Genomic DNA, 57,671 nt, shown 5'->3' on the forward strand with positions numbered 1-57,671 from the left:
TCGAGGCCATGATCGACCACCTGCCGTCCAAGGTGCTGCAGGTCGCGGCTCCCGCCGTGCAGACCCGGGATCCCAAACCCACCGCCATGGTGATCGGCGGCACCGGCTTTATCGGGCGGGCGCTGACCCGGCGGCTGGCGGCCGAGGGGCGCGACGTGCGCGTCCTGTCGCGCGGCCGCTCCGGCCCCTTCCCCGACCTGCCCGACCGGGTCGAGACGGTCGCCGCCTCGCTGCACGATCTCGACCAGCTGACGCAGGCGATGGAGGGGATCGAGGTGGTCTTCAACCTCGCCAAGGCGCTGGAGACCAGCTGGGCCGACGCGCTGCGCAATGATGTGGGCGTGGCCACCCGGATCGGCATGGCCTGCGAGAAAGCCGGCGTGCAGCGGCTGGTCTATACCGGCACCATCGCCAGCTACGACATGTCCGACCCGCGCCACACGATCACCGAGGAGACCGGCTTTCCCGTCGACATGAGCGACCGCAACCTCTACGCGCGCTCCAAGGCGGAATGCGAGCGCCAGTTGCTCAAGCTGCACCGCGAGCGCGGCCTGCCCGTGGTCATCGCCCGGCCCGGCATCGTGGTCGGCCCGGGAGGGCCCTTGCAGCACTGGGGGATCGGGCGCTGGCACGGGGCCGGCGCGGTGCGCATCTGGGGCCACGGGCGCAACACCCTGCCCTTCGTGCTGAACGAGGACGTGGCCGACGGGCTGGTGCGCATGATCGACGCGCCGGTCGAGGGGCAGAGCTTCAACCTGATCGGCGAGCCCATGTTCTCGGCCCGCGACTATTTCGACGCCATCGCCGAGCAACTGGGCGCGCGGATCCGCGTGGCGCCGGGCAACCTGTATGCCTTCTACGCCTCGGACGCCGTGAAATACGCGCTCAAGAAATATGCGCTGCGCCGCCACGGCGTGATCCGCCCCTCGCTGGCCGACTGGAAGAGCCGGGCGCATTTCTCACCCTTCGACAACAGCCGCCCCAAGCAGGTGCTGGGCTGGCGCCCCGAACCCGACCGCGCGGCCTTTGTTGAAAAAGCCATCCTGCGTGCCAATCTCATGGGCTTCTAGGCAGGGCGTGGGAGGGCCCGGTGCGGGGGCGTGAACAATCCCCTCAAATGCGACTTATTCTGGCCAAATTCCCCTGCTTAAACACGGTTGACACATGGGCAACCTGTCCAGAACCAGGGATGCCACCGGATCGAGGTCGAGCAGTCAGATGAGCATATGCGCCGACAGGGCCCCTTGCGCGACGGCCGGGCCAGAGCACAGCCCCGCGGTCGGTCGGCCCCGGGGGCGGAAGGCTTGAACATGACGGATCAACGCAAGTTCCGCCGCAAGGGCAAACGCGTCCGCGATGCGGCGCCGACCGAGACCGACATGACCCCCGTCCCCCCGCTGGAGCCCCGCGCCCGGCGGTCGGAGGACACTCTGCCCGAAACGGGCGGCACCAGCGCGCGCGAGACGGAAGAGGCGCGCGAGGCCGAAGAGGCACGCGCAGCCGAAACGCAACGGGCTACCGAAGAGCAGGCCAAACGCGACGCCGAGGCGCAACGCGCGGCGGATGCCAAGCGCGCGGCGGATGCCAAGCGCGCGGCGGAAGAGCAGGCCCGCCGTGAAGCCGAGGAACAGGCACGGCGCGAAGCTGCAGAACACGCGCGGCGCGAAGAGCAAGCACAGCGCGAAGCGCAGGCTCAACGTGCGGCCGAGGAGCAGGCCCATCGCGAGGCGGAAGAGCAGCGCGAGGCCCGGGCCCGAAGCGCGGCTGCGGTCGAGGCCCTGCGCCGGGCCGAGGCCGAGCGGCAGGCCGCGGCGGCTCGCAAGGCAGAGCTGGAGGAACGTGCGGCGGAAGAGGCGCGACTGGCCGAGGAGGCCCGCCTGAAGGAGCTCGACGCCCGCCGACGGGCACTGGCCGAGGCGCGCAGCATCGCGGCCCGGCGCGGCGCCGACCCCGATGGCCCTGCCGCCCCGCCCAGGCCGGACCCCGAACGCCAGCCCGCCCCCCAATCCAGCCGTCCCGGGCGCCCGCCGCCGCTGGCCCTGACCAACCCCGCCGAGCGGGCCGAGCGTGTCGAGGCCGCCACGAGGGCGGCCTGGGCCCGGCTGGACAGTTTCGCGCTGGATGCCGGGCACCTGAACCGCAACAGAATCATCACCGCCCGGCGCGACGACCCGGCCCATGCCGCCTTTGACGTACTGCGCACCCGCCTGCTGCAGGCCTTGCACGAGCATGGCTGGAAACGCGTCGCGATCACCTCGCCCGGCAAGGATTGCGGCAAGACCTTCACCGCCGCCAACCTCGCGATCAGCCTGTCACGGCAGGAGAACTGTCGCACCCTGCTGCTGGATTGCGACATGCGCCGGCCCAGCCTGCACAGCGTCATGGGGGTCGAGGCGCCCGGCGCGATCGGCGATCTGCTGCGCGGCACCGTTGCCCCGGAAGAGCACCTGTTGCGCCCTGGTCCGAACGACATCCATGCCGGGCGCAACATCGCCTTCGGCTTCAACGACATGACCGAGCCCTATGCCTCGGAACTGCTGCAGGATCCGCGCACCCGCGGCATGCTGGACCTGATCGAGACCCAGATGCAGCCGGATGTCATGCTGTTCGACCTGCCGCCGGCGCTGTTCTACGATGACGTGATCGCCTTTCGCCCGCTTTTTGACGGGGTGTTGCTGGTGGTCGGCGGCGGGTTGACCACCCAGAAGGAGATCAAGGAGGTGGAGCGGCGCCTCGGCGACAGCACCCCCCTGCTGGGCATGGTGCTGAACAAGGCCGAACACACAGAGATCTCCCGCTACCGCTACTGAGCCGCCGGGTCAGCCACGGGCCAGCCGCGGGGTCACCCGGTCCAGCAGGTCGGCGATCCATGGCAGCCGCTCGGCCCCGTAGCGCAGCGCGGCCAAGAGCGCCGCACCCAGCGCCCCGATCCAGGCCAGCACCTTCAGCCCGCGCCGCCGCTGGTCGCGCCCGCTGCGCACGGTCGGGATGGCGACCACCGGCTGGACGCCCAAAGCGCGCTCCATCTGGGCGGCGCTGCGGATCGCCGGGTTCATCAGCTCCAGCACGAAGCCCGCCGCGATCCCGGCGACAAGGCTGGCCACGCCGCCCATGATCGCCGTCTTCTTGCGGCTGCGCGAGACCGGGAATTCCGGTACCAGCGCGGTTTCCAGCACCTCGAACCGGCCGGTCTGCTGGCGGTCCTCCAGCATCTGGCCCATCTCGGCCTCGGCCTTGCGGCGGGTGATGACGCTGTACTGGTCCTGAAGCTGCGTCATCTCGCGCTCAAGCCGGTTCAGCTCGCGCTCGACATCCGGCGCACCGGCGATCAGCTCGCGGATCCGGGCCGAGCGTTCGGCCAAAAGCAGCTTCTGCTCGGTCAGCAGGGCGATCTGGCGCTCGGTCACCTCTTCCCGCTGGCGGCTGGAGCTGGTCTCGATCGTGACGATCTGCCGGTCGAGCTCGAGATCGGCGTCGCGCAGGCTGGCAAGCTGGGCGCGCAGGTCGGTCAGCCCCGAGGGCAGCTGGTCGGCATTCTCGCGCTTGAACTCGGCAATCTCGTCATCCATGCGCTCGATCTCGGCGCCGACGCGGGCCTCTTCCTCGGCGAAGAACTCCAGCGTGTCGCGGGCACGGCCGACGCTGCGGTCGCGCGACTGTTCGATCACGGAATACATCAGCTCGTTGGCCACGTCGGCGGCCTTCTCGGCATCGCCCAGCCGTACCGTGATCAGAAGCCCGGAGGGCACGTTGCCACCCGGCGCAAAGGCCTGGCTCTGGTTGACGATTTCCTCGATCCGCGCCGCTTCGCGCATGCTGAAGATGCGCTCGTTCATGGTCATCGAGGGGTCTTCGGTGAACAGCGCGTGCTGCTCCATGATCCGCACCAGGTTGTCGCGTGACATCAGCCGTTGCTCGATCAGCCGAACCCGGCGGGCGGCATCGGTGCGCTGCGCCGTGGCCCCGGCCAGTTGGTCAGGCACGCGGGCATCCTCGATCTGCACGACGGCGGTGGCCTCGTAGAGCTTCGACTGGTTCAGCGCATAGTAGAGCGAGGCCACGCAGCCCAGCAAGGTGACGATCAGGATCACCCAGGCACGACGTTTCAGGGCCGACAGGATCTCGGCAAAGGACTGGAACTGGTTCATCTCGACTGCTCCCGCAATGTGGCCCCCAATGCGGAAGAGACGGGCCCGCCGTGCAGACAGGCGGCGGCCGTCATCTCCTGCCAGAGAGGTAACCAATCTGCCCCGGATTTGCCACGAATTTTCGCCAATTGTGGCGGAAACAGAGCGTGTCCGACGCGGCGTCGATGGTCACATTTTCGCCGCTTTCTCAACGCATTGTGGCCGGCATCCCTTGTGCGCGGCCGCCCGCCCGGGGATGCGGCAGCATGACCAGCGACACGATCGCCCCGGCCACCCGCCATTGCGCGACATCGAAGGTCTGCGCGTGCCATATGTCGGGAATCGCGGCGGTCTCGGGCGTGCGGACCAGCGCGGCCCTGCCCCGCTGCAGATCCACGCTCAGCCCGTCGAAGCCGAACAGCACCCGCGTCTGCGGGTAGAGCGCCTTGTAGACCGCCTCCTTGGCGCTGAAGCGCAGTCGCAGGTCCCGCCGCGAACTGGCCGAGACCTCTTCCGGTCGGGTGATCTCGTCATGCAGCGCGGGGTCGAGGGGCTGGTCCCGCTCCAGGTCCACGCCCAGCGACAGACAGGTCGCCGAACGGGCAAGCACGGCAAGGCAGGTGCCCTCGGCATGGGTCAGGCTGCCGACCAGGCCCGCGGGCCATATCGGCGCGCGGTCGGTCCCCGAAGGCACGGCCGCGGGTGGCAACCCAAGGCGCTGCATGGCCTGCCGCGCGGCAGCACGACCACCGGCAAATTCGGTGCGCCGCCCGGGCACGGCGCGTGCCACGGCACTGGCTTCTTCAGGCCACAGGGACGCCGGATCGGTCGGTCCCGAGACGCCGAAGGCGATCCCGTCGGGCAGCGCGATCCGGTCCAACGCCGTGGCCAGCGCCTCTGTCCGCATCGGCTCAGGCGCGGCGCCGGGCCCGCATCTCGCGCCGGCGCGCCATAGCCTCGGCCCGGGTCTGCCCCTGCCCCGCCGCCGCCGGAGCGGGGGCCGGTGCCGGTGCGGGGCTGGGACGCGGCGCCGGGGCCGCGATCGGGCCCGAGACCATGGTCGCCACCCGGTCCACGAGATCGCCCAGCACGGGGAAGCGGAAGATGTCGGTGATCGACAGCGCGGTGACGCCCAGCCGCTCGCGGACGGCGCGATGCGCCTGCACCGCCAGCAGGGAATGCCCGCCAAGGTCGAAGAAATTGTCCCGGCTGCCGATCTGCTGCACGCCCAGCACCTCGGTCCAGATGCCGGCCAGCACGCGCTCCAGCGCCGCCGCGTCGGGGGCCGCCTCGGGCGCTTTCGGGGCGGCGGCCGCGGGTTTCACCGGGGCCGGCGCGGCCTCGGGCACGGGCAGCGCCTTGCGGTCCACCTTCTTGTTCGGCGTCAGCGGAAAACTGTCCAGCCGGACCAGCCGCGCGGGCACCATGATGGCAGGCAGGTCGCGGGCCAGCGCGGCCTTCAGTGCCGCCGCGTCCTGCGCATCGCCGGTGTAGTAGCCCACCAAGCGCAGGTCTCCGGGCCGGTCCTCGCGCGCCAGCGCCACGGCCTGGCTCACGCCCGGCTGCGCCTCGAGCGCCGCCTCGATCTCGCCCAGCTCGATCCGGTGGCCGCGCAGCTTGACCTGGTGATCGACGCGGCCGACGAAATCGATCCGCCCATCGGCGCGCCGCCGCACCAGATCGCCGGTGCGATACATCCGCCCGGGATGGAAGGGGTTGGCGCGGAATTTCTCGGCGGTCAGCTCGGGCCGGTTCCAGTAGCCGCGGGTCACGCCCTCGCCCCCGATCCACAGCTCGCCCTCCTGCCCGACACCGACCGGCGCCTGCGCCGCGTCCAGCACGTAAAGCTGCTGGTTGGCCAGCGGCGTGCCGATATTGACCACCGCCTCGCCACCCTCGGCCGGGGCGAGGGAGGACCAGATCGTCGTCTCGGTCGGGCCGTACATGTTGGTCACGCTGGCCTCGGTGATCTGCGCGAACTCGGACACCAGCGCCCCGGGCAGCGGCTCGCCGCCCAGGAAGAGATGGCGCACACCGCGCAGCGCATGGCGCGCCTCGTCGTTCATCGCGATCATCCGCGCCATGGAAGGCGTGCATTGCAGATGCGTCACGCCGTGCCGCAGGATCTGCGCCGCGATCGAGAAATCATCCGCCTCAAGCTCGGGCTCGGATGCGGCGGCCTGCACCACCTCGGCCAGCGGCCGCAACCCGTCAAGCACGGTCTGGCGGTCGATCCCGTAATCGATCAGGCAGGCGATCTCGTCCACGCCGATGGCGCGCAGCTCCTCGGTGCGGGCCATGGCATCCTCGACCGTGCCGAACAGCCCGCTGTCGTTGAAATAGCGCTCGAAGGCGAAGTCGAGGATCGCGTCCATCTCCTCGGGCTCCAGCGCGTCCAGCTGCAGGTCGAAGGCGTTGTTGACCCCTTCGGGCCGTTTGAAGGCCGGAAAGACCCAGGCATATTGCTTGATCAGCCCGGCGGCCGCGTTCAGGTAGGCCTTCATCGGTCCTCGCGCGATCTCGCGCGCATGGTCCCGCGTGTCGCTGAGGAAAGTGTGCAGCATCAGCGTGACGGTGAAGTCCTTGGGGTCATGCCCCGCCTCGCGCAGCGCGGCATGGTAGATCCCGATCTTCTCCTGCACCTCGGCGATGGACTGGCCCAGCAGGTGCGTCAGCACGTTGCAGCCCAGCCGCCCGGCCTCTTCCCAGGTCTTGGGATTGCCGGCGGTCGTGACCCAGACCGGCAGCTCGGCCGAGACCGGGCGCGGCTGGGTGACGACGGCATGCATCTCGCCATCCTTGCGCGGAAAGGCCACCTCTTCGCCACGCCACAGCCGGCGCACCGTGTCGATGTCGCGCAGCATGGCGGGCTTGTTCTCGGGCGGGGTGTTCTCGGGGCGCAGGATGAAATCATCCGGCTGCCAGCCGCTGGCGATGGCCATGCCGGCGCGCCCGCCGGTCAGGTTATCGATCACCGACCATTCCTCGGCAATGCGCGCGGGATGGTGCAGCGGCGCCACGACGGACCCGGCGCGCACGCCGATGTTGCGCGTCACCGCGGCCACTGCCGCCCCGGTGACCGAGGGGTTGGGATAGGGGCCGCCGAAGGCGTGGAAATGCCGCTCGGGCGTCCAGACGGCGATAAAGCCGTTCTCGTCGGCAAAGCGCGCCCCGTCCAGCAACAGCGTGTACTTGTCGCGCCCCACCCCGTCATCATTGCCCCAGTAATACAGCGAAAACTGCATCCCCGAGCCGCCGCGCCGCATTGGCCCCTTAGAGATCAGCCCGCGATCCTCGTCCGAGCTCATCACCACGGTGAAGCCGCGGGCCGTGGTCCAGAACAGCTCGAGCACCGAGATGTCGAAGCTGAGCGAGGTCACGGCAAGCCATGTTCCGGCCGGCCCGAACCCGTCCCGCGTCGCGCCCGTGGCGTGCGGGACATGCGCATCCATGCCGGTGTAGAAGTTCAGCACGTTGCGATGCTCGATCATCACGCCCTTGGGCTTGCCGGTCGAGCCGGAGGTGTAGATCAGGTAGGCCAGATCCTCGGGCCCGCTGGTCGGCGCGGGCGGCGTGGCGGGCTGGGCGGCCAGCCGCGGTTCGGCATCCAGCACCAGCAGGTCGGCGCGGTGCGGCGGCAGCATCGGCTCCACACCGGCCTGCGTCACGATCACGGCGGCGCCGCTGTCCTCGACGAAATGCTGCAGCCGGTCGGCCGGGTAGGCCGGGTCCATCGGCAGGTAGGCGCCGCCGGCCTTGAGGATCGCCAGCGCCCCCACCATCAGGTCGACCGAGCGGCGGCAGCACAGGCCCACCACCTGGCCCGGGCGCACGCCCATCTCGCGCAGCAGATGCGCGGCGCGGTTGGCCTGCGCGTCCAGATCGGCATAGGTGACGCGCCTGTCCTCGAAGACCAGCGCCACGGCCTCGGGCGTCTGCGCGACCTGCGCCTCGAAGGCGCGCTGCATGGTCAGGCTGCGGTCGTGATCCGTCCCGGTCGCGTTCCAGCGGTTCAGCACCATGTCCCGCTCGTCCTCGGGCAGGTCGCCTCCCGGCGCGGCGGCGGCCAGTTCCAGCCGGGCGGCCCAGAGCTCGGCCATCGCGGGTGCCAGTCGACCGCTGTCATAGCTCAGCCGCGGCGCATCGCCCAGCTCGACCGTCAGCACGGTGCCCGGTACATGGCCCGCCCCCTGCGACAGGCCGATATGGGGCAGCTCGGGCTGCGACAGTTCGGGCGCGCGCAGGGGCAGGTCACTGGCAAACCCGTCGGGTGTGGCGGTCCCGTCGGCCAGCGCCGCCAGCGCAGAGCCGTCGATCCGCAGCGGCGCCCAGGGCGCGACCATCCCGGTCGCGGCCGCCTCGGCCAGCGCGGCATCGGCCCAAGCGATATCCGCCTCGGCCTGCCCGGTCAGCGCCTGGACCCAGCGTGCGATGGCGCCCAACGCCGGGTCGGGCAGTGACAGCGCGCGGGTCCGGATCTTGCCCGAGGTCGCGTCGAGCCCGGTCAGCTCGGCCGGTCGCAGCTCGGCCAGCCGTTGCCGCATCAGGCGATCCCGCCGCGAGACATGGGCCAGCGCGGCGTCGATGCGGGCAAGCGCCTCGGCCTCCGGTACCGGAACGACATCGCCCACCGCGACCAGCGTATCGGGCGCGACCGGCGCGCCGCAAAGCTCCGTCAGGCCCGACAGCACCAGCGCGCCTTCGCCGCAGGCGATGGTGACCTGGGCGTCGCTGACCTCCAGCACCGTACCGGGGGCTGCGTGGCTTTCGACCACGCGCGCCCCGCCGATGCGCAGCAGCCTGTCGCCCAGCCGGATCCGGGCCACACAGAGCGGGTTCCAGTAGTCGCCGTAATCCAGCGCTCGCACCAGCCGGTGAAGCTCGGCCGCCGGGCGGGACAGGTCCAGCAGACCGCCCCCGGCGGGCCGGTCGGCCAGCGCGTGATAGCTGCGCTGCGTGACATCCTGGGGGAGGCGCTTCAGCACGCCGCTCTCCAGCTGGTCGAGCAGCCGGTCAAAGCTGGTCAGCGCGGCCTCGTAGGCCTTGGTGTTCACGGTCAGCGCCGTGTCGGTATCGTCGATCGCGAAGCCCTCGGTGACCAGCAGGTCGCCGGTATCGACGCCCCGCTCGACCATGTGCCAGCTGACACCGTGATGCGCCTCTCCCTCGATCAGGGCCCAGACCGGGGCGTTCAGCCCGGCATGGCGCGGCAGGGGGCCGTCATGGAAATTGACCGCGCCCTTGCGCGGCAGCGACAGCACGTCCTCGGGCAGGATCGCGAGGTTGGCGATGGACAGCAGCCAGTCGAACTCCAGCCCCTCCAGCCGTGCGGCAAGGTCGCGGCCCTTCGCCTCGACCCGCAGGCCGCGCGCCCGGGCCCAGCCGGCCACGTCCGCGCTGCGGGTCACGACGGCTGCGATGCGGTTGCCGCGTGCCAGCGCCGCCTCGGCACATTGCACCAGGAGCGACTCGCTCCCCATCACCACACAGGAAAACTGGGACATGGTCTCTACTCCGCTCGTGCCTCAAAGGCGGTCCCGGGCAGGCGCGCCCGAACCGCCTTGCGCTTTCCCGGCAAGGGCCGGGTCATCGCGATGAAATCGTGTGTCAGAAGATCGCTCAGGAAATGCGGCGGGTCTGCGCGCTCCTTGCGCTGGACCAGGCGCCGTGCACGCCAGATCAGCCCGCCCGTTAGATGCGCCAGCGTCGCCGCCACCGCCCCCGCCCGGCCGTGGTTCTTGCTGAAGTAATGCCACCGGCTGTCCAGCCAGAAGCCGGGGATCCGCGCCCAGCGCTTCATCCCCGTCGAGACCGAGCCGATATGCGCCACGTGGCTGTCGCGCACGTAATGCGTCTGGTGGCCCGCCCGCGCGGCCCGCAGGCAGAGGTCGGTTTCCTCGAAATAGAGAAAGAACGTCTCGTCGAAGAGGCCAATCTCGTCCAGCACCGACTGCCGCATCATCATCGAGGCACCGGCCAGCCAGTCGACCCGCCGGGTCGTCTCGGGCACGCCCAGCGGCACCACGTGGCGCCGCAGCAGCCGCGTCAGCGGACCCAAGCGCGCCGCGCCCTCCAGCTCGGACCAGGCCGAGGGGAAGCGGAAGGCGGTGACATGGGGCACGCCATCCTCGCCATGGATATGGCTGCCGGCAAAGCCCGCCTCGGGATGGGTTTCGAGGTGATCCAGCAGCTTGCGGATCGCGTCGGGCGCGGGGAAGGCATCGGAGTTCAGGATGTAGACGTAATCCGGCGCGCTGCCATCCGACATCCGGGCCCGGATCCCGACATTGTTGCCGGCCCCGAAGCCGCCATTGCGATCGGACCGGATCAGCCGGATCGGCTGGCCCTGCGCCCAGTCCTCGGTGGCCAGCGCCTCGGCCATGCGGGCATGCGAGCCGTCCTGGCTGTCATTGTCGACGATGACCAGCTCGGCCTCCAGACCCTGCATCGCAGCCAGCGCCGCGCGGACCGAGCGCAGGGTCATCTCGGCGGTGCGATAGTTGAGAGAGACGACAAGAATCCGGGGCATATTCATCACTCCGCCGCCTGGTGACCGGGGAAGGCCACGATTTCACCATGCCCGTCGGCCACCGCCTCGGCACCCTGGATCGCCTCGCGCATCTGCGCGGCCAGCACGCGGACATTGGGCTCCAGCACCATGCTGTCATGATCGCCCGGCACCTCGTGCACCTCGACATGCGGCACGAAGCGCCGCCAGTCATTGTCGGGCAGCACATAGGCGCGTTCGGAATTGACCAGCCGGCCCTGCGACACGGTCCACTTGCCGTGCAGCGGCGGACGGTAGAGCACGAGCCGCCCGTCCCATGGCCGCACCCGGTAGCGCGCCACCGCGCGATAGAAGGCGGCCTCGATCTCGGCATTGTGGAAGGCATGCTCGGCCCCCGTCTCGGCGACCTGCCGGCGCTTGGCAAATTCCCATGCGATGCGGTTCTTCGCCCAGATGAACGGGTAGAAAACGCCCTTCTCGCGCGCCTGCTGCCACTGGATGAGCAGCCGGTCGCGCCGCTCCAGCGGGCGGCGCTGCGGCAGCGGGGTGTCCAGCATCACCACCAGGCTCACCTCTTCGCCCATGGCCTCCAGCTGGCGGGCCATCTCGTAGGCGGTGATCCCCCCGCCCGAGAATCCGCCCAGCATGTAGGGGCCCCTGGGCTGCACCTGCCGGATCTCGGCCAGGTAATCGGCGGCGGCCTCCTCGATTGTCTCGTGCGGGGCCTCGTCGCCATAGAGCCCGCGGGCCTGCAGCCCGTAGAACGGCCGGTCGGTGCCCAGCAGATGCGCGAGATGGCGCAGGTTCAGCACGTTACCGAACATACCCGCCACTAGGAAGAAGGGCCGCCGCGCCCCGCCATCGCCGTCATGCATCGGCACGAGATGCGAGAAACGGCGCTCGGGCGTCTTCGGCGCGGCCTCGGCCCCGTCGCCCTCGACCGGACCGATCTGCGCCTCGATCATCGCGGCGCAGGTGCGGATGGTCGGCGCCTCGAAGAGGACCGAGATCGGGAAATCGACGCGGAAGGCTTTCTTGACCATGGCGAACAGGCGCACCGCGATCAGCGAGTGCCCGCCGAGGTCGAAGAAACTGTCCTCGACGCCCACGTTCTGCACGCCCAGCAGCTCTTCCCAGAAGCCGGCCAGCACCCGCTCGATCTCGGTCTCGGGGGGAACGAAATCGCTGTCCAGCTGCGGCCGCTCGAAGCTCTGGCCCCCGGCCTGCTCGGCCGCGGTGGCGGCAGCGGTCTGGCGCACCAGCGCGTCGAGGTCCGTCGAGGAGACGACCACCTGCGGCAGGCCCAGCGCCAGCGCCCGGTGAAAGGCCTCGACCCCCTCGGCGGGCAGGATGCCCTGTTCGAGATTGTGCGCCAGCCGTTCCTCGGCCGGCGACAAGGGCTGAGTGGCATCGGCCGCGTCGACCTCCAGCTCGGCCGCGGTCAGGGGCGGCGCGGTCTTCAGCATGTCGGCCGAGTCCAACCGGCGGATGGTGAAGCCCGACACCTCGACCACCACGCGCCCTTCCGGATCGCAGATCGTGACGTCGAAACTGGCGGTTTCCGCCCCGGCGCGGTTCTGCGCGGCATTGCGCACCCAGGACACCACGCGGTCGGGCAGCGGGCCATGCACGCGCAGCCGCGCGTAGCGCACCGGCACCCAGAGATGGGTCGGCTGATAGCCCTCGATCAGGTCCATGGCCCAGCCCGTGGCGATGTCCAGCAGCGCGGGGTGAACAAGGCAGCCATCCCGCTCGGCCAGCGCCGGCAGCGACAGCTCGGCCAGGCCCTCACCCTGGCCCAGCGCGCGGGTGTCCAGCACCTTCCAGCGCGGCCCGAATTCCAGGTGCACCTCCTGCGCCGAGGCCAGCTTGCCGCCGGCCGGGGCGGTGACGGCGGTGCCGCAGCGAGCGCGGATCGCGTCCAGATCGAGCGGCACGGGCGGGGTCATCGGCATCAGCGAGACCGCGGCCTGCGCGACCAGCGCGTGGCCCTTGCGCCCGTTCAGCGTGGCATCGGCCAGCACGTCCAGCCCATAGCCTTCGTCATTGCGCCGCAGCCGCACCCGCACGTCGCGCGATCCGCCCTCGGCCGCCCGCAGGGGCCGCAGGAAGGCGAGGTCGCGCAGCTCGAAACCCTGCGCCCCTTCATGGGCGGCCAGCGCGTGCGCGGCCAGCGTGACATGGCCCGTGCCCGGCAACAGCGCATCGCCCGCCCGGGTCCGGTGTTCGCCGATTACCCAGTCCCCGGCATCGAGCGACGTGGTAAAGACCCGGTTGCCCTGCGCGTCAAAGCTCATCTCGTCCAGCAGCGGCAGCGCGACGGGCTCCACCGGGGCCCTGGGCAGCGTACCGCTGCGCGCGGCAACCGCCTCGGCCGCCATGCCGACCTCGTTCCAGATGCCCCAGTTCAGCGCGACCACGCGGGTCTGGCCGCTGCGCGCCCGGGCAAAGGCGTTCAGGTACTCGTTGGCGGCCACGTAATCGACCTGCCCCGCCGGGGCCGTCACGGTCGAGGAGGAGGCGAAGAGCACCATCCAGTCCACCGCCCCGTCGGGGAAGACCTGCCCCAGCACGTCGGTGCCGTGGATCTTCGGCGTGAACACGTCCTCGATGCTGGCCGGCGTCTTGGTCAGAAGCGGCGCGTCGTCGATCACCCCGGCGCCATGCACGATGCCGGTGATGCGCCCGAAATAGGATTCCACCGTCTGGCGCAACGCCTTCATCTGGCCCAGGTTGCAGACATCGGCCGCGACCACCATGACCTCGGCCCCGGTGGCCTCTAGCGTCTGCACCGCGCATATGCGGCGCGACACCGGGTCCTGCGGCGCGTGCCGGGCCATGTAGCTGTCCCAGTCGGCGCGGGCGGGCAGCGCCTTGCGCGCCACCAGCACCAGCTTGGCGCCGCGGGACGCGAAATCCTGCGCGAGGCTGAGCCCGATCCCGCCGAACCCGCCGGTGATCAGGTAGACTCCGCCCGACTTGGGCGCCGGCGCGGGCGACAGCGCCACCGGCAGATGCGCGCATTCAAAGCGCCGGTCGCCGCGCAGCGCCGCGACGCGGTTGCCCGGCGTGGCCATCAGTTCCTCGAGGATGCGCATGTCCAGCGCCGCCTCGGCCGCGGCCCGGGCCTCGGCGGCGCGGCGGCGGGCCCAGAGAGGCGCCGCCGGCTGTTCGGGCAGGACCACGTCCAGCGTGCCGACGGTGATCCCCGACAGCTCGCGCGGGATGACGCGGGCCGGGCCGGCCAGCGTGGCCTTTTCGGGATAGGGCAGCGGCTCGTCGCGCAGCCTGGCCGCGCCATTGGTGACCACGCTCAGATGCAGCGGGCGCGGCACGCCCTCGGCCTCCAGCGCCTGCGCAAGGAAGAGCAGCGCGTAGAAGCCCTGCTCTTGCACCCGGTGGAAGAAGCTCGACCCGGGGCGGAAGCTCTCGTCGCCCGTCACCAGCCAGAAATGGCCGATCCGCGTAGGCAGCACGCCGCGCGCGGCCAGATCCTGTACCAGCCGGTCATAGCCTTCGCGCCCGCGCTCGGGTGCAAGGATGTAATTGCCATCCGTCAGGCGCGAGAAGGTGTCGCCGGGGCGCACCTCGACCACCGCATGCCCGGCGGCGCGCAGCCGCGCCGTGGCCCGCGATGCCAGCCCGCTTTCGTCCGAGAACAGCAGCCATGTCTCGCGCGGAGCTTCGGCCAGGTCATGGGTGACGTCGACATCCAGCGCGGCGGAGCGCGGGCGCCAGACCGGCTTCCAGCCCCATTCCTCCAGCGCCTCGGTCTTCATCAGGTAATGCGGCGTCTCGGCCGTCTCGGCCTTTCCCGGCGCAATGAAATAGGGGCTGCGCTGGAAGGCATAGGTGGGCAGCGGCACGCGCAGGCGCCGCGCCTCGCCCCAGACCTGCCCCCAGTCGAAGCTGACGCCCAGCGCCCAGAGCCGGCCCAGCACCTCGAACATGTGCTTGTCATCCGCGATCCGGTCCTCGGGGTGGCGCAGCGAGGACAGCACCTGGTTGGCGCTCAGCTCGGGGTGCTGGCGCGCCAGCGAGGACAGCGCTTTGCCCGGTCCCACCTCGAGGAAGACCCGGTTCGGCGCGGCCAGCGCGCCGACGCAATCGGCAAAGAAGACCGTGCCGCGCAGATGCTCGACCCAGTAATCGGGATCGGTCGCCTGCGCCTCGGTCATCAGCGCGCCGGTGCGGTTCGAGGTCAGCGGGATCTGCGGCGGGTTGAGCGGGATCGACGCCAGATAGGCGCGGAACGGCGCGAGGATCGGCTCCAGCATGCGGCTGTGCGCGGCGATGTCGATGCCGATGCGCTGCACCTCGATGCCATCCGCCTCCAGCCGGGCCTGCAGCGCGTCCAGTGCCGCCTGCGGACCGGTGGCCACCGACAGCTCGGGCGCGTTCACCGCGCCAAGGTCCAGATCCTCGCCCAGGTAGGGGCGCAGCCGCTCGGCCGAGAGCGCGACCGACAACATGCCGCCCTTGGCCACGCTGTCGAACAGCGTACCGCGCAGATGCACCAGCCCGATGCACTCCTCGAACCCCATGACGCCGGCGACGCAGGCCGCGGCGTTCTCGCCCATGGAATGGCCGGTCAGCGCGGCGGGGGTGACGCCCCAGCTCATCCACAGCTGCGCCAGCGCCACCTCGGTGATCAGGATCAGCGGCAATTGCACCGAGGGTTGCAGCAGCGCGCGGTCGGCCGCCGCCGTGTCGCCTTCGGGCAGCCAGGTGGCCTGGATCTGCCGTCGTGCCGCGTCGACATCGCCGCCCGCACCGGCCGTGATCCGGGCGAGATGGTCCAGCCCGCGTTCCATCCATTCGGCAAAGACCGGCTCGGTCTCGTAGAGGTCGCGGGCCATGCCGGCATATTGCGCGCCGCCGCCGGGGAACATGAACACCGTCTCGGGCCGGTCCAGCGCGCTATGGGTGAACACCCGGCGCGGGTTCCCCTCCTCCAGCAGGCGCGCGGCCTCGTCATGGCTTTCCGCGACGACGATCCGGCGCCGCTCGAAGGCGCGGCGACCCTCCTTCAGGGTCCAGGCCACGTCGGCCAGGTCCTGTTCGGGATGCGCGCGCAGGTGATCGGCCAGCCGGCGCGACCCGTCCTCGAGCGCGCCCTTCGAGCGCGCCGACAGCGTCAGGATCTGGAAGGGAAAGTCGCTCTCGCCCGGAGCGCCGCGGTCGGGCGCCTCTTCCAGCACCACGTGGGCATTGGTGCCGCCCACCCCCAGCGAGTTCACGCCCGCACGGCGCGGATGCGCGCTGGCAGGCCAGTCGGTCAGCCGGTCGTTCACGCGAAAGGGCGAGGCCTCGAAATCGATCGCCGGGTTCGGCGCTTCATAGCCCAGCGAGGGCGGCATCTGCCTGTGGTGCAGCGCCAGCGACGCCTTGATGAGCGAGGCCACCCCCGCCGCCGTGTCGAGATGCCCGATATTCGTCTTGACCGAGCCGATGCGGCAATGGCCCTGCGCATCGCTCGTCTCGTGGAACGCCTGCGTCAGCGCGGCCACCTCGATCGGGTCGCCCAGATAGGTGCCGGTGCCGTGGCATTCCACGTAATCCACCGTGTCGGCGCTGATCCCGGCAAAGGCCTGCGCCTCGGCCACCGCGCTGGCCTGCCCGTCGACCGAGGGCGCGAGATAGCCCGCCTTCTGCGCCCCGTCATTGTTCACGGCCGAGCCCTTGAGGACCGCCCAGATGTGATCGCCATCGGCCACCGCGTCGGCCATCCGGCGCAGCACCACGACACCCGCGCCCGAGCCGAAGACCGTGCCCTGCGCGCGGTGATCGAAGGCATGGCAGGCCCCGTCGGGCGACAGGATCTCGTTCTCCTTGTAGAGATAGCCGCGCTTCTGGGGCAGCTCGATGGTCACGCCGCCGGCCAGCGCCATGTCGCATTCGCCGTTCATCAGCGCCTGCGCCGCGTAATGCGTCGCCACCAGCGATGTCGAGCAGGCGGTCTGCAGGTTGATCGACGGCCCGTGCAGGTCCAGCACGTGGCTGAGCCGGGTGGTCATGAAATCCTTGTCATTGCCGGTATGGCGCAGCAGGAACATGCCCGTGTTCTCGACGAGATCCGGGTTCGAGCAGACATTGAAGTAGAAATACGACCCCATCCCGCAGCCGGCAAAGACGCCGACCTGGCCGTCGAACTGCTCGGGGACGTGGCCGGCCGTTTCCAGCGCCTCCCACGCGGTTTCCAGGAATTGCCGGTGCTGGGGGTCCATGATCGCCGCTTCCTTGGGCGAGAACCCGAAGAACTCGGCGTCGAACATCTCGAAATCGTCCAGCGGGGCGGCAAAGGGCACGTAGTCGCGATGCCGCATCAGGCCGGGATCCTCACCGGCCTCGGCCAGTTCCTCGGCGCTCAGCCGCCGTATCGAGGACACGCCGTCGCGCAGGTTCCGCCAGTAGGCCGCGATATCCGCGGCCCCCGGCAGATGTGCCGCCATCCCGACGATCGCGATGTCGGTCTCGGCATATGTCCCAGCGTCGCCTGTCATGATCGATTACCCCACGTCATGCCGCTCCGCCACCCGGGCCCGGGTATGACGGCGAAATGCGGCGATTTTTAGGTACCCACTGTTGAGTTGGTCGCATTTTACACGAATTTTCAGACTCTTGGCATCCATGGCGGACACAATCGCCTGCCCTGGCGGATTTGTTGCCAATCCGAAAACGACGAAACCTATCCATATGTCCCTGCCAGCGCCGCGATGGGCGTCCAGTTCAGCCAGGCGGCCAGCAGCGCAAGGCCGAGGCCCAGCCCGGCAAAGATGATATCATGCAGCGGGTCCCACGCGCCCATGCGGCGCGCCAGCCAGACCACGACAGGGTAGGCCAGCACATGGGCCGCCGCCTGCCCGATCAAGGCCCCGATCAGCCCGGCGGCCTCGAGCCCCAGCAGCAGGCAGCCGATCATCAGCGCTGCCCGCGCAGCGGCCAACACGAAGAAACGCCGCGAGTCGCCCGCCGCCAGCGCCGCCTGGTCATAGGTCATCACCACCAGCAGGGGCATCTGCGCACAGGCCAGAACCACCGCCACGGCCCCCGCCGCGTGGTAGCGCGGATCGTAGAGCAGCCCGACCAGCCAAGCCCCCAGCAGGGCGAAGACGCCGACCAGCGCCATCAGCAGCGCGGTCACCGCAAAGCGCATCTTGCGCAGCTTGAGGAAGTTGCCGCGGCTCTCGGTCGGCGGTGTCTCGCGGTAGATCGGGATCAGGATCTTGCGCGTCACCAACCCGCCCAGCATCATCGGGAAGGAGGCGAGGAAAAAGCCGATATTGTAGACCCCGAACAGATCCAGCGGCAGGTATTTTCCGATCAGGATCTTGTCGGCCTGGCTGAACAGGAAACCGCAGACCGTGGCGAGGAACACCCATTTTCCGAAATTGATCAGCTCGCGCGCCGCCGGCCCTTCCCAGCGGAAGCGATTGCGTGCCCCCGGCAGGAAGGTGGCGTTCAGGATCACCTCGACCACCGCGCCGACCAGCCCGCTGATCACCAGCGCCCAGACCGACCCGGTCCACCAGGCCAGCAGGATGCCAACCAGCACGCCCGACAGCTGCGTGCCCATGTCCAGCAGCGTCACCCGCCCCAGCGCAAGATGCCGGTTGGCACTGTCCATGCGTGTCGGCCGGAACCCGTTGATCAGCAGGGTCAGCGCGGCCACTGGCAGGATCTGCGCCAGGACCGGCTCGCTATAGGCCCAGGCCATGGGCCAGGCACAGGCACAGGCCACCAGCCACAGCCCGATGCCGCGCAGCACCTGGATGGTCCAGGCCGTGTCCAGGAAATCGCGGTCGTCGCCGCGTTTCGATTGCAGGATCGCCGGCGTCACGCCCACATCCGACAGCTGGCCCAGCCCCATCAGGAAGACCATCACCAGCGCCATCAACCCGAAGGCCTCGGGGAAGAGCAGCCGCGTCAGGATCAGGTTCGAGGCCAGCCGGATCACCTGGCTGAAGCCGAACCCGCCCACGGTCAGCAGCGACGAGCGCAGGATGCGTGCCGAGAGCGACCCGCCGCGCAGACGGTTCAGGGCAAAGACGCTCATCGTCCCCGGCTCCAGCCCTGGTCGCGGCGCGGCGACAGTTTCACGGCCAGCGCGACGCCGGCATAGACGGCAAACCCCGCCGGATCGGCCAGCGCAAGGCGCAGTTTGCGGGCCAGCGGAAAGGCGGGCTTGTCGTCATTGGCGGCCAGCGCGGGATAGCGCGCAGCAATCTCGTCGACGCCCGCGTTCTGGCGCCGGCGCACCCTGACCAGGTTGGCCCAGCCCTCGGCGATGGGCCAGCGATAGCCCGCCGCGACGGCGACGCGCTCCTCGGGGCGGAACTGCAGCCGGGCAAAGATGTCATCCGAGATGATCTGCCCCGGGAACGCGTCCCAGCGCGCCCGGCCGGCGGCATTCACCGCGAACAGGCCGCAGCCCGGCACCACCTCGGCCATGAAGGGCACGCGGCGCCAGATCCGCGCATAGGCCCGGCTGACCGCGCCCTGCGCCGCAATCTCGACCCTTCCGCTGGCATAGCGCGGCGCAGGCGTGTCCAACGCCGCGGCCAGCTGCTCCAACAACCCGGGCGAGACAGTCACGTCGGCATCGAGATAGACGCGGATGCTCCCCCGCGCGGCCGCATCCCCGGCATTGAGCGCGGCCAGCTTGCCGCCCTCGGCACGCTCGATCACCTGCAAGGCCCAGCCCCGCGCGGCAAAGGCCGCCGCTTGGCGGCGCGCCTGTCCGGCAGTGTCGTCATGGCAGCCATTGGCCACGACGATGACCTGCACCGCCCCGTCGCGCGTCCAGTCCGAGCGCACAAGCGCCTGCAGACAGTCGCCGATCAGCGCCGCCTCGTTGCTCGCCGGAAGGATGACGGAGATCAGGTCGTCCCGCGCCGTTGCATGCTCTGTCATTGCCGTACCCATGGGGCCACACATTCGAAAATACCGCCCCTTTGCTCCGGCGTCTTCACAGGAAACTATGGCCAGAGCATGGACAGGCCGCGTTTAATCCGCGACACCCGTGCCGTGGCGCGGAGGCTGCCGGACTTCAGGGTATCTCAGGTGACGCAGGGATTGCGTATAGGTTACATCGTCCCGCAATTCCCGGGACAGACCCACATCTTTTTCTGGCGCGAGATCCTCGCGCTGGAAGCGATGAGGCACGAGGTGCATGTCTTCTCGACCCGCAAGCCCCCCCGCGGCCTGATCGCCCATGACTGGTCGAAAGAGGCCATGGCCCGCACCACCTATCTTGGCCGGGTCGACCCGTTGGCGAGCGCGCGCGGTCTGGGCAGGCTGGCCGCGCGGGGGCTGCCGGGATGGGATCTCAAGGCCAGTGCCGGCTTTGCCCGCGACATGGGCATGGCCTTGGGCGCGGCCGAACGCCTGCGCGCCGAGGCCGAGCGGCTCGAGCTTGACCATGTCCATGCGCATTCCTGCGGCCGCGCCGCACTGATCGCCTGCCTTGCGCATCACATGGGCGGGCCGGCCTACTCGCTGACGCTGCACGGGCCGCTGTCGGATTACGGGCCGGGCCAGCGCGTGAAATGGCAGAACGCCGCCTTCGCCACGGTGATCACGCGGAAGCTCCGCGACGAGATCGAGGAGGTGCTGGCCGGCCACCTGCCCGACCGCGTGCTGATCCGCCCCATGGGCGTCGATACCGAGGTGCTGCAGCGCAGCGCGCCCTACGCGCCGCCCGAACATGGCCGGCCGATCCGGATCTTCTCCTGCGCGCGGCTCAACATCGTCAAGGGCCACCAGGACCTGATGTCGGCCACAAGGCAGCTCATCGACCAGGGCGTCGACGTGCGCGTCGAGATCGCCGGAGAGGATGACGAGGGCGGGCACGGCTATCGCCGCACGCTCGAGGACCATCTCAAGAAGCTGCGCCTGCAGGACCACGTCAAGCTGCTGGGCGCGATCGATGGCGGCGCGGTGCGCCAGAAACTGGAAGAGGCCCATCTCTTCGTGCTGGCCTCCTGGCACGAACCGCTCGGTGTGGCCTACATGGAGGCCATGAGCATGGGCGTGCCCACGATCGGCACCGATGCCGGCGGCGTGCGCGAACTGATCGAGGACGGCTCCACCGGCTACCTCGTGGAGCCGGAGAACCCCGGCCAGCTGACCCGCACCATCCGCGCGCTGGCCAATGACCCCGACGCGCTGCGCCGCCTCTCGAAAGCCGGGCGCGCCCATGTCGAGGCCCATTTCCGCGCTGCACTGGGCGCCGAGACCCTCGTCGAGCAGATCCGCACGACCCTCGCCACGGGCTGAGACGGCGTCATGGGGGCGCTGCCCCCGGCTCTGCGAGCCTCCCCCGGAGTATTTCCGGAAAGATGAAAGACAGCCCGCCCGCGTCTCTTTCATCTTTCTCCAAATACTCAAATCCCCACCCACCCGCCTGCGCCCTCGGATAAGTGACGTGCAGCGTCAGAAGTCGCGCGTGAAGTAGACGGTGGCGGGGTCGTCGGAGAAGACGAGCGTCTCGATCGCGGTCAGCAGAACCGGCCCGTCCGGGCCCTGGGCGGTCAGGCGATTCGTGTCGTCGCGGCGCAACTCGTAGCTCTCCAGCGCGCCGGCCAGGACCGCGCGGTCGGTGCCCGGCCCGCCATGCAGCAGGTCGGCGCCGCCGCCCGTGACCAGCGTGTCATTGCCGGTTCCGCCCAGCAGAATGTCCTCGGCCGCGGTGCCCTGCAGGCGCTGGTTGCCGGACCCGCCTGCGCGCAGGATGCCGTCGGCGAAGGCGGCGGGGTCGCGTTCCGCCCACGCGGTCGGGGCAGAGGCGTTGTAGGCCATCAGCATGTCCCAGCGCGGGTTGGCATCGTCGAGATGGCGCAGCGCGCCCCAGCTGCCCCATTGCGTGGCCGGGGCCACGTCGACGAAGGCGTTGAACAGCGTGCCGCCCGCCGCCGTCCAACCCGCCAGCAGCAATTCGTACAGCTTGGCCATCTCGGGCGTGTAGTTCAGCGCGGTGAAGAAGGCGGTCAGCCGTTCGTCATTCACCTGAGCGCCGTGACCGGCCACATGGGTGCCGCCTTCATACATCACCAGCCGCAGCCCCGCCTGCCGCGCGGCGCTGGCATGGTAGGGGAAGATCTCCTCGGTCAGCTGGCGCAGCGAGCCCTCTTCCAGCGCCAGCGTGGCCGGGGCGATGGCGGCCTCGAACCGGGCCTCGCGGACGAACTCGCGCAGGGCGACGCGACGCAGACCCTGCGCCTCGCCGGCCTCGCGGGCGATCTCTTCGGCGCGGTCCAGCCAGGCATTGACCTGTCCGGCCATCTCGGGCCCGCCCATCTCGTAGCCGAAATAGCCGGTGACAGCGTAGGCGTCGAAGCTCTCCTTTGGGGCGCGGCCCAGCGACAGATAGGCCAGCGGGGCGTTCAGGATGCTTTCCTCGATGCCGGGCCAGCCGGTATGGGTCGCCACCACGCGCACCAGCCGGTCCGGGGCGGCCTCGCCGAAGACCTCGGTCCAGATATCCATGACCTGCGCCGCGCGCAGGCCGTAATACTGCGCCCAGCCGGTCTCGCTCTCGCCCCAGAGCGCCTCGGCCTCGCCCCGTGCCCAGGCCGCCTGCGGGAAGACCTGGTTCCAGACCTCGTTGGACAGTTCCACATGCGCTTTCAGCCGCGGGTCCAGCGTGTCGCGGACCGTCTCGGCAAAGCGGCGCATGTAGGTGTCATCGGCCAGGTGGGGCATGTTGAACCACGGATCCGCGCCGATCAGGTTGGCCAGCCGCACCATGACCTCGACCGGTACGCCCCATTGCGTCCAGCTGGCATCGCTCAGGCGCGGGCGGTCCTGCCAGCGGGTCACGGGCGAGCCGTTGGTCATCATCCAGTCCATGAACCGAACCGAGCGCAGATCGCGCACACGCGCGATCCAGTCGGGGTTGAAGAGCACGCCCGCCTCCCACAGGGGCAGGTGATCCTCGCGCAGGATGTGGATGTCGCGCAGCGGATCCTCGGGATCGGTCTCGGTGATGGACAGGCCCACCACGCCCTCGCCCGGCTCGTAGCTGAAGGTGATCCGCCCCTCCTCGTAGCGCACGCGGCGCGCGCGGCCGGTCAGGGTCAGCTTGCCGGTGCCTTCGTAGAAGACGAGGTAGTCGCCGCGCAGCGAGTCCGCCCCGGTGGGCTGGTCGGTCAGCAGCACTGCCTCGAGCGCGGTGACGTCAGACGGCAGGCTGACGGGCCAGCCATTCTCGTCCAGATGCCCGGCGGCGCGCAGTTCCTCGGTGGTGACCCCGCCCCAGCGGTCGGGCAGGTGGCCGACCCAGCCGCGGGCGGTCTTCATCAGGTCGATGAACGGGTGCTGCGTGGACCAGTCCGAGATGCCGTTCAGCCCCATGCCCAGCGCCGGCACGCCCTCGGGGCGCAGCCCTGCCGGCGGCAGAGCGACGGGCTGGCGCTCGGGCAAATCCGCGGTCTCGGCCTGCGGCGCGGGTTCGGGCGCCTCGGCCTGGCGCGTGTCCTCTGCGGTGGCAGCGGCAGCCTCCTGTCGCGGCAGGGCCGCGCGGATCGCGGCGGCGATCTGGGGATAGGCGTCGACCACGCGCGGATGCAGCACGGCCGGGGGCTGGAACGCGTCGGGCGGGGCTACGTCGTAGAGCGCGGTATAGGTCACCATCGCGGCCAACAGGTAGAGCGTCGGCGTGCCATGTGGTGCGCTGTCGGTGTAGAGCGCCTCGACCGGCAGGCCCGCCAGCACGCCACCCTCGGCAAACAGCCCGGCCAGCACCTGCGCCACCGGGACCAGCGTCACCGGCGGCCCGTCGCGATCGGTGTTCAGCCGCGCCACGAGGTCGGTGTACCAGTCGTGATAGGCGCCGGCATTGTAGGCATGGTAGCGGGCCAGCGCCTCGGGCCCCGGGGGAAAGGTTCCGGCCACCTCGTCCATGGCGGACCAGCCCTCGTAGATCATGAGCCGCAGGCCGGGCGTTTCCGCGTCGAGCCAGCCGATCAGCCGGGTCAGCGCGCCCAGCGGGCTTTCGCCGCTGTCATTGTCGCCCTCGTAGGGCTGGCCGGGAGCGCGGTACTGGATGAAGTTGGACGGTGCGATCAGCACCGTGTCGAATTCCGACTGGCCGAAGCCGCTGCGCCCGGGAGACCAGACGCCCTGCACCCCCTCGAAGGACCAGTTGGCGGTCGGTGGCAGCCCGTCGGCAAAGTTGCGCAGGAACCCCCACTGCCCATCCACGGCAAAGCTGCGCCCATCGGCCTGCGCCATCCGGTTCAGCCAATGCGGGACATTGGTGTGCGCATCCTCCTCGCTCAGGTGATGGATCAGCGAGTTGCCGAACATGTAGACGCGGGTCACATCCCGCTCGGCGGCGACAAGCCCCGGCACCAACGCGCAGAAAAGCGCAACCACATACACACGGATCATGACACTGCCCTGTCTGCTGCCTCTTGACCCCGCACTATGCCCGAAGCGGCGCGGCGGTCAAACCTCGTGGCGTGAGGCAGTGGACGGTGCGCGCCGCTAGCCCAGCGCCCGGACGGCGGCGAAAATGGCCAGCGCCAGCCCGCCGGCGATCAGCGAGGCGCTGAGCTTGTGGCGGTGCCAGAGGTCGCTGGCGCGTTCGCCGAACAGATGAACCAACAGGGCCAGCCCGAAATAGCGCGTCCCCCGCGCCAGCAACGCGGCAAGCAGGAACCAGAGCATCGGGTAGCTGGCTGCACCCGCCCCCAGCAGCGCGACCTGGAAGGGGATCGGCAGGACGCCCACCACGACGATGGCCCAGAAGCCGTAATCGTCGAACAGGGTGCGGAACCGATCCATCCCCTCATTCCAGCCCATTGCGTCGATCAGCTGCTGGCCCAGCGTCTCGAAGACCAGCAGGCCCACGCCATAGCCCACGACCGAGGCGATCAGGCAGCCCAGCGTGACAACCGCCGCGATGGTCCACAGGCGCGCGCGATTGGCCGCCATGAAGGGGATCAGGATCACCTCGATCGGGATCGGCACCACCAGCGTCTCGGCAAAGGAGGCGCCGAACAACACCCACATCGCGCGCTTGGAATGGCTCAACCGATCGAGCCACCGCCTTGTCCGGCTGCCGTGGTCCGCGGTCTCATGGGATGTCATCGTCATGGGCGTCGTCTCCGGCTGGCCTCCGTCTGCGTCGGAAGCATGCGGATAACGACCCGCGGGGCGGATCGGTTTCACCCCATCTGCCGGGCGCGGAAGCGGGGGGTTTTCTTTTAGGATTCGGGGCGTATAGTGCGGCCCATGACCCGCGTTTCTCATATCGCACTTGCCGCGCTGCTGCGCGCGCCGCTTGCGCAGGGTCTGCGTCTTCTCCTAAAGCGCCTCTGAGCGTGCCGTTCCGGCGCGACCGCTCAGAGGAGGCCCGTTTCGCGCCGATGCACTTCAGGATGTGAGGCCGCCCGGGTGCGACTGGCCCCGTGACGGCGGAGACGACGAAAGAGACCATCATGACCGAGACTTCCAAGGACCGCGTGTTCATCTTCGACACCACGCTGCGCGATGGCGAGCAATCGCCCGGCGCCACGATGACCCATGCCGAGAAGCTGGAGATCGCCGAGCTGCTGGACGACATGGGGGTGGACATCATCGAGGCCGGCTTCCCCATCGCGTCCGAGGGGGATTTCCGCGCCGTGGCCGAGATTGCCGAGCGTTCGAAATCGGCGGTGATCTGCGGCTTGGCCCGCGCGCAACTGCCCGATATCGACCGCTGCTGGGAGGCGGTGAAACGCGCCGAGCGGCCGCGTATCCACACTTTCATCGGCACTTCGCCGCTGCACCGCGCCATCCCGAACCTGACCCAGGACGAGATGGCCGAGCGCATCGAGCAGACGGTCAGCCATGCGCGCAACCTCTGCGACAACGTGCAATGGTCGCCGATGGACGCCACCCGGACGGAATGGGACTACCTGCGCCGGGTCTGCGAGATCGCGATCAAGGCCGGCGCGACGACGATCAACATCCCCGACACGGTGGGCTATACCGCGCCGCGCGAAAGCGCCGAGCTGATCCGGCGCCTGATCGCCGAGGTGCCCGGCGGTGAAGATGTGATCTGGGCCACCCATTGCCACAACGACCTTGGCATGGCGACGGCCAACAGCCTGGCCGCGGTCGAGGCCGGCGCGCGGCAGATCGAGTGCACGATCAACGGGCTGGGCGAACGCGCCGGCAACACCGCGCTGGAAGAGGTGGTCATGGCGCTGCGCGTGCGCGGCGACATCATGCCCTATGCGACCGATATCGACACCCGCAAGATCATGCAGATCTCACGTCGTGTGGCGACCGTCTCGGGCTTCCCGGTGCAGTTCAACAAGGCCATCGTCGGCAAGAACGCCTTTGCCCATGAAAGCGGCATCCACCAGGACGGGATGCTGAAGAATGCCGAGACCTTCGAGATCATGCGCCCCGAGGATGTGGGCCTTGCCGGCACCTCGCTGCCGCTGGGCAAGCATTCGGGACGCGCCGCGCTGCGCGCCAAGCTCAAGGACCTGGGCACCGAGGTGGGCGATAACCAGCTCAAGGACATCTTCGTGCGTTTCAAGGAGCTGGCCGACCGCAAGAAGGAGGTGTTCGACGACGACATCCTCGCGCTGGTCACGGCGACCACCGATGGCGACACGAACCGTTTGCAACTGGTGAACCTCAAGGTGGTCTGCGGCACTGGCGGCCCGGCCGAGGCGGTGCTGGAGATGGAGATCGACGGCCAGGAATACAGCGCCACCTGCACCGGGGACGGGCCCGTGGACGCGGCCTTCAAGGCGGTGCGCCAGTTGCACCCCAACGCCGCGCGGCTGCAGCTCTACCAGGTGCACGCGGTGACCGAGGGCACGGATGCGCAGGCCACCGTCTCGGTCCGGCTGGAAGAGGATGGCATGATCGCCACCGGCCAGTCGGCCAATACCGACACGGTCGTCGCCTCGGTCCTGGCCTATATCCACGCGCTGAACCGCCTGCTCGTGCGTCGCGGCAAGACCGGCAGCGACGTGAAGGAGATCAGCTACAAGGACGTGTGAGGCGCCGCGGGATGGGGGCCGGCCCCCATCCCCTGCCCCGGCGGTCCCTCGGGCGTGCCGTGCCGGAAGAGGTCGGGATCTTCGTGGAAGCCGCGCAGGACGCGACCCCGCGCCAGCTCGCGGTGGATCGAGGAGTGCGGCCAGTCCTCGGCCATGCCGGTCAGCCCGTGGCGCACCGGGTCCATCCAGCAGTAGCTGCGGTGGCGCCGGAACTCGGGCCCGTCGCGGATCCGATGCATCCAGACCGGGCGCTGCCACGGCCCGCGCGCCGGTGACCGCCGCCGCGACGTGATCCCCGCCTCGCGCAGGAAGCGCGACTTGATCAGCCGCCAGCGTTGGACATGTTCGCTATCGCCGGGCGGCAGGGTCCAGACCGCGTGCAGGTGATCGGGCAGCACCACGATGGCTTGCGTCTCGAAGGGACGCTCGGTCACCGTGGCCGCATAGGCCCGCCGCAGCGCCTCGATCTGGTCGACGAGGCTCAGCTCCGCGCCGGGCTCCAGAGCGAGGGTGAAGAAATAGGTGCCGTCCGGCACGCGGGTGTCACGAGATCCAGCCATGGACCCATGCTGCCCCGGGCAAGGTTAATGCAAGGTGAATCCCTGCAGGCGGAGTCCGCGCCTGGTCCGAAAGGGTGACGCCTCCGGCGGGAGTATTTTCGGAAAGATGAAAGAGGCGGCGCGCCGCAGGGAAACGGCGCGCCTTGTGGGACGGTGGGTGGGGCGATGTTCGCAGAACGAGCGTCCGACCGAAGGTCGGCCCACCCGCCGGCCCGGGTCAGTCGCCCAGCGCGATGCCTTCGCGACGCGGATCGGCGCCGCCCGAGAGCCCGTCCTCGGTCAGTGCGATGGCGTGCAGACCCGAGGTGAGGCCGCGCAGGTTCACCTCGAAGCCCATCTCCTCGAGCGCGGGGGCCATCTCGGCCATGGAGGTGCCCTCCTCGAGGTCATAGGTGCCGAAGCGGTTCACCGCGTGCGGCATCGCCACGGCCTGCTGCACATCCATGCCCCAGTCCATATGCGCGATGATCGCCTGCGCGGTATAGCCGATGATCCGCGAGCCACCGGGCGAGCCGATCACCAGCACCGGCGCGCCGTCGCGGCGCACGATGGTGGGCGACATGGAGGAGCGCGGCCGCTTGCCCGGCGCCACCGCGTTGGCGATGGGCACGCCGTCGCTATGGGCGCGGAAGGAGAAGTCCGTCAGCTCGTTGTTCAACAGAAAGCCGTTGGTCATCAGGCGCGAGCCGAAGCCGTTCTCGATCGTGGTGGTCATGGAGAGCGCGTTGCCGTACTGGTCGACGATCGAGATATGCGAGGTCGAGGGGAACTCGATGCTGATATCGTCCGCCCAGTTCAGCGCGTGATCCCATTCCGGCTTGCCCGGTGCCACCTCCGGCAGGGCATCGTCGCCCTTGAGCAGCTCGGCTCGGCTGGCGAGATAGGTCGGATCCACCAGACCGTCGACCGGCACCGGCACGAAATCGGTATCGGCCATGTAGCGGCCCCGGTCGGCGAAGGCGAGGCGCGAGGCATCGCCGATGATCCGCCACGTATCGGCATCGCCCGGCTCGCCCGGCGGCAGCGCGTCCATCATGCCCAGGATCTGGCCCACGGTCAGCGCGCCCGAGGACGGCGGGCCCATGCCGCAGACCTCGTGGCCGCGGAACGGCGCGCAGACGGCCGGGCGCTCCTTGGCCTCGTAGAGCGCGAGGTCGGCCAGGGTCATGACGCCGGGATTGCTTTCGACGCCCCGTACCGTGTCGACAATATCCTGCGCGATCTCGCCTTCGTAGATCGCCGAGGGGCCTTCCTCGGCCAGCCGCGACAACACGTTGGCATAGGCCTCGTTGGTCAGGGTGGTGCCCACGCTCAGCGGCTCGCCGCCGGGCAGGAAATAGGCCGCCGTCTCCTCAAAGCGCGACAACCGGTCGGCATCGCCCTCGATCAGCGCGGCCAGCCGCGGCGAAACCTCGAACCCGTCGGTGGCCAGCGCGATGCCGCGGTCGAACAGGCCGGCCCAGTCCGAGCGGCCCCACTTGTCATGCGCCAGTTTCATCAGCGCCGGCGTGCCGGGCACGCCGACCGAGCGGCCACCGACCACGGCATCGAAGAAGCCCAGCGGCTCGCCATTCTCGTCCTGGAACAGGCGCGGCGTGGCCGAGAGCGGTGCGGTCTCGCGCCCGTCGATCGTGGTGATCTCGCCGCTTTCGCCGTCATGCCAGACGAGAAAGGCCCCGCCCCCGATGCCCGAGCTCTGCGGCTCCACCAACCCCAGAACGACCTGCACGGCCACCATGGCATCGGCGGCCGAGCCGCCGGCGCGCAGCACCTCGGCCCCGGCCTGCACGGCATGCGGGTTGGCCGCGGCGACCATCCAGTTGGAAGCGGCGACCGGCGTGCCCGACCGCTTGGCCTCGAGCGCGGCGGCGACCTCGGGCGAGATCGCCTCGAAGCCCATCGCCGCGCCGGTTTCCATCTCCGGGTCGATGGCATCGGTGACCTGCTGGGCCTGCACCGCGGCCCCGACCGCCGTGCTGAGTATCAAGGACAAGAACAATCGCATCACGAACCTCCCTTTCGAACGAATCTGAGGTCAGTGTTGCGCGTTAAAGTCGAGTCCGAAAGGTATCTCTGCAAGATTTTCGGGCAATTCGCGGATACGGGCCGGCCAGCGCCCCGAACCAGCGGACACGCGAACCGGCCCGCCGCAGCGGGACCGGGCGGGTGCGATTGCGTGCGAGGACGCGCTCTACAGCATGGCCGGCAGGACCTGATCAGGCGGGCGGTGACCATCGGCGAAGGTCTTGACGTTGATGATCACCTTCTCGCCCATCTCGAGCCGGCCTTCCTCGGTGGCCGAGCCCATATGCGGCAGCATCACCACGTTGGACATCTGCCGCAACTCGGGATTGCCGTGATGGCCATGCTCGTAGACGTCGAGCCCCGCACCCGCCAGTTCGCCCGCCTTGAGCATCCGGGTCAGCGCGTTCTCGTCGATCACCTCGCCGCGCGAGGTGTTCACGATCACCGCCGTGGGTTTCAGCAGTTTCAGCCGCCGCGCGTTCAGCAGGTGGTAGGTGGAGGGGGTCGAGGGGCAGTTGACGCTGATCACGTCCATGCGCGCGACCATCTGGTCGAGGCTTTCCCAGTAGCTGGCCTCAAGCGCCTGTTCGGTCTCGGGACGCAGCTGCCGGCGGTTGTGGTAATGGATCTGCATGCCGAAGGCGCGGGCGCGTTTCGCCACGGCCTGCCCGATCCGGCCCATGCCGAGAATGCCCAGCCGCCGGCCCCCAAGCCGCCCGCCGAGGAAGGCGGTGGGCGCCCAGCCCTGCCAGCTGCCATCCTGCATGACGCTCAGCCCCTCCTGGATGCGGCGGGTGACCCCCAGCATCAGCGCCATCACCATGTCGGCCGTGTCATCCGTGACCACGCCCGGCGTGTTCGACACGAGGATCCCGCGCGAGCGCGCGGTGGCCACGTCGATATGGTCGAACCCGGCGCCGAAATTGGCGATCAGCTTGAGCTGCGTGCCCGCCTGCCCGATCAGGCCCGCGTCGATCTGGTCGGTCACCGTGGGCACCAGCACATCGGCCGACTGCACCGCGTCGATCAGCTCGCCGCGCGTCATCGGCGTGTCGTCCTCGCGCAGGCGCACGTCGAACAGCTCTTTGAGGCGGGTTTCCACTACCTCGGGCAAGCGTCGCGTCACGACAACACTCACGCGTTTTGATGCCATTGAAACTCTCCCCCAGCTTCCCCCTCGGGACCCTCCGGCGCTAGACTGCGTCAGGACGGGACGGGGCACAAGAACCCCGCCGGAAAAACTCGGGCAGGACGGCGAAATGAGTTTCCTCAAGGCTTTGCAAGGCGGGCTTTTGGGCCTGGCCCTCATGGTGTCGGCGGCATGGGCCGGGCAGGATCGCGGACCGGTGACCAACCTGCCGCTGCCGCGCTACGTGTCGATGAAGGCCTCGGAAGGCAATGTGCGCCGAGGGCCGTCGCTCACCCATCGGATCGACTGGGTCTACACGCGCCGCGACATGCCGCTGGAGATCACGGCCGAGCATGGCCACTGGCGCCGCGTGCGCGACCGCGACGGGGCCGGGGGCTGGGTGCATTATTCGCTGCTCTCGGGCGTGCGCACCGTCATCATCGAGGAGGACATGCTGAGCCTCTACCGCCGCCCCGACACCCGCGCGCCCGAGACGGCGCGGCTGGAGCTGGGGGTGATCGCGCGGCTGGGAGAATGCGACCTGCACTGGTGCGAGCTGACCGCCGCCGGCTATCGCGGCTGGGCGCTGAAGACCGCGCTCTGGGGCGTGCGCGCCGACGAGCTGCGCGACTGACGCCGGATGCGGATCGCAGGGCCGGGTTTGTGTCAGCCCGCGGTGCCGGGCCGTGCCCCGGGGCGCGGAGCAGCGGCGTGACCAGCCGCGCCACCCCCGAGACGGCCGAGGACCTTCGCGCCAACCTTGCCGGCAGCCTCTGGATGATCGGCGCCATGGCGGCCTTTGCCGTCGAGGACGCGCTGATCAAGGGGGCCTCGGACACGCTGCCGGTGGGGCAGATCCTGATGGTCTTCGGTGGCGGCGGCGCGATCGTGTTTGCCGCCTTGGCCCGATTGAGCGGACAGGCGCTCTACAGCCCCGATGTCCTCTCGCGCCCGATGCGGGTTCGCGCCCTGTTCGAGGTGGCGGGCCGGCTGTTCTACGCGCTGGCCATCGTTCTGACCCCGCTCTCGGCGGCCACGGTGATCCTGCAGGCGACACCGCTGGTTGTGGTCGCCGGCGCCGCGCTGGTCTTCGGCGAGCGGGTCGGCTGGCGGCGGTGGGGCGCGATTCTTGTCGGGCTGGCGGGCGTGATCGTGATCCTGCAGCCGGGCACGGAGAGCTTCTCGCCCCTCTCGATCCTGGCGCTGATCGGCATGATCGGCTTTGCCGGGCGGGACCTGGCCAGCCGCGCCGCCCCGGTCTCGCTCGGCACCCATGTGCTTGGCACATATGGCTTCCTCGCCGTGCTTGTCGCGGGTGTGATCGTTGCCCTTTGGGAGAGCGCGGCCTTCCAGCGCCCCGGCCCCGTGGCGGCGGCCTGCCTGGGCCTCGCCGTCCTCGCCGGCGTGGCCGCCTATGGCAGCCTGATGAAGGCCATGCGCACCGGCGCGGTCGCGGCCGTGACCCCGTTCCGCTACACGCGCCTGCTGTTCGGCACCGCACTGGGGATCGCGATCTTCGGCGAGGAGCTGACCCTTGCCATGGCGCTCGGCTCCGGCATGATCGTCCTGTCCGGCCTCTTCATCCTGTGGCGCGGCCGACAGGTCGCCGGCGGGGTGTAGGCCGCACAGGACCGCTTAGGCGGCCTCGTGCAGCAGGATCGCGGCCTCGGACGACGACAGGTTGCGGCGGGCGTAGCTGCCGTAGATATGCGGGTTCTCGAAGATCTGCGGCATGAGCCGGGCCAGCCGCGCGCGGTCCGCATCATCCAGCGCCGAGGGCGCGGTATTGGCGGGATGAAAGCTCTCGGTTTCCAGCCCGTTGGCAAACAGGACCTCGTGCCGCGGCAGCAGCAGGTGGTGATAGGTGACCTCGCGCGACTGCGTGTCCAGCGTGACCGAGCGCCCGTTGACCAGATCGCGCGCCGCGACCAGCACCTCGGGGGTGTTGAACAGGGCGCGGGCCACCACGCCTTTCAGCAGCATCCGGTGCTCGGGAGAGACGATGATCTCCTCGCCCGGCTCGCCGATGCCGAAAGCGCCCGCGCGGATGCGGATCGGCCGCAGCTTGGGCATGGCGAAAAGCCGCGCGCCGGTCATCCGGCGGCTACCGGTCCAGCACACCTCCTGCAGGCCGTTATCCTTGGTCTGGACGAGGTCCCCCTCGCGCAGCGCCTCGATCGGAACCTCGCCGGTCGCAGTCAGGATGCGGGTGCCGGGGGTGAAGCAGATCACGCCCGAGGCCTGTTCCACCGGGTCGCTGCGCCGCCACGGGTCCAGCGCATGATGCACGACCCAGAGGTCGCGTTCGCGCGGCGGCATCTCGTCAAGGAACATCAGCAGTGGCGGCGCGCCTGTGCCCACCTCGATCAGGGTAACCGTGTAGCTCTGCGTGCCGTCGGTGACGACAAAGCTGCAATCGGCCAGCGGGTGGTCGATCTCGACATCCTCGAGGCGGGTCTTCTCCTCGATCGCGGCGCCGACCAAGCGACGCACCATGCGCGCCGCACGCTTGCGGATATTCGTTTCCCCATCCGACTGGTCGAGTTGCAGGATCGACGAAGGACCGTCGACCCGCACCGGCTCACCCCGCCATGACCATGCGGCCCCGACGGTGAGCGAGGACGGAGGTGCGGCCTGAAAGCCGTCTATTTCCGTCTGTGACCAGGAGATGACGAACGTGCCCCTATAGCCCGTTCCCATGCCTGCTTGCCTGCCTGTATGTCTTTTTATTACCCAAAAGTTAACGGACCGGCGCAGACCTGAGAAGCCTTCCTATACTTTCGCATGTTCCCGTTGCTGCAACAACAATTCGACCTGTTGCGCACAGGACACGAGTTTTCGCCATTTTCCGCCGATCCAAGGCGGGCAGGGCCTTCGCGGCAAGATTGGACACTGACCCTGCGACCGGCTAGAGACGGGCAAAGACTATCGAGCGTGACATGGCCGACACCCCTTCCGACATTGCCCGCAGCGTGCTGCGCATCGAAGCCGAGGCGCTGGGCCGGCTGGAACGCGAGCTGCCCGCGGGGTTCGATGCCGCCGTGGCAACGCTGCTGGGTGTCGGCGGGCGGGTGATCGTCTCGGGCATGGGCAAGTCGGGCCACGTGGCCAACAAGATCGCCGCGACCTTCGCCTCGACCGGGACGCCTGCGCAGGGCGTGCATCCGGGCGAGGCCAGCCATGGCGACCTGGGCATGATCACGCGGGCCGACGCGGTGATCCTGATCTCGAATTCGGGAGAGACGCGCGAGCTGTCCGACATGATCGGCCATTGCGCACGCTTCGCCATCCCGCTCATCGCCATGACCAAGCGGCCCGACAGCACGCTGGGCCGCGCCGCGCAGCACGTGCTGACTCTGCCCGACGCGCCCGAGGCCTGCGCTATCGGCATGGCGCCGACCACCTCGACCACCATGGCCATGGCGTTGGGCGACGCGCTGGCAGTAGCGATGATGCAGCATCGCGGCTTCGACAGGAGCCATTTCGCCGCCTTCCACCCCGGCGGCACGCTGGGGGCACAGCTGTTGCAGGTGCGCGCGGTGATGCATCGCGGCGACGAACTGCCGCTGGTCCGGGCCGAGACGCCCATGTCCGAGGTGCTGCTGGTGATGAGCCAGAAGGGCTTTGGCGTGGCGGCCATGGTGCAGGGCGAGACCCTGACCGGCATCATCACCGATGGCGATTTGCGCCGCAACATGGACGGGCTGATGGCGCGCAAGGCGGGCGAGGTCGCCACGCGCACGCCGATGGTCACCCGCCCCGACACCCTGCTGACCGAGGCCCTTGGAGTGATGAACATGAGCAAACGCACCGTTCTTCTGGTGGTCGAGGACCGCCACAGGCTGGTCGGGCTGCTGCATATCCACGACGCGCTGCGCGCCGGTGTGGCATGAGCGCGGTCATCTTCATCCCCGCCCGTTACGCCTCGACCCGCTATCCCGGCAAGCCGCTGGTGGAACTGGCCGGTGCAGATGGGACGCGCAAGACGTTGATCCAGCGCAGCTGGGAGGCGGCGCAACAGGCCGGGGCCGACGCGGTCTACGTGCTGACCGATGACGACCGCATCGCCGAGGCCGCCCGCGGTTTCGGGGCCGATGTCCTGATGACCTCCGACACCGCGCGCAACGGGACCGAACGCTGCGCCGAGGGCGTGGCCCAGCTGGATCGGGTGCCCGATACGGTGGTCAACCTGCAGGGCGACGCGCCGCTCACTCCACCGTGGTTCGTGACCGCGCTGATCGAGGCGATGCGCGACCCCGCGGTGCAGATGGCCACGCCGGTGCTGCGCTGCGATGTCCAGACGCTGACCAATTTCGTCACCGACCGGCAGGCAGGCCGCGTCGGCGGCACCACGGCGGTGATGCGCCGCGACGGCACCGCGCTCTATTTCTCGAAAGAGGTGCTGCCCTTCGTCGGCAGCCTGAGCGCACCGCCCGAGGTCTGGCATCACGTGGGCGTCTATGCCTATCGCCCCGCCGCGCTGGCCGATTACATGGGCTGGGACGAGGGCCCGCTGGAACGCGCCGAGGGGCTGGAACAGCTGCGCTTTCTCGAAAACGGCACGCCGGTCACCTGCGTCCCGGTCGAGGCGCAGGGCCGCGTGTTCTGGGAGTTGAACAACCCGGCCGACGTGGCCCGGATCGAAAACGTTCTGAAACAGGAGGGCATCGCATGACCGAGGTGCAGATCCGCGACATCACCCTTGCCGCCGACCGGCCCTTTGCGCTGATCGCCGGGCCCTGCCAGCTGGAAAGCCTCGACCATGCGCGCATGCTGGCCGAGCAGATCGCCGCGGCGGCCGAGGCCACCGGGACAAAGTGGGTCTTCAAGGCCAGCTACGACAAGGCCAACCGCTCGTCCCTGTCGGGCCAGCGCGGGCTGGGCATGGAGGAGGGACTGCGCATCCTCGCCACGATCCGCAAGGAGTTCGACGTGCCGGTGCTGACCGATGTGCACGCGCCCGAGCATTGCGCGCCGGTGGCCGAGGTGGTGGACATCCTGCAGATCCCGGCCTTCCTGTCGCGCCAGACCGACCTTTTGCTTGCCGCGGGACAGACGGGCGCCGCGATCAACGTCAAGAAGGGCCAGTTCCTCGCGCCCTGGGACATGGAGAACGTGGCCGCCAAGATCGCCAGCACCGGGAACGAACGGATCCTGCTCTGCGAACGCGGGGCGAGCTTCGGCTACAACATGCTGGTCAGCGACATGCGGTCCCTGCCGATCATGGGGCGCACCGGCTACCCGGTGGTGTTCGACGCCACCCATTCGGTGCAGTTGCCCGGCGGACAGGGCAGCTCCAGCGGCGGGCAACGCGAATTCGTGGAACCTCTGGCGCGGGCGGCGGTCGCCGTGGGCTGCTCGGCCGTGTTCATCGAGACGCATGAAGCGCCCGACACCGCGCCCAGCGACGGGCCCAACATGGTGCCCGTGCAGGCGCTGGGCCACCTGCTGCACGGGTTGCGCGCCATCGACGACCTGACCAAGGGCCGCGCCGACGCGCTGGATGCGCTCTTCGCCTGACGTCGACGGCCTGCCGCGTCAGGCCGCGCCCAGCCGGTCCTGCAGCTTGGCCAGGTAGGTCGACACCAGCGCCTCGGCCGTGCGGGCCTCGCCCGCCTCGGCATAGCAGCGGAACTCGGGCGCGTTGCCCGAGGGGCGCAGATGCACCACCTCGCCCGACAGGAAGGTGACGCGCAGCCCGTCGGTCTCGTCCAGCGCGGCTTCGGCACCGCTTTCGGCAAAGAAGGCGGCGCGCGCGGCGGCATCAACGGACATCTCGGCGATGAACGCCTTGGAGACCTCGGTCGGGATGCCGGCAATCCGGTCGGCAGCGGTGAAGCGCGGCGGCAGACCGGCGACCAGCTCGGTCAGGCTCTGCCCCGCCTGCGCGGCCGCGGCCAGCGGCGCGAGGATCGGCAGCAAACAGTCGCGGGTCAGAAGCGGTGACAGCCTGCCCGCCGGGCCTTCGGCAGCAAAGCCCAGCAGGAAGCCGCCATTGGCCTCGTAGCCCACGACGCGGGCGCCCGCATCCTCGGCCAGCACGGCTTCCATCGCCGCGATCACGAAGGGCGAGCCGATGCGCGTGCGGTCGATGCGGGTGAAGTCCGGCATCTCGGCGATCATCGTGTTGGAGGACACCGGCGTGCAGATCACATCCGCGCCCAGCGCCCGGGCGGTCAGCGCGCCCAGCACGTCGCCCGGCACGACCCGCCCCGTGGCATCGGCCACCATGGGCCGGTCGGCATCGCCATCGGTCGAGATCACCGCGTCCAGCCCGTGCTCGGCGCACCAGCCAGCCAGCATCTGGCGCGTCTCCGGGTCCAGCGCCTCGGTATCGACGGGGATGAAGCTTTCGGACCGGGCCAGTGCCACGGCCTGCCCGCCCAACGCCTCGACCACCTCGACCATCACGTCCCGCGCGACCGAGCTGTGCTGGTAGATGCCGATGCGCAGCCCCTTCAGCGCGGACGCGCCATAGGTATCGACATAGCGCGCGCGGTACCCCGACAGCGCGTCGGTCTCGCGCAGGGTGCCGGGCGTAGCAGTGGCCGGGGCCTGGCCCAGCCCGCCGCCGATGCGCTGCTCGTCCTGCTTCGAGATCTCGCCCGTGGGCACGTAGAATTTCAGCCCGTTGCGGTCGGCAGGAATGTGGCTGCCGGTGACCATCACGGCGCCATGTCCCTCGGCAATCGAGGACAGGGCCAGCGCCGGGGTGGGCACCACGCCGCAATCGACCACGTCGACACCGGCCGCGCGCGCCGCTTGCATGACCCAGCCCGCGATCTGCGGCGAGGAGGGGCGCAGGTCCCGGCCCACATGCAGCGCGCCGCCATGCGGGCAGGTGGCGAGGAACGCGGTCACGTAATCCTGCACCAGCGCCTCGGTCAGCTCGGTCACAAGGCCGCGCAGGCCGCTCGTTCCGAATTTCGGTGCCATCATGTCCTCCATGCGAGTCGGGCCGCGCGCCGGTGACATCCGGGCGCTGTCGCGCACGGGTTTGCCGGGTGGGGTGCGGATTGTCCAGCACCGCGCGGGCCCGGACATGCGAAGGGCCCGCCGGTCGGGCGGGCCCTGCATTCGGCTACCATGACGGAGCGGCCGGCGATCAGGTCTGCGCCTGCCGGGCCTTGTCGTCCTCGGCCGTGCCATCCTCGGGCGGGACAATCTCGGCATCGGGCACGTCGCGCCTTGTGTCCTCGGGTGTCTCCGCGCCGGCATCTGCGCCCGGCGCCTCGGCGGGTGCGTCGTTGCCCTTCGACTGGTCCTCGATCGCGCCCACGATCAGCGGCAGCATGTCGGCACCCGCCGGCAGCACCACCTCGGATTGCGGCGGCTTGCGCCAGTCCAGCGTATCGAAGGCCGAGCAGTTCGAACAGATCGGCTGCCACTCGGCATGAATCGTGTTGCAGTTGTCGCAGACCCATTGTGGGCCGCGCGGCGCGGTGAGCGCCTTGGCCAGCCAGCCGCGCACCACCTGCTCGGGCGCGCCCTCGCCCTTCTCGACCGCGGCCATGATGGCCAACACCCGCGCGTCGGGATCGCTTTCCGGCAGGTCGCCCAGCGCGCGCCGCGCCCCGGGGAAATCCTCGGCGGCAAGGTGCAGCTCGGCATTCAGCAGCTTGGTCTCGCGGTGGCCGGGGTTGATCCGGGTCAGCTGCAGGAAGCGCTTGAGCCGCTCGGCCGGGGTCTCGTTCGGCTCGATCTCGGCAAAGGCGGCGGCGAGATCGGGATGGGGATGGGTCTCCCATGCCTTCTTGAGCACCCGCACCGCGTTGCGCTTGCGGCCCTGCTCGATGAAGCCGCGCGCGGCCATGGCGGCGGCCGGGATCAGGTCGGGCGAGGTCCGGTTGGCCTCGATCGCCGCCTCGGCCGCCTTGGCGCTGTCGCTTTCGTTCTTGATGGCGATGGCCTCGGACAGGGCCAGCACCGCGTCGCGGCGGCGATAGATGTCGCGCGGCAGGTTGCCATGCTTGAGCTTGGCCGCCAGCGTCTTGCGCGCGCCCTTGAAGTCGCGCCCCTCGGCCTGCAGGCGCAAGAGCGTGTCCTGCACCTCGCCGTGGCGCGGCTTGATGACAAAGGCGCGCTCGGCCAGTTGCAACGCGGTGTCGGTGTCGCCGGCATCCAGCTTCTGCTTCATCAACCCGCGGATACCGACAAAGCGCGTCTCGTCCCGCTTGAGCAGCTTCTTGTAGACCTCCTCGGCCTTCTTGTGATCGCCCATCATCTCGGCCGCCTGCGCGGTGACCAGCTCGGTCAGCTCGGGCTTGTGCAGGTATTTCTCGGCCTTCTGGGCCTTGGCGATGGCAAGGCGCCCCTCGCCCGAGGCCAGCGCCATCAGGCCCTGGTAAAGCGCCTCATAGCCCTTGCGCTCGCGGTTGCGGTCGAAATAACGCGTCAGCGCGGTCTCGTCCCCGTTGATGAAGCGCAGCAGCGCGACGGTCAGCGAGACCAGCTTGAGGAACAGCCAGACCAGCCCGACGACGACGATCGCGGCGATCACCGATTGCAGCGGGCCCAGCGAGTATTCCATGCCGGCGACGGTGATCATCAGACCGCCTTCGCTTTCCAGCAGGTAGCCGGCCCCGAGGGTCAGCGCCGCGATCAACGCGACGAACACAACGATCTTGATGAGTGACCAAAGCATGTTTCGTGACCCTTACTGCTGGTTCAAATTCTGGCTCAGGCCATCGGCCGCCTGCACCGCGTCAAGCCGCAGCCGGGCCTGTTCGACCCAGCCGTCCAGTTCGGCCCGCGCGGCATCGGGCAGGGCGGCGATCTCGTCGAGCGCGGCCTGGAATTCGCCGCCCTGCACGGCCGCCTCGGCGCGTGACAGGATGGCGTCCGGGTCGTCCCCCTCGCGCGGGGTGACCGAGCGCGCGCCCAGCTGGTTCTGCAGGAAGGCGGCCATGCTCGTCCCGCCCTCGTCGGGGGCGGTCTCGCGCGCGGTGCGCAGCGCGGCGCGGGCGGCGTCCGGGTAGCTTTCGGCCAGAAGGGTCTGCGTCGGCACGCCGCTTTCGGCATTGGCGGCCAGCACCTCGGGCACGGCCACGTCATAGGCCTGCAGCTCGGCCAGCGGCTGGGCAAAGGGCTCGCCCGAGCGCACGGCGGCGCTCAGCGCGGCCACCGCGGCCAGCTTGGCGGCCATGTCGACCTGCGCCTCGGCGCTCTCGCGCACCTGCTCCGCCTCGGCGGCGACCTCCTCGATCCGGGCCTCCTGCGCCTCGACCCGCTCGCGCAGCGCGGCCAGCGCCTCGGTGGGCACAAGGTTGCCCAGCGCGTCGTTCAGCGCGGCCAGATCGGACTGGATCGCGCTCACCGCCTCGGCGGTCACCGTGGCGTTCAGCGCCTCCTGCTGGTCCGAGATCTCGGCACGCAGCTCTTCCAGCTCGCGCTCGTAGGCGGCGATCGCCTCGGGCGACAGCGCGTCGGCCAGCGGCTGTTTCTCGATCGCGGTCAACCGGCTGTCGAAGGCGGCGATGCCGTCATCGGTGGCCGTCAGCGCGCCACGGATCTCCTCGATGCTGTCCTCCAGCCCCGCCACGCTGCTGTTGAGCGCGCCAAGGTCGATCCCGGCCAGCGTCTCGCGCGTGGTGGCAAGGTCGGCGGCCAGCCCGTCGATGCGCTCGCCCTGTTGGCGCAGCGCGGTCTGCACGTCCTCGCGGAAGGGATCCGGGGCGCCCTGCGCCGCGAAGGGCCATGCGCCCGCCATGTATTGCGAGGCGCCGAAGCCCAGCCCGGCGGCCACGACACCGCCCAGCACCATCGGGACGAAACCGCCCTTGCGCTCGACCGTGGTCTCGCGGATCACCTGCGGCTCGGGCGCGGCGGCGGTACCGGCCAGCGTGTCCTTCTGCTCGGTCGCGGCGACATCCGGCCCGTCGAGCCCCGCGCCCCCGGTCGTGTCCGCGTCCATCGCGGCCGAGAGCGTGTCGCCCGCGGGGGCATCGTGCGTATCGTCGCCCGTGGTCGCGCCGGTCAGCGTATCGGCGTCGGAGCTCTCGCCCGTCAGCGTGTCGTCATCCGTGGTCGCGACCGTGTCCTCATCCGGTGCCCCGGCGGTCAGCGTGTCGGCGCCATAGGGCACGGTGTCGTAGGCATCGGAGGGCAGCGTGTCGGACGCCTCGGACACGGTCACGCTATCCTCGGCACTGCTCTCCACAGGCGCATCAGTATCGGCGCTGTCGTCCTGCCCTGCCGGGATCGCGTCATCCCCCGCAAGCGTGTCGGCACCAGCGGCCGTGTCGGCACCGGCGGCCAGGCTGTCGGAATCGGACGGGCCCGCGGCCAGGCTGTCCCCGGTATCGCCGGGCGCGGTCTGGTCCGCGCCGGTCAGGCTGTCCTTCTCCCGGTCGGTCCCCGATCCGCCGGTCCTGTGCTTTCTCGACTTTGCCACGTCCTGCAACCCTTCCCTGCGTCATCCCAAGGCGATAACCCCGGACACCCTAGTGCGCACACCCATCCGCGAGCAAGCCCGCCACGGCGTCCAGCATGGCGTCCGAGTCGGGGCGTGCGGCAATCCTCAATGACCGGTTATGCAGCGCGGCAAGCGGCTTGGCCACCGTTTCGCTCATCGCCGCGACACAAAGCGGCGCTTTCGGCGGCCTGGCAGCCAGCATTTGCGCCATGAGCGTGGCCGTGCGCGGCGAGTAGAGCGGCGCCACGACCGGGCTGTCGCCGTCCAGCGCGGCGCGCGCCTCGGCGCTCAGAGGCTGTTCGGGCTGGTCGTAGATCACCGCCTCGCGCGTCTCGATCCCGGCCGCGCTCAGCCTTGCGGCCACGTCGCCCCGCGCATGGCGCCCGCGCAGATGGCAGAGCGGTGCCGCCGGGCGCTGCGCGCTCAGCCGGGCCACCAGCGCCGCGGCATCACCGCCCGCGCTGTCCGCCACCATGCCGGCCTCGCGCGCCGTGCGCGCCGTGGCGTCGCCCACCGCGAAGACCGGCAGGTCGCGCGGCCCGCCCAGCGCGCACCAGGCCCGCACGCCATTGGCCGAGGTGATCACCAGCCCGCGCAGCCCGGCCGTGTCGGGCAGCGGACCGGTCACCGCGATGCCGATCAGCGGCGAGATCACGGCCCGGAAGTCCAGCCCCCGCGCCCGCAGCGCCGCGATCACCTCGCGCGCGGCCGGCTCGGGCCGGGTCATCAGCAGGACGGGGGCCGCCATGGCGTCTCCGGGATTGTGGGCCTTGGGCGCCGGTGGTAGCTGTATGTGTCCATCAAGGCAACGGGACCCCGGCATGACCCCTCCCCTCATCCTCGGGCTGGAGAGCAGTTGCGACGACAGCGCCGCGGCGCTGCTGCGCGGCACGCAGATCCTGTCCTCGGTCGTGCGGGGGCAGAACGCGCTGCACGCGCAGTTCGGCGGTGTCGTCCCCGAGATCGCCGCCCGCGCCCATGCCGAGACGCTGGATGTCTGCGTGGAGGCCGCGCTGGCCGAGGCCGGTGTGACACTGGAGGCGGTGGACGCCATTGCCGTGACCGCCGGGCCGGGCCTGATCGGCGGCGTGCTGTCGGGGGTGATGCTGGCCAAGGGGCTGGCCACCGGGCTGGGCGTGCCGCTGGTGGGCGTGAATCACCTGGCCGGGCACGCGCTGACCCCGCGGCTGACCGAAGATCTGCCCTTTCCCTACCTGATGCTGCTGGTCTCGGGCGGGCATTGCCAGTTCCTGATCGTGCGCGGGCCGCAGGACTTCGCGCGGCTCGGCGGCACGATCGACGACGCCCCGGGCGAGGCCTTCGACAAGACCGCGCGCCTGCTGGGCCTGTCCCAGCCCGGCGGCCCCTCGGTCGAGGATGCCGCCCGCGACGGCGACCCGGACCGCTTCCGCTTTCCCCGCCCGCTACTGGACCGGCCGGGCTGCGACCTGTCCTTCTCGGGGCTGAAGACCGCGCTCTTGCGCCAGCGCGATGCGCTGATCTCCGAACAGGGCGGGCTAAAGCGGCAGGACCGTGCCGATCTCTGCGCCGGGTTCCAGGCGGCGGTGCGCGACGTTCTGGTGGAAAAGACCGCGCGGGCCATCGATCTCTACCTGGCCGACGCCCCGGCCGCCCCGGCGCTGGCCATTGCCGGCGGGGTCGCCGCGAACGGCGTGCTGCGCGGCGCGCTGACCGGGCTCTGCACGGCGCGCGGGCTGCGCTTCTGTGCGCCGCCGCTGAAGCTGTGTACCGACAACGCGGCGATGATCGCCTATGCCGGCGGCGCGCTGCTGGAGGCCGGGCTGCACCATGACATGACGCTCTCGGCCCGTCCGCGCTGGCCGCTGGACGCGGGCGCCGCGCCGCTGATCGGGTCGGGCAAGAAGGGCGCCAAGGCATGAGCGTCGCGATCCTCGGCGGTGGCGCCTTCGGCACCGCACTGGCCATCGCGCTGGCCGGATCGGGACCCGTGACACTCTGGGCGCGCGACGCCGAGGCCTGCCGGCAGATGGCCCAGACGCGCCGAGCCCCGCGCCTGCCCGACATTCCGCTGCCCGACGTCATCACGGTCGAGCCCGATCTCGCCCGCGCCGCCGCACAGGACACGCTGCTGCTGGCCGTGCCGATGCAGGCGCTGTCAGGCCTGCTGGCGGCGCTGCCAGAGACCCGGGGCAAGGCGCTGGTCGCCTGCTGCAAGGGGCTGGACCTGGCCAGCCTGACCGGCCCGTCCAAGGTGATCGCGACCCGCTGCCCCGAGGCGGTGCCCGCCGTGCTGACCGGCCCCAGCTTTGCCGCCGATATCGCGCGCGGCCTGCCCACCGCGCTGACGCTGGCCTGTGCCGATGCCGCGCGGGGCGAGGCCCTGCAGCACGCCCTGTCGACCCAGTCCCTGCGGCTCTACCGCAGCACCGACTCCACCGGGGCCGAACTGGGCGGCGCGCTCAAGAACGTCATCGCCATCGCCTGCGGCGCCGCGATCGGCGCCGGGCTGGGCGACAGCGCGCGTGCCGCCGTCATGACCCGGGGCTTTGCCGAGATGACCCGCCTTGCGGCCGAGCTGGGCGGGCGCCCCGAGACACTGGCCGGCCTGTCGGGCCTGGGCGATCTTGCGCTGACCTGCGGCTCCGAGCTGTCGCGCAACTACCGCTACGGCCTGGCGCTGGGGCGGGGCGAGAGCTTCGACCCCGCCGTCACGGTCGAGGGCGCCGCCACCGCGCGCGCCGTGGCGCAGCTGGCCGAGCGGCGCGACCTGCCCATGCCGGTCTGCGCCGCGGTCGCCCGGGTGACCATGGGCGAACTGACCGTGCCCCAGGCGCTCGAATCCCTCCTCGCCCGCCCGCTGCGGCAGGAAGACCCGCTCTGATCCACGGGAGATCCCACATGCGATACTGGCTCTTCAAATCCGAACCCTCGACCTGGTCCTGGCAGGATCAGCAGGCGAAAGGCGCGGCCGGAGAGGAATGGGACGGCGTGCGCAACTACCAGGCGCGCAACTTCATGCGCGAGATGACGCTCGGCGATCGCGGCTTCTTCTACCACTCGCAGAAGGAGAAGGCCGTGGTCGGCACGGTCGAGATCTGCGCCGAGAGCCATCCCGACAGCACCACCGACGACCCGCGATGGGACTGCGTGGACATCCGGGCGCTGCAGGCGGCGCGAACCCCCGTGACGCTGGACGCGATCAAGGCCGATCCGCGCCTGTCCGAGATGGTGCTGGTCCGCAACTCGCGCCTCTCTGCGCAGCCGGTGACCGACGCGGAATGGCGCGCGGTGTGCAAAATGGCCGGGATCGACCCCGACGCCTGAGTGCAGGAATTCCGGTGGTGCCGCAGGTGGTCGTATTGTCGACGTTTGAAATCACAAGACTTTGAGTGTCGTCGAATCGTTACCAAAGCGTCATGATCGTGCAGCAAGCGTCTCATAGCCGGCATGCATGAACGTGACTGAAAACAGGGAATGACATGAAAACGCTCACCACACTCACCGCCGTCGCCATCCTCGCCATGGCGTCGCAGGCCTCGGCCGAATTCCAGCTGGGCGATCGCTACGTCGACAATGACGGCGACCTGATCGCCGACATCCCGACCGACGAATCCGAGCTGATCGACCCGTCGACGCTGATCTTCGCCTACACGCCCGTCGAGGATCCGGCCGTCTATGCCGAGGTGTGGCAGGGGTTCCTGGATCACATGTCCGAGGTGACCGGCAAGAACGTGCAGTTCTTCCCCGTCCAGTCCAACGCCGCCCAGATCGAGGCGATGCGCGCCGGGCGCCTGCACGTCGCAGGCTTCAACACCGGCTCGAACCCGCTGGCCGTGGCCTGCGCCGGCTTCCGCCCCTTTGCCATGATGGCGGCCGAGGACGGATCGTTCGGCTACGAGATGGAGATCATCACCTATCCCGGCTCGGGCATCGAAAGCGTCGAGGACCTGAAGGGCGAGACGCTCGCCTTCACCTCCGAGACCTCCAACTCGGGCTTCAAGGCGCCCTCGGCGATCCTCAAGGCCGAGTTCGGCATGGAAGCGGGCAGCGATTTCGAAGCGACCTTCTCGGGCGCGCATGACAGCTCGATCCTGGGCGTGGCCAACAAGGACTACACCGCCGCCTCGATCGCCAACTCGGTCAAGGGCCGCATGCTGGACCGCGAAGTGGTGACCGAGGACCAGCTGGTCACGGTCTACACCTCGCAGACCTTCCCCACCACGGGCTACGGCACGGTCTACAACCTGACCCCCGAGCTGCAGGACAAGATCCGCGAGGCGTTCTTCAGCTACGAGTGGGAAGGCACCGCGCTGGCCGAGGAATTCGGCCGCAACGGCGAGGACCAGTTCATCGAGATCACCTTCCAGGACGACTGGTCGGTCATCCGCACCATCGACGAGGCCAACGGCGTCGTCTACGAGTGCAACTGACCTAACTGAACGACCTGAACCTGCGGGGTGCGGGGGGCGGACGGTCCCTCGCATCCCGTTCCTGTTTGAGAGGTGGAGATGCTGAAGCTCGAGGGTCTATCCAAGACGTACAAGACCGGCGACGCGGCGCTGAGCGACGTGACGCTGACCATTCCGAAAGGACAGATCGTGGGCCTGATCGGTCCCTCGGGCGCAGGCAAGTCCACCCTGATCCGCTGCATCAACCGGCTGGTGGAGCCCTCTGCCGGCAAGGTGCTGCTGGGCGATGTCGACCTCGCCCGGCTGGGCAAGACCGAGCTGCGGCGCCAGCGCCGCCGCATCGGGATGATCTTCCAGGAATACGCCCTGGTCGAGCGCCTGACGGTGATGGAGAACGTCCTGTCCGGGCGCCTGGGCTACGTGCCGTTCTGGCGCAGCTTCCTGCGCCGCTATCCCGGGCGCGACGTGCAGCAGGCCTTTCGCCTGCTCGACCGCGTGGGGCTGATGCACCAGGCCGACAAGCGCGCCGACGCGCTGTCGGGCGGCCAGCGCCAGCGGGTCGGCATCGCGCGGGCGCTGGCGCAGGAGCCGGAGCTGCTGCTGGTCGATGAGCCGACCGCCAGCCTCGACCCCAAGACCTCGCGCCAGATCATGCGGCTTCTGACCGAGATCTGCGCCGAACGCGACTTGCCGGCCATCGTGAACATCCACGACGTGCCGCTGGCGCAGCAATTCATGCAGCGCATCATCGGGCTGCGCGCCGGCGAGGTGGTGTTCGACGGCACCCCGCGCGAGCTGACCGAGAACGTGCTGACCACGATCTATGGCGCCGAGGACTGGGACGCCATGCGCCGCGGCGACGAGGAGCAGTCCGCCGCCGAGGCCGACGCGCGGGACCGCATGGCGGCGCTGGCCCAATGAGCACGCAAGAGTATCCCACCACCTGGCGGCGCCCGCCGCAGATCGTCACCGACCGGCGCTGGCGCATTGCGCTGCAGCTGGGCATCCTCGCCTATCTCGTGCTGGCCCTGGGCTCGGTCGAGGTGGACTGGCAGCGCGTCTCGGTCGGGCTCGAACGCGGGCAACGCTTCATCATGGGCTTCCTGCAGCCCGACTTCACCAGCCGCTGGGGCGACATCTCGCGCGGGCTGGTCGAAAGCCTGACCATGACGCTGACCTCCACCGTGGTGGGGGTGCTGATCTCGGTGCCGATCGGCATCGGCGCGGCCCGCAACCTCGCGCCCGCCTGGCTCTACTATGTCTGTCGCTCGATCATCGCGGTCAGCCGCGCGCTGCAGGAGATCATCATCGCGATCTTCCTCGTGGCGATGTTCGGCTTTGGCCCCTTCGCCGGCTTCCTGACGCTCAGCTTCGCCACGATCGGCTTTCTCGCCAAGCTGCTGGCCGATGACATCGAGGAAATCGACGAGGCCCAGGCCGAGGCGATCCGCGCCACCGGCGCCTCGTGGTGGCAGCTGGTCAACTACGCCGTGCAGCCGCAGGTCATGCCGCGGCTGATCGGGCTGTCGCTCTACCGGCTCGACATCAATTTCCGCGAAAGCGCGGTGATCGGCATTGTCGGTGCCGGTGGCATCGGCGCGACGCTGAACACCGCCATCGACCGTTACGAATATGACAGCGCGGGGGCCATCCTGCTGATCATCATCGGCATCGTGATGATTGCCGAATACGGCTCCAGCTACCTCCGGAAGTTCCTGCAATGACCGAGATTTCGCATTACAGCCAGACCTGGGCGCACCGCACCCCGCGGGCGCGCCTGGCGCTGTGGACCGGGTGGGTGGCGCTGGTGGCGCTGTTCCTCTGGTGCTGGCAGCTGATGACCGAGAACACGATCTGGGCCTTCGTCTGGGACGCGCCGCGCCAGGCCGCGGATATCGGGTCGCGCATGATGCCGCCCCGGCTGTCCTACCTGCCCGAGCTCATGGTGCCGCTCTGGGACACGCTCAACATCGCCACGCTGGGCACGATTGCCGGCGTCATCATGGCGGTGCCCGTGGCCTTCCTCGCGGCGCGCAACACCACGCCCTCGGCGCGGTTCCTGCGGCCCGTGGCCCTGTTCATCATCGTGGCCTCGCGCTCGATCAACTCGCTGATCTGGGCGCTGCTGCTGGTGGCCATCATCGGGCCGGGCATCCTGGCCGGCATCGTGGCCATTGCGCTGCGCTCGATCGGCTTCGTGGGCAAGCTGCTCTACGAAGCGATCGAGGAGACCGACGCCAAGCAGATCGAGGCGATCGAGGCAACCGGCGCCAGCGCGACGCAGGTGCTGAATTACGGCATCGTGCCGCAGATCATGCCCGCCTTCTGGGGCATCTCGGTCTTCCGCTGGGACATCAACATCCGCGAAAGCACCATCCTCGGGCTGGTCGGAGCCGGGGGCATCGGCCTGAAGCTGCAGGCCTCGCTGAACGTGCTGGCCTGGCCGCAGGTGACGGTGATCCTGCTGCTGATCCTCGGCACGGTGGTGGTCAGCGAATGGGTCTCGGCCAAGGTCCGGCGGGCGATCATATGACCCCGGCCGAGGCGTTCGCCGCCTACGAGGCGGTCCGTCACCGGCTGCCGCCCGCCCGGGGCGGCGGCGTGGCCGAACCTGTTCAGACGCTGGAGGACATCGCCGACCGGTTCGACGTCTTCCTGCTGGATGCCTTCGGCGTGCTGAATATCGGCGAGGCCGCGATCCCCGGCGTGGTCGAGCGCATCGCCGGGCTGCAGGCCCGCGGCAAGCGGTGCCTCGTCGTGACCAATGCGGCGGGCTATCCGCATGCCATGCTGATGGCGCGCTACGCGCGGCTCGGCTATGCCTTCGATCCGGCCGACGTGATCTCCAGCCGCGCAACCCTGCTGGCCGCGCTGCGGGACGCGCCGGCCCGACGCTGGGGCCTGATGGCGACCGAGCGTTTCGGCACCGAGGATCTCGAGGGGATCGACATCACCTTCCTCGCCGAGGATCCGGACGCCTATGACCGGGTCGAGGGGTTTCTGATGCTGGGCTCGGCCGCCTGGACCGAACCCCGGCAGGCCCTGCTCGAAGACGCGCTGCGCGCCCGGCCGCGGCCGGTCCATGTGGGCAATCCCGACATCGTCGCCCCGCGCGAGACAGGCTTCTCGATCGAGCCCGGCTATTTCGCCCATCGCCTCGCAAATGCCACGGGCATCACGCCGCTCTTCTTCGGCAAGCCCTTCGCCAATATCTACGACCTCGCCTTTGCCCGGCTGGGCCCGGTCGACCGGTCGCGCGTGGTGATGGTGGGCGACAGCCTGCACACCGACGTGCTGGGCGCCCAGACCGCCGGCATCGCCTCGGCGCTGGTCACCGGGCACGGCTTCTTCGACGGCACTGACGCCCGCGCCGCGATGCAGGCGGCGGGGATCTTCCCGGATATCTGGCTGGACCGGCCCTGAAGCGGCTCACGCTGGCGATCACGGCCGTGGCGCCGCGCAGGCGGCTCCGGCGCGAAATCGGTCGGCCAGCCGCAGGGAGGGCATGACACCCGCCCTGCCCCTGTTCACGCATTCAAGGCGAGAGGCCATCCGGCCCGTGCGCTACCCCTGCAGGGATTTCACCACCAGTTCGCCCTCTTGCCGGGCGCGGATGGCCTGGGCGGCGGCGTGGGCGGCGGCGGCGGTGGTGAAATAGGGGATCTTGTCATAGAGCGCGACCGAGCGGATCTCGCGGCTGTCCTCGACCGCGGCGGCGCCCTCGGTCGTGTTCATCACCAGCTGGATGCCGCCATCCTTCATCACGTCGACGATGTTGGGCCGGCCTTCATAGACCTTCTTGACCGTCTCGCAGGCGATGCCGTGGGCGTCGAGGAACGCCGCCGTGCCGCGCGTGGCGACGATGGTGAAGCCCAGCCCGGTCAGGATCCGCGCGGTCTCGGCCAACTGGTCGGTCTTGTCCTCGTCCTTGATCGAGAAGAACACCGCGCCCGCCTCGGGCAGATGGGTGCCGGCGCCCATCTGCGCCTTGAGGAAGGCCCGCGGGAAGGAGCGGTCCCAGCCCATGACCTCGCCGGTCGAGCGCATCTCGGGGCCGAGCAGCGTGTCGACACCGGGGAAGCGGGCGAAGGGCAGCACCGCCTCCTTGACCGAGAACCACGGCATGTCCGGATCGGCCAGCGTCATCGGATCGGCCATCGGCAGGTCGCTGTCGTAATCGGTCTCGGCCGGATAGCCCTCGCGCAGGGGGAAGGCAGAGAGCGGCTCGCCCGCCATGACGCGCGCGGCGATCGAGGCGATGGCGCTGTCGGTGGCCTTGGCGACGAAGGGCACGGTGCGGCTGGCGCGGGGGTTCACCTCGATCAGGTAGATCTCGCCATCCTTGACCGCGAACTGCACGTTCATCAGGCCCACCACGTGCAGCGCCCGGGCGAGCGCCTCGGTCTGGCGCTTGATCTCGGCGATGGTGCCTTCGTCCAGAGAATAGGGCGGCAGCGAACAGGCGCTGTCGCCCGAATGCACGCCGGCCTCCTCGATATGCTGCATGATGCCCGCCACATGCACCGCCTCGCCGTCGCAGAGCGCGTCGACGTCCAGCTCGACCGCGCCGGCGAGGTAGCTGTCCAGCAGCACGGGGCTGTCGCCCGAGACGACCACCGCCTCGGCCATGTAGCGCTCCAGCCCGGCCATGTCGCGCACGATCTCCATGGCGCGGCCGCCCAGCACGTAGGAGGGGCGGATCACCAGCGGAAAGCCGATCTGCTCGGCGATGGCGATGGCCTGCGCCTCGGTCGAGGCAATGCCGTTGCGTGGCTGGCGCAGCCCCAGCTGGTTGACCAGCGCCTGGAACCGCTCGCGGTCCTCGGCCAGGTCGATCGCGTCGGGCGTGGTGCCGAGGATCGGGATGCCCTCGGCCTCGAGCGCGCGGGCCAGCTTCAGCGGCGTCTGGCCGCCGAACTGCACGATCACGCCGTGCAGCGTGCCCTTCTCCTGCTCGACGCGCAGGATCTCCATCACGTGCTCGAAGGTCAGCGGCTCGAAATACAGCCGGTCCGAGGTGTCGTAATCGGTCGAGACGGTCTCGGGGTTGCAGTTGACCATGATGGTCTCGTAGCCCGCGCCGGTCAGCGCGAAGCAGGCATGGCAACAGCAATAGTCGAACTCGATCCCCTGCCCGATCCGGTTCGGCCCGCCGCCCAAGATGATCACCTTCTTGCGGTCCGAAGGGCGCGCCTCGCATTCCGCCTCGTCGAAGACCGGGGTCTCGTAGGTGGAATACATGTACGGGGTCTGGGCCTCGAACTCGGCCGCGCAGGTGTCGATACGCTTGAAGACGGCGGTGACGCCCAGCCCGGTGCGGCGGCGGCGCACATCCCGCTCGGAAAACCCGGTCAGCCGGGCGAGCCGGGCATCGGTGAAGCCCATCATCTTGAGGTCGCGCAGCGCGCCGGCCTCCTGCGGCAGCCCCTCGCGGCGGATGCGGGCCTCGGCCTCGATGATCTCGCGGATGCGGTCGAGGAACCAGGGGTCGAACATGGTCACGGCGTGGATCTCGTCATTGTCCAGACCGTGGCGCATGGCCTGCGCAATGGTGCGCATGCGGTCCGGCGTCGCCTCGGACAGCGCCTTGACGATGGCGACCCGGTCGCTCTCGGACAGCGCGGCATCGCCGGCGGCGGTCTCGGCCGCGGCGGTCACGCCGGGGATGGCGATCTCGTCGAAGCCGGTCAGCCCCTGCTCCATCGAGCCCAGCGCCTTCTGCAGGCTCTCGTGGATGGTGCGGCCGATGGCCATGGCCTCGCCCACCGATTTCATCGCCGTGGTCAGGTTCGGCTGCGAACCGGGGAACTTCTCGAAGGCGAATTTCGGGATCTTGGTGACGACATAGTCGATCGTCGGCTCGAAGCTGGCCGGCGTCACCTTGGTGATGTCGTTGTCCAGCTCGTCCAGCGTGTAGCCCACCGCCAGCTTGGCGGCGATCTTGGCGATCGGGAAACCCGTCGCCTTGGAGGCCAGCGCCGAGGAGCGGCTGACCCGCGGGTTCATCTCGATCACCACCATGCGGCCGTTGTCCGGGTTCACGGCCCATTGCACGTTCGACCCGCCGGTCTCGACCCCGATCTCGCGCAGCACGGCGATCGAGCCGTTGCGCATCATCTGGTATTCCTTGTCGGTCAGCGTCAGCGCCGGCGCCACGGTGATCGAATCGCCCGTGTGCACGCCCATCGGGTCCACGTTCTCGATCGAGCAGACGATGATGGCATTGTCCGCGCGGTCGCGGACCACCTCCATCTCGAATTCCTTCCAGCCCAGCAGGCTCTCGTCGACAAGGATCTGCCCCACGGGCGAGGCATCCATGCCCGAGCGGCAGTAATGGATGTAATCCTCGCGGTTATAGGCCACGCCGCCGCCGGTGCCGCCCAGCGTGTAGGCGGGGCGGATGATGGCGGGCAGGCCGACATAGTCCAGCGTCTCCAGCGCGCGGGCCACGCCGGCCTCCAGGTCGCGCTTGCCATCCGGGCGTTCCGGCGCGGTCACGATGGTCGCCTTGGGATTCTCCAGCCCGATCCGGTCCATCGCCTCGCGGAACAGCGCGCGGTCCTCGGCCATCTCGATGGCCTCGCGCTTGGCGCCGATCATCTCGACCCCGTATTTCTGCAGCACGCCCATTTCTTCCAGCTTGAGCGAGGTGTTCAGCCCGGTCTGCCCGCCCATGGTGGGCAGCAGCGCGTCGGGGCGCTCCTTCTCGATGATCCGCGCCACCACCTCGGGGGTGATCGGCTCGATATAGGTGGCATCGGCCAGCCCGGGATCGGTCATGATCGTCGCCGGGTTCGAGTTCACCAGGATCACCCGGTAGCCCTCTTCGCGCAGGGCCTTGCAGGCCTGGGCCCCGGAATAGTCGAACTCGCAGGCCTGCCCGATGATGATGGGCCCGGCGCCGATGATCATGATCGAGGAGATATCGGTACGTTTGGGCATGGGCGGACCTCTTCGAGACGGCATGACAAGACGGGGCGGGGACTCGTCCCGGCCCGCAAATTGTTGCGGTTTATAGAGATGCGCGTGCCGGCTTCAAGACCTCATCCGGGCCGGCCCGCCGCTCATCGCGCGCACGGCCCGTCCGGCCTTTCATCTTTCCGCCAAATACTCCCGCCGGAGGCGTCCGAGCCGCGCCACATGGCGCGCGGCCGGGGATCATTCCGCGGCCATCTCGCGCGGGCGCTCCGCCGCTTCGGGCGCATAAAGGTAGTCGCGCGTGATCGGCACCTGCACCATGTCATGGGCCAGTTGCCATTGCTGGACATGCAGGTGCCCCATGGCAAAGGACATCTCGACCGAGGCAAGGTAGAAGCGCCACATGCGCAGGAAGGCCGCGTCGAACATCGCGACCACCTCCTCGGCGCGGGCCTCCAGCCGGTCGCGCCAGGCGCGCAGCGTATGGCTGTAATGAAGCCGCAGCGCCTCGTCATCGCATTGGTAGAGCCCGGCCCGCTCGATCGCACGGTAGATCTCCGAGGCCGAGGGCGCGTAGCTGCCCGGAAAGATGTACTTGTCGAACCAGGCATTGTTCGGCCGCGGCGGGCCGGATTTCACGATGGAATGGATCAGCGCCACCCCGTCCGGCGCCAGCAGCGCGTTAACCTTGTCGAAATAGGTCTGGAATTGCGGGCTGCCCACATGCTCCAGCATGCCGACGCTGACGATCCGGTCGAAGGGCTCGTCCAGCTTGCGGTAATCCTGCAGGCGCAGGTCGATCCGGTCCTCCAGCCCCGCCTCGGCGACGCGCGCGCGCGCCGTGGCCAGCTGGTTGCGCGACAGCGTCACCCCGGTGACCCGCGCGCCGTAATCGCGCGCCAGGGTCAGCGCCATGCCGCCCCAGCCGCAGCCGATATCCAGCACCCGCATGTCGGGCGCGATCAGCAGCTTGCGCGCGATATGCGCCTTCTTGGCCTCCTGCGCCGCGTCCAGCGTCATGCCGGGCCGGCTCCAGTAGGCGCAGGAATACTGCATGTCGGCATCGAGGAAGAGCCGGTAGAGATCGTCCGAGATGTCGTAATGATGCGCCACGTTGCGCCGTGCGGTCAGCGGCGTGTTGCGCTGGATCGCCCACATCAACCGGGTCTGCACCGCCCGCGGGATCCGGTACCAGGCCGGCATGCCACCGGAATTCTGCGCCCGGATCAGGATCTGCAGCAGGTCGGTCAGCCGGTCATCCCCGACGCTCAGCGTGCCGTCGGTATAGCACTCGCCCAGCGCCAGCGCCGGGCGCTGCAAGAGCCGGCGCACGGCGCGGGCTTCGTGGATCGTCACGGTCGCCTCGGGCGCGTCCGCCCCGCCGGGGCCAAAGCTCTCCCGCGTCCCCGAGGGCAGATGGACGGTCAGCCGCCCCCAGCGGATCATCCGTCGCAACATGGAACGGAACAGCGTTTCGGACATGGCCATACCTCCGTGACTGACGTGCCCTTCACTCATTCGTCAGCCAGAGTTTACCAGCACAGCAGATTCGCACCAAATCCGGGCCTGCGACTTGACTTCCCGCGCCCTTCCGCGTGTATCGGCGCTCAACATCCGACACCCGTCCGGAAAAGGGACCGATCATGCACGCCTATCGCAGCCATACCTGTGCCGACCTGACCAAGACCGACGTCGGCGCCACCGTCCGCCTGTCGGGCTGGGTGCACCGCATCCGCGACCATGGCGGCGTCCTGTTCATCGACCTGCGCGACCATTACGGCGTCACGCAGGTGCTCTGCGATCCCGACAGCCCGGTCTTCGCCGAGGTCGAGCGCGTCCGTTCGGAATGGTGCATCCGCATCGACGGCGTGGTGAAGGCCCGCGACGAAAGCCTCGTGAACCCGCGCCTGCCCACCGGCGAGATCGAGGTCTTCATCCGCGACATGGAGGTGCTGGGCGCGGCGCAGGAACTGCCGCTGATCGTCTTCGGTGACCAGGAATACCCCGAGGAGACGCGCCTGCGCTACCGCTATCTAGACCTGCGGCGCGAGGCGATGCAGCGCAACATGACGCTGCGCTCGGACGTGGTGGCCAGCCTGCGTCGCCGCATGTGGGACAGCGGCTTCCGCGAGTACCAGACCCCGATCATCACCGCCTCCAGCCCCGAGGGGGCGCGCGACTTCCTCGTGCCCTCGCGCCTGCATCCGGGCCGGTTCTACGCGCTGCCGCAGGCGCCGCAGCAGTTCAAGCAGCTGATCATGGTCTCGGGCTTCGACAAGTATTTCCAGATCGCACCCTGCTTCCGCGACGAGGATCCGCGCGCCGACCGCTCGCCCACGGATTTCTACCAGCTCGACATGGAGATGTCCTTCGTCACCCAGCAGGACGTGTTCGACACGATCGCCCCGGTGATCGCGGGCGTGTTCGAGGAATACGGGCAGGGCGCCCGCGTCGACGCGCCGGCCGACTGGCCGCAGATCCCCTATGCCGAGGCGGCGCTGAAATACGGCACCGACAAGCCGGACCTGCGCAACCCGATCGAGATGCAGGACGTCTCCGAGCATTTCCGCGGCTCGGGCTTTGCCATCTTCGCCAAGCTGCTGGAGCAGGACGGCACCCAGATCCGCGCCATCCCCGCCCCCACTGGCGGCAGCCGCAAGTTTTGCGACCGCATGAACGCCTTTGCCCAGAAAGAGGGCCTGCCGGGCATGGGCTACATCTTCTGGCGCGCGAAGGGCGACGAGATGGAAGCCGCCGGCCCGCTGGCCAAGAATATCGGCCCCGAGCGCACCGAGGCGATCCGCCAGCAGCTGGGCCTTGGCGTCGGCGACGCGGCCTTCTTCCTGGGCGGCAAGCCGCAGGCCTTCGAACGCGTGGCGGGCAAGGCGCGCGACGTGATCGGCGAGGAACTGGGCCTGACCGAAAAGGACCGCTTCGCCTTTGCCTGGATCGTCGATTTCCCGATCTACGAACAGGACGAGGAAAGCGGCGAGATCGATTTCGAGCACAACCCCTTCTCCATGCCGCAAGGGGGCATGGAGGCGCTCGAGGGCAACCCGCTCGACGTGAAGGGCTTCCAGTACGACCTAGCCTGCAACGGCTACGAGATCGTCTCGGGCGCGATCCGCAACCACAAGCCCGAGGTCATGCTGAAGGCCTTCGAGATCGCCGGCTACGGCGAGGACGAGGTCAAGAGCCGCTTCGGCGCGCTGTTCAACGCCTTCCATTACGGCGCCCCGCCGCATGGCGGCTGCGCGGCCGGGATCGACCGGATCGTGATGCTGCTGGCCGACGAGATGAACATCCGCGAGGTCATCATGTTCCCGATGAACCAGCGCGCCGAGGACCTGATGATGAACGCGCCCTCCGAGCCCTCCAGCGACCAGCTGATGGAGCTGTCTCTGCGCGTCATCCCGCAGGACTAGGGCATGGACGAGACGCGCCCCGTCATCGACCCCGAGGACGGCACGATCCTTGCCATCCGCACCATCGCCATGCCCGCCGACACCAACCCGGCGGGCGACATCTTCGGCGGTTGGCTGATGAGCCAGATGGACCTTGCTGCCGGCAACGTGGCCGGGCGCGTGTCGCGCGGGCGCGCCGCCACCGTGGCGGTCGAGGGGATGAAGTTCCACGAACCGGTCAAGGTGGGCGACGAGGTCACGCTGTTTGCGCGGCTGGTCTCGCGCGGGCGCACCTCGATGCGGATCGCGGTCGAGGCCTGGGCCCGCAAGCGCTTCACCGATGAGAGCGCGCAGGTCACGGCGGCGGATTTCTACTTCGTCGCGCTGGACGAGGCCGGCAACAAGCGGGCCCTGCCCGAGGAGTGACCGCCACGCTGATCCTTGGGAGAGACTGATGACCCCGCCGCTCTACACCGCCTCCGTGCCGGTCTTCCTGCACTATCTTGACCGGGCGCGCATCCTCGTGCATGCCTGCCACGGCCGGCCCGACCTGCTCGAGGCGCGGCTGGCGCCGGACATGTTCCACGCCGCCCAGCAATTCGCCAGCGCCGCCGGGTTCAGCCTGCGCGGCACACTGCCGCTGGTCGGCCAGCCCGTCCCCGAGTTTCCCGCCGCTGCGATGGATCACGAGGGGCTGATGGGCCGGCTGCGCTTTGCCCGCGACACGCTGGACGCGCTGGACCCCGCCGATTTCGAAGGCGCCGAGATCCGCGAGATCCCGCACCGCGCCGGCTTTGCCGAGCTGATACAGAGCGGATCGGACTACCTGCACCTCTTCGCGATGCCCAACTTCATGTTCCACCTGTCCATGGGCTTTGCCGTGCTGCGCCAGGGCGGCCTCGATATCGGAAAGAGCGATTTCGACGCCCTGCACGACTATCCTCCCGGCTTCCGCTTCTGAGCCGTTACGCCGTGAGTATTTTTGGAAAGATGAAAGAGCCGGGCCCGACTTGGTGACACGGGTTGCCCGTCGTATGGACGGGGGCAGGCACTGGCCGTGCCGGTTTGCCGAGGCACGCACGGCCAGACTTGCGGTAAGGGTTCAGTCTTCGAGGCTGTCCTGCAGCTTCTTCTCGATCAGGTCGCGCTCCTTGTCCTTGCGGTCGGAGAAGCGCTGGCCGTAGCCGTCGATCTCGTCTTCGGGGATGACCTCGCGGGCGCGGGCGAAGACCTCGTCCTCTTCTTCCTCCATGTGGTGGTCGTAATCGTGCTGCAGTGTGTGGAATTTCTGCAGCCAGCCGGGCGAGGACATGTCCGTGTTGTTGAGCTCTTCCATCAGGTCGTCGAGCTGTTGGTGTTCGTGCACCGAGTGGCGCGCGGCGTCCTGGCCCCAGGTCTTGGAGATGAGCTTGGAATAGAAGGTCTCTTCCTCGGCGGCGGCGTGGCTTTTCACGTCCTCGTAGAACTGTGCCCAGGCGCGCTTGCGGGTCTCGGATGCGCCGCTGGTATCGGCGATCGTGGCCATCAGCTTGCGATGCGTGTCGTGGTCGGCCTTGATGGCGGAATATATGTCAGGCATGCGTATCTCCCTTGTGCGAGGCGCAAACGCGCGAGGCTCGGCATCGTTCCGCGCAACCGGACGTGTTGGGTACGGACTATGCGCATTGGCCCCTGTCCCACACCCCAGTCGGCTGTATGATCGGGGTGGTCGCGATCATCGGAAGGCGCCATGCGGTTCGATCCCATTCTTGCAGAGACCCGCTTTGGCTGCGGGCTCTCGCCCCTGGTGGCGCCGCCCGCCGACGGTGCGGCGCTGCTGGCCGGGCTGGAAGCGCCCGACGTCATGGCGGCGCGGTTCCCCATCGAGCGCTTCGCAACGTTCCTGTCGCGCATGCGCACGCGGCGCGACTGGCAGAAGATCCTGCGCGACAATCGCGGCAGCGCAATGGGCGAGGCCGCGCGCAAGGAGATCCGGTTGCTGAACAAGGCGGCGCGGCAGGATAACCTGCAATGGCTGGCCGCGCATGTGCTGCGCCGGGTCTACAGCCCGACCCCGTTCCGCGAGCGGCTGGAGGGGTTCTGGGCCGATCACTTCACCGCCACGGGCAAGGCCGGGCTGATCCGGCGCGCCACCTCTCCCTACATCGAGGAGGCGATCCGCCCGAACCTGTCGGGCCGGTTCGAGGAT

General features: G+C 69.4%; 41 protein-coding genes (2 of these 41 cut by a window edge). 21 read left to right on the top strand and 20 right to left on the bottom strand.

The window, feature by feature from the left end; genetic code table 11:
• Together AVJ23_RS14075 and AVJ23_RS14080 are read left to right on the top strand one after the other, a co-directional pair.
• A protein-coding gene (locus AVJ23_RS14075; protein ID WP_058862841.1) for an NAD-dependent epimerase/dehydratase family protein crosses the window boundary here: on the top strand, positions 1–1,070 show its 3' portion. Its footprint begins 1,030 nt before the window's first position; only the last 1,070 of its 2,100 coding nucleotides appear in the window; the start codon falls outside the window, past its left edge; the stop codon is at positions 1,068–1,070.
• 240 nt (positions 1,071–1,310) lie between these two features.
• Complete coding sequence (locus AVJ23_RS14080; protein ID WP_058862842.1) at positions 1,311–2,810, top strand: CpsD/CapB family tyrosine-protein kinase; 1,500 nt, start codon at positions 1,311–1,313, stop codon at positions 2,808–2,810.
• 9 nt (positions 2,811–2,819) lie between these two features.
• On the opposite strand, the gene AVJ23_RS14085 is transcribed toward AVJ23_RS14080, so the two are convergent.
• The 7 genes from AVJ23_RS14085 to AVJ23_RS14115 all read right to left on the bottom strand — a co-directional run bounded on the left by AVJ23_RS14085 (position 2,820) and on the right by AVJ23_RS14115 (position 19,548).
• The gene (locus AVJ23_RS14085; protein ID WP_058862843.1) at positions 2,820–4,148 is read right to left on the bottom strand and encodes a GumC family protein; all 1,329 of its coding nucleotides are present in this window, start codon (positions 4,146–4,148) and stop codon (positions 2,820–2,822) included.
• A gap of 187 nt (positions 4,149–4,335) precedes the next feature.
• Entirely contained in the window at positions 4,336–5,034 is a 699-nt protein-coding gene (locus tag AVJ23_RS14090; RefSeq protein WP_058862844.1) for a 4'-phosphopantetheinyl transferase family protein, read from the bottom strand.
• Between the two features lie 4 nt (positions 5,035–5,038).
• The gene (locus AVJ23_RS14095) at positions 5,039–9,631 is read right to left on the bottom strand and encodes a MupA/Atu3671 family FMN-dependent luciferase-like monooxygenase (RefSeq protein WP_058862845.1); all 4,593 of its coding nucleotides are present in this window, start codon (positions 9,629–9,631) and stop codon (positions 5,039–5,041) included.
• 5 nt (positions 9,632–9,636) lie between these two features.
• Complete coding sequence (locus tag AVJ23_RS14100; protein ID WP_058862897.1) at positions 9,637–10,656, bottom strand: glycosyltransferase family 2 protein; 1,020 nt, start codon at positions 10,654–10,656, stop codon at positions 9,637–9,639.
• 5 nt (positions 10,657–10,661) lie between these two features.
• Entirely contained in the window at positions 10,662–17,138 is a 6,477-nt protein-coding gene (locus AVJ23_RS14105) for a type I polyketide synthase (RefSeq protein ID WP_058862846.1), read from the bottom strand.
• 185 nt (positions 17,139–17,323) lie between these two features.
• Entirely contained in the window at positions 17,324–18,691 is a 1,368-nt protein-coding gene (locus AVJ23_RS14110; protein WP_058862847.1) for an oligosaccharide flippase family protein, read from the bottom strand.
• Positions 18,688–19,548, bottom strand: a complete 861-nt coding sequence (locus tag AVJ23_RS14115) for a glycosyltransferase family 2 protein (RefSeq protein ID WP_058862848.1) — start codon at positions 19,546–19,548, stop codon at positions 18,688–18,690. The genes AVJ23_RS14110 and AVJ23_RS14115 overlap by 4 nt, the downstream gene beginning before the upstream one ends.
• A 162-nt stretch (positions 19,549–19,710) precedes the next feature.
• On the opposite strand from AVJ23_RS14115, the gene epsE reads away from it, so the two are divergent.
• Positions 19,711–20,913, top strand: a complete 1,203-nt coding sequence (epsE, locus tag AVJ23_RS14120; RefSeq protein ID WP_058862849.1) for an exopolysaccharide biosynthesis GT4 family glycosyltransferase EpsE — start codon at positions 19,711–19,713, stop codon at positions 20,911–20,913.
• A gap of 156 nt (positions 20,914–21,069) precedes the next feature.
• Here epsE and AVJ23_RS14125 read toward each other — a convergent pair whose 3' ends face one another.
• Complete coding sequence (locus AVJ23_RS14125; RefSeq protein WP_058862850.1) at positions 21,070–24,027, bottom strand: calcium-binding protein; 2,958 nt, start codon at positions 24,025–24,027, stop codon at positions 21,070–21,072.
• 96 nt (positions 24,028–24,123) lie between these two features.
• Positions 24,124–24,735 carry a YqaA family protein gene (locus tag AVJ23_RS14130; RefSeq protein WP_084794589.1) on the bottom strand — a complete coding sequence of 204 codons (612 nt, stop codon included), beginning with the start codon at positions 24,733–24,735 and terminating at the stop codon, positions 24,124–24,126.
• Between the two features lie 344 nt (positions 24,736–25,079).
• Here AVJ23_RS14130 and AVJ23_RS14135 point away from each other — a divergent pair, with 344 nt between their 5' ends.
• Positions 25,080–26,642 carry a 2-isopropylmalate synthase gene (locus AVJ23_RS14135; protein ID WP_099045519.1) on the top strand — a complete coding sequence of 521 codons (1,563 nt, stop codon included), beginning with the start codon at positions 25,080–25,082 and terminating at the stop codon, positions 26,640–26,642.
• Here the strand turns inward: AVJ23_RS14135 and AVJ23_RS14140 are convergent.
• The 3 genes from AVJ23_RS14140 to AVJ23_RS14150 form a co-directional block, all read right to left on the bottom strand.
• Entirely contained in the window at positions 26,627–27,202 is a 576-nt protein-coding gene (locus AVJ23_RS14140; protein WP_205626861.1) for an REP-associated tyrosine transposase, read from the bottom strand. The genes AVJ23_RS14135 and AVJ23_RS14140 overlap by 16 nt on opposite strands.
• A gap of 217 nt (positions 27,203–27,419) precedes the next feature.
• The gene (gene ggt, locus AVJ23_RS14145; protein ID WP_205626862.1) at positions 27,420–29,207 is read right to left on the bottom strand and encodes a gamma-glutamyltransferase; all 1,788 of its coding nucleotides are present in this window, start codon (positions 29,205–29,207) and stop codon (positions 27,420–27,422) included.
• A gap of 186 nt (positions 29,208–29,393) precedes the next feature.
• Positions 29,394–30,380 (bottom strand): 2-hydroxyacid dehydrogenase, encoded by a 987-nt coding sequence (locus tag AVJ23_RS14150; RefSeq protein ID WP_058862854.1) that lies wholly within the window; start codon positions 30,378–30,380, stop codon positions 29,394–29,396.
• A 154-nt stretch (positions 30,381–30,534) separates the two neighbouring features.
• Between AVJ23_RS14150 and AVJ23_RS14155 the strand changes: the two genes are divergently transcribed.
• A complete protein-coding gene (locus tag AVJ23_RS14155) occupies positions 30,535–30,990 on the top strand; it encodes an SH3 domain-containing protein (RefSeq protein WP_205626863.1) in 456 nt (151 codons plus the stop codon).
• 77 nt (positions 30,991–31,067) lie between these two features.
• Positions 31,068–31,976 carry a DMT family transporter gene (locus tag AVJ23_RS14160; RefSeq protein ID WP_276203215.1) on the top strand — a complete coding sequence of 303 codons (909 nt, stop codon included), beginning with the start codon at positions 31,068–31,070 and terminating at the stop codon, positions 31,974–31,976.
• 15 nt (positions 31,977–31,991) lie between these two features.
• On the opposite strand, the gene AVJ23_RS14165 is transcribed toward AVJ23_RS14160, so the two are convergent.
• Positions 31,992–33,056, bottom strand: coding sequence for a Hint domain-containing protein (locus AVJ23_RS14165; RefSeq protein ID WP_058862855.1), 1,065 nt, complete (start codon positions 33,054–33,056; stop codon positions 31,992–31,994).
• 239 nt (positions 33,057–33,295) lie between these two features.
• On the opposite strand from AVJ23_RS14165, the gene AVJ23_RS14170 reads away from it, so the two are divergent.
• Genes AVJ23_RS14170 through kdsA form a run of 3 tightly spaced genes read left to right on the top strand, consistent with a single transcriptional unit; the run spans position 33,296 to position 35,876 of the window.
• The gene (locus AVJ23_RS14170) at positions 33,296–34,249 is read left to right on the top strand and encodes a KpsF/GutQ family sugar-phosphate isomerase (RefSeq protein WP_058862856.1); all 954 of its coding nucleotides are present in this window, start codon (positions 33,296–33,298) and stop codon (positions 34,247–34,249) included.
• A complete protein-coding gene (locus AVJ23_RS14175; RefSeq protein ID WP_058862857.1) occupies positions 34,246–35,031 on the top strand; it encodes a 3-deoxy-manno-octulosonate cytidylyltransferase family protein in 786 nt (261 codons plus the stop codon). Before AVJ23_RS14170 ends, AVJ23_RS14175 begins: the two co-directional genes overlap by 4 nt.
• Entirely contained in the window at positions 35,028–35,876 is an 849-nt protein-coding gene (gene kdsA, locus AVJ23_RS14180) for a 3-deoxy-8-phosphooctulonate synthase (RefSeq protein WP_058862858.1), read from the top strand. Before AVJ23_RS14175 ends, kdsA begins: the two co-directional genes overlap by 4 nt.
• A gap of 18 nt (positions 35,877–35,894) precedes the next feature.
• Here kdsA and AVJ23_RS14185 read toward each other — a convergent pair whose 3' ends face one another.
• The 4 genes from AVJ23_RS14185 to AVJ23_RS14200 form a co-directional block, all read right to left on the bottom strand.
• The gene (locus AVJ23_RS14185) at positions 35,895–37,292 is read right to left on the bottom strand and encodes a phosphomannomutase (RefSeq protein WP_058862901.1); all 1,398 of its coding nucleotides are present in this window, start codon (positions 37,290–37,292) and stop codon (positions 35,895–35,897) included.
• A 169-nt stretch (positions 37,293–37,461) separates the two neighbouring features.
• A complete protein-coding gene (locus AVJ23_RS14190; protein ID WP_058862859.1) occupies positions 37,462–39,000 on the bottom strand; it encodes a heme biosynthesis protein HemY in 1,539 nt (512 codons plus the stop codon).
• 12 nt (positions 39,001–39,012) lie between these two features.
• Positions 39,013–40,749: a COG4223 family protein gene (locus AVJ23_RS14195; RefSeq protein WP_157772679.1), complete on the bottom strand. Its 1,737-nt coding sequence runs from the start codon at positions 40,747–40,749 to the stop codon at positions 39,013–39,015.
• A gap of 49 nt (positions 40,750–40,798) precedes the next feature.
• Positions 40,799–41,518: a uroporphyrinogen-III synthase gene (locus AVJ23_RS14200; RefSeq protein WP_058862861.1), complete on the bottom strand. Its 720-nt coding sequence runs from the start codon at positions 41,516–41,518 to the stop codon at positions 40,799–40,801.
• A gap of 73 nt (positions 41,519–41,591) precedes the next feature.
• Here AVJ23_RS14200 and tsaD point away from each other — a divergent pair, with 73 nt between their 5' ends.
• From tsaD to AVJ23_RS14240, 8 genes are all read left to right on the top strand, one after another.
• Complete coding sequence (gene tsaD, locus AVJ23_RS14205; protein WP_058862862.1) at positions 41,592–42,671, top strand: tRNA (adenosine(37)-N6)-threonylcarbamoyltransferase complex transferase subunit TsaD; 1,080 nt, start codon at positions 41,592–41,594, stop codon at positions 42,669–42,671.
• Positions 42,668–43,633 (top strand): NAD(P)H-dependent glycerol-3-phosphate dehydrogenase, encoded by a 966-nt coding sequence (locus AVJ23_RS14210; RefSeq protein WP_058862863.1) that lies wholly within the window; start codon positions 42,668–42,670, stop codon positions 43,631–43,633. The genes tsaD and AVJ23_RS14210 overlap by 4 nt, the downstream gene beginning before the upstream one ends.
• Positions 43,634–43,650: 17 nt before the next feature.
• Positions 43,651–44,076: an EVE domain-containing protein gene (locus AVJ23_RS14215; RefSeq protein WP_058862864.1), complete on the top strand. Its 426-nt coding sequence runs from the start codon at positions 43,651–43,653 to the stop codon at positions 44,074–44,076.
• Positions 44,077–44,231: 155 nt separating this feature from the next.
• Positions 44,232–45,182 (top strand): phosphate/phosphite/phosphonate ABC transporter substrate-binding protein, encoded by a 951-nt coding sequence (gene phnD / locus AVJ23_RS14220; protein ID WP_058862865.1) that lies wholly within the window; start codon positions 44,232–44,234, stop codon positions 45,180–45,182.
• Between the two features lie 78 nt (positions 45,183–45,260).
• Positions 45,261–46,082 carry a phosphonate ABC transporter ATP-binding protein gene (gene phnC, locus AVJ23_RS14225; RefSeq protein ID WP_058862902.1) on the top strand — a complete coding sequence of 274 codons (822 nt, stop codon included), beginning with the start codon at positions 45,261–45,263 and terminating at the stop codon, positions 46,080–46,082.
• Positions 46,079–46,885, top strand: a complete 807-nt coding sequence (gene phnE, locus AVJ23_RS14230) for a phosphonate ABC transporter, permease protein PhnE (RefSeq protein WP_058862866.1) — start codon at positions 46,079–46,081, stop codon at positions 46,883–46,885. Before phnC ends, phnE (AVJ23_RS14230) begins: the two co-directional genes overlap by 4 nt.
• Positions 46,882–47,694 carry a phosphonate ABC transporter, permease protein PhnE gene (phnE, locus tag AVJ23_RS14235; protein WP_058862867.1) on the top strand — a complete coding sequence of 271 codons (813 nt, stop codon included), beginning with the start codon at positions 46,882–46,884 and terminating at the stop codon, positions 47,692–47,694. Before phnE (AVJ23_RS14230) ends, phnE (AVJ23_RS14235) begins: the two co-directional genes overlap by 4 nt.
• Positions 47,691–48,584, top strand: coding sequence for an HAD-IIA family hydrolase (locus AVJ23_RS14240; RefSeq protein ID WP_084794593.1), 894 nt, complete (start codon positions 47,691–47,693; stop codon positions 48,582–48,584). The genes phnE (AVJ23_RS14235) and AVJ23_RS14240 overlap by 4 nt, the downstream gene beginning before the upstream one ends.
• A gap of 141 nt (positions 48,585–48,725) precedes the next feature.
• On the opposite strand, the gene carB is transcribed toward AVJ23_RS14240, so the two are convergent.
• Together carB and AVJ23_RS14250 are read right to left on the bottom strand one after the other, a co-directional pair.
• Complete coding sequence (gene carB, locus AVJ23_RS14245; RefSeq protein WP_058862869.1) at positions 48,726–52,103, bottom strand: carbamoyl-phosphate synthase large subunit; 3,378 nt, start codon at positions 52,101–52,103, stop codon at positions 48,726–48,728.
• 216 nt (positions 52,104–52,319) lie between these two features.
• Positions 52,320–53,561: an SAM-dependent methyltransferase gene (locus tag AVJ23_RS14250; protein ID WP_058862903.1), complete on the bottom strand. Its 1,242-nt coding sequence runs from the start codon at positions 53,559–53,561 to the stop codon at positions 52,320–52,322.
• A gap of 161 nt (positions 53,562–53,722) precedes the next feature.
• Between AVJ23_RS14250 and aspS the strand changes: the two genes are divergently transcribed.
• The 3 genes from aspS to AVJ23_RS14265 are packed head-to-tail and all read left to right on the top strand — an operon-like array spanning position 53,723 to position 56,444.
• Positions 53,723–55,504: an aspartate--tRNA ligase gene (gene aspS, locus AVJ23_RS14255; protein ID WP_058862870.1), complete on the top strand. Its 1,782-nt coding sequence runs from the start codon at positions 53,723–53,725 to the stop codon at positions 55,502–55,504.
• Positions 55,505–55,507: 3 nt separating this feature from the next.
• Positions 55,508–55,909: an acyl-CoA thioesterase gene (locus AVJ23_RS14260; RefSeq protein ID WP_058862871.1), complete on the top strand. Its 402-nt coding sequence runs from the start codon at positions 55,508–55,510 to the stop codon at positions 55,907–55,909.
• Between the two features lie 28 nt (positions 55,910–55,937).
• On the top strand, positions 55,938–56,444 hold the full coding sequence (locus AVJ23_RS14265) for a DUF1993 family protein (protein ID WP_058862872.1): 507 nt from the start codon (positions 55,938–55,940) through the stop codon (positions 56,442–56,444).
• A 141-nt stretch (positions 56,445–56,585) separates the two neighbouring features.
• On the opposite strand, the gene AVJ23_RS14270 is transcribed toward AVJ23_RS14265, so the two are convergent.
• Complete coding sequence (locus AVJ23_RS14270) at positions 56,586–57,062, bottom strand: hemerythrin domain-containing protein (RefSeq protein ID WP_058862873.1); 477 nt, start codon at positions 57,060–57,062, stop codon at positions 56,586–56,588.
• 150 nt (positions 57,063–57,212) lie between these two features.
• Between AVJ23_RS14270 and AVJ23_RS14275 the strand changes: the two genes are divergently transcribed.
• Positions 57,213–57,671 carry the start of a DUF1800 domain-containing protein gene (locus AVJ23_RS14275; protein ID WP_058862874.1) on the top strand. Its footprint extends 927 nt past the window's final position, so 459 of the gene's 1,386 nt are visible here — the first part of the coding sequence; it begins with the start codon at positions 57,213–57,215; its stop codon lies beyond the right edge, outside the window.

This window comes from Pseudoponticoccus marisrubri (genome assembly GCF_001482405.1).
In the GTDB taxonomy this organism is placed as follows: Bacteria; Pseudomonadota; Alphaproteobacteria; order Rhodobacterales; family Rhodobacteraceae; genus Pseudoponticoccus; species Pseudoponticoccus marisrubri.

Excerpts from the sequence above, each read along its gene's own strand:
- AVJ23_RS14080 (WP_058862842.1), top strand. The coding sequence starts at position 1,311 with ATGACGGATCAACGCAAGTTCCGCCGCAAGGGCAAACGCGTCCGCGAT.
- AVJ23_RS14085 (WP_058862843.1), bottom strand. The coding sequence starts at position 4,148 with ATGAACCAGTTCCAGTCCTTTGCCGAGATCCTGTCGGCCCTGAAACGT.
- AVJ23_RS14090 (WP_058862844.1), bottom strand. The coding sequence starts at position 5,034 with ATGCGGACAGAGGCGCTGGCCACGGCGTTGGACCGGATCGCGCTGCCC.
- AVJ23_RS14095 (WP_058862845.1), bottom strand. The coding sequence starts at position 9,631 with ATGTCCCAGTTTTCCTGTGTGGTGATGGGGAGCGAGTCGCTCCTGGTG.
- AVJ23_RS14100 (WP_058862897.1), bottom strand. The coding sequence starts at position 10,656 with ATGCCCCGGATTCTTGTCGTCTCTCTCAACTATCGCACCGCCGAGATG.
- AVJ23_RS14105 (WP_058862846.1), bottom strand. The coding sequence starts at position 17,138 with ATGACAGGCGACGCTGGGACATATGCCGAGACCGACATCGCGATCGTC.
- AVJ23_RS14110 (WP_058862847.1), bottom strand. The coding sequence starts at position 18,691 with ATGAGCGTCTTTGCCCTGAACCGTCTGCGCGGCGGGTCGCTCTCGGCA.
- AVJ23_RS14115 (WP_058862848.1), bottom strand. The coding sequence starts at position 19,548 with ATGACAGAGCATGCAACGGCGCGGGACGACCTGATCTCCGTCATCCTT.
- AVJ23_RS14125 (WP_058862850.1), bottom strand. The coding sequence starts at position 24,027 with ATGATCCGTGTGTATGTGGTTGCGCTTTTCTGCGCGTTGGTGCCGGGG.
- AVJ23_RS14130 (WP_084794589.1), bottom strand. The coding sequence starts at position 24,735 with ATGACGATGACATCCCATGAGACCGCGGACCACGGCAGCCGGACAAGG.
- AVJ23_RS14135 (WP_099045519.1), top strand. The coding sequence starts at position 25,080 with ATGACCGAGACTTCCAAGGACCGCGTGTTCATCTTCGACACCACGCTG.
- AVJ23_RS14140 (WP_205626861.1), bottom strand. The coding sequence starts at position 27,202 with ATGGCTGGATCTCGTGACACCCGCGTGCCGGACGGCACCTATTTCTTC.
- ggt (WP_205626862.1), bottom strand. The coding sequence starts at position 29,207 with ATGCGATTGTTCTTGTCCTTGATACTCAGCACGGCGGTCGGGGCCGCG.
- AVJ23_RS14150 (WP_058862854.1), bottom strand. The coding sequence starts at position 30,380 with ATGGCATCAAAACGCGTGAGTGTTGTCGTGACGCGACGCTTGCCCGAG.
- AVJ23_RS14155 (WP_205626863.1), top strand. The coding sequence starts at position 30,535 with ATGGTGTCGGCGGCATGGGCCGGGCAGGATCGCGGACCGGTGACCAAC.
- AVJ23_RS14165 (WP_058862855.1), bottom strand. The coding sequence starts at position 33,056 with ATGGGAACGGGCTATAGGGGCACGTTCGTCATCTCCTGGTCACAGACG.
- AVJ23_RS14170 (WP_058862856.1), top strand. The coding sequence starts at position 33,296 with ATGGCCGACACCCCTTCCGACATTGCCCGCAGCGTGCTGCGCATCGAA.
- AVJ23_RS14175 (WP_058862857.1), top strand. The coding sequence starts at position 34,246 with ATGAGCGCGGTCATCTTCATCCCCGCCCGTTACGCCTCGACCCGCTAT.
- kdsA (WP_058862858.1), top strand. The coding sequence starts at position 35,028 with ATGACCGAGGTGCAGATCCGCGACATCACCCTTGCCGCCGACCGGCCC.
- AVJ23_RS14185 (WP_058862901.1), bottom strand. The coding sequence starts at position 37,292 with ATGGCACCGAAATTCGGAACGAGCGGCCTGCGCGGCCTTGTGACCGAG.
- AVJ23_RS14190 (WP_058862859.1), bottom strand. The coding sequence starts at position 39,000 with ATGCTTTGGTCACTCATCAAGATCGTTGTGTTCGTCGCGTTGATCGCG.
- AVJ23_RS14200 (WP_058862861.1), bottom strand. The coding sequence starts at position 41,518 with ATGGCGGCCCCCGTCCTGCTGATGACCCGGCCCGAGCCGGCCGCGCGC.
- tsaD (WP_058862862.1), top strand. The coding sequence starts at position 41,592 with ATGACCCCTCCCCTCATCCTCGGGCTGGAGAGCAGTTGCGACGACAGC.
- AVJ23_RS14210 (WP_058862863.1), top strand. The coding sequence starts at position 42,668 with ATGAGCGTCGCGATCCTCGGCGGTGGCGCCTTCGGCACCGCACTGGCC.
- AVJ23_RS14215 (WP_058862864.1), top strand. The coding sequence starts at position 43,651 with ATGCGATACTGGCTCTTCAAATCCGAACCCTCGACCTGGTCCTGGCAG.
- phnD (WP_058862865.1), top strand. The coding sequence starts at position 44,232 with ATGAAAACGCTCACCACACTCACCGCCGTCGCCATCCTCGCCATGGCG.
- phnC (WP_058862902.1), top strand. The coding sequence starts at position 45,261 with ATGCTGAAGCTCGAGGGTCTATCCAAGACGTACAAGACCGGCGACGCG.
- phnE (WP_058862866.1), top strand. The coding sequence starts at position 46,079 with ATGAGCACGCAAGAGTATCCCACCACCTGGCGGCGCCCGCCGCAGATC.
- phnE (WP_058862867.1), top strand. The coding sequence starts at position 46,882 with ATGACCGAGATTTCGCATTACAGCCAGACCTGGGCGCACCGCACCCCG.
- AVJ23_RS14240 (WP_084794593.1), top strand. The coding sequence starts at position 47,691 with ATGACCCCGGCCGAGGCGTTCGCCGCCTACGAGGCGGTCCGTCACCGG.
- carB (WP_058862869.1), bottom strand. The coding sequence starts at position 52,103 with ATGCCCAAACGTACCGATATCTCCTCGATCATGATCATCGGCGCCGGG.
- AVJ23_RS14250 (WP_058862903.1), bottom strand. The coding sequence starts at position 53,561 with ATGTCCGAAACGCTGTTCCGTTCCATGTTGCGACGGATGATCCGCTGG.
- aspS (WP_058862870.1), top strand. The coding sequence starts at position 53,723 with ATGCACGCCTATCGCAGCCATACCTGTGCCGACCTGACCAAGACCGAC.
- AVJ23_RS14260 (WP_058862871.1), top strand. The coding sequence starts at position 55,508 with ATGGACGAGACGCGCCCCGTCATCGACCCCGAGGACGGCACGATCCTT.
- AVJ23_RS14265 (WP_058862872.1), top strand. The coding sequence starts at position 55,938 with ATGACCCCGCCGCTCTACACCGCCTCCGTGCCGGTCTTCCTGCACTAT.
- AVJ23_RS14270 (WP_058862873.1), bottom strand. The coding sequence starts at position 57,062 with ATGCCTGACATATATTCCGCCATCAAGGCCGACCACGACACGCATCGC.